Source organism: Ignavibacteriales bacterium, from assembly GCA_026390795.1.
In the GTDB taxonomy this organism is placed as follows: Bacteria; Bacteroidota; Ignavibacteria; order Ignavibacteriales; family Melioribacteraceae; genus Fen-1258.
Genome location: JAPLFG010000001.1, coordinates 461,370 through 506,861, shown reverse-complemented (window position 1 = coordinate 506,861; position 45,492 = coordinate 461,370). Strand labels below are relative to the sequence as shown.

Here is a 45,492-nt window from a genome sequence, read left to right as displayed (position 1 = left end):
AATATTTTTGGGTTTAGCTTTTCAGAGTAAGTTTGTTATTCAAGGTTGATTGATAAAACGAAGTTGATTTCAAAACAAAAAAGGTAGTTGCCGTAAGCGTCATAGTAGTTATGGGCGGCGCTTTAGTTGCAACGCTGTTAGACCGCACGAAGGAGTTTGTAATGAAGTTACCTCAAATATTGGCCAAACAATTTTTATCGAAACAGTTGGCTCGTCCTTCGGGTTTCCTTGGAAAATATATAATGGGTCGTCTTCTAAATCGCACAACATCTTCCCATAATGCACTAGTCTTTAACCAAATGGCAATCCAGCGATCAGATCGCGTACTTGAAATCGGTTTTGGTGGTGCAGCATTGCTAAAAAAAATAGTTCAGAGTGCGTCGGAGGGATTTGTTGCAGGTATTGAACTCTCTGAAGAGATGGTGGCAAATAGCAGAGAACGATTTCAAGATATGATCAAGTCTGGTCGTCTAGAGATTAAGAAAGGAACCGTTGAAGCATTGCCATTTCCGGATGCTAATTTTAATAAAGCTTGCACTGTGAATACTATTTACTTCTGGTCTGATCTTGATAGATGTTTTACAGAGTTGTTTCGAGTTATTAGGCCTGGTGGCGAGTTGGTAATTGGTTACACAGCAGATAAAGATGTCAGTGGAGCAGGTTTAGATAAATGCGGATTTATACCTTATTCGACTGAAGAACTAAAGGTTGCTCTCGTAGCGAGAGGATTTACACCTGGCTTACTTCAAATGGGTTCAGACAAGCGAGGTAATTATTTTGTGCTCACTGCTCAACGTGCGGGCTAACCAGCGTCTCAAGCGGAACGCTGTAGTCAGTCGTTGTATTTGCAGTTTATCATTTTAGTAAAAGTTGAAGAAAGGAAGTAAATAAAAAAACATAAACAATAAATCGTTGTGTTAGCTGCGGAAACCTTGTGGCGTCCGCTTAAACGCAACGCCGTTAGGCGGTGTTTGTTGCTATAACATAAATACTAAATTATAATTCAAGAATCATTCTTAACATAGTAGGAGAATAAAATGGCAAAAAAAGACAGCGATAAATCCATAGTGGATGCAAGTCGAAAAGTTTACGAAGCCTTAGAACTATTTGATGAACAAGAAAAGAAAAGAATAATATCTTCGGTTCTTTCTTTATTTGGTATGGAAAAGGATGTGTTGAACTCTCCAATAAATACCGCCCCAGTTACTACTTCTGGTAATATATCAATTCGATCGCAATCAGTTGGGTCAGACCGCCCGCTCTCACCTCTTGAATTGATTCAACAAAAAAAACCATCAACGAATATGCAAAGGTTGGCAGTTTTTGCGTATTATCGTGAAAAGCATGAAGGCATTTCAAGATTCTCACGAAATGACTTAAGACCATATTTTGCAAAAGCAAAATTAAATCAACCCAAAAACTTTGACCGGGATTTTAGTGATACTATTAAATTAGGTTATATATATGAAGATGGTTCTGAATCATATTTAACTTCAAAAGGGCTTGAGTCAGTTGAAACTGGATTTAATAGTTCACGCTCGTCACGCAGTAAAAATAAAAGGTGATTTGTGATTGATGACCAATTAGTTCTTCGTGTTGAAAGGCTGCGAGATGAGGTTGAATTATTAAAAGCTAAAATTAGAGATGTTTATAAATCTAAGGGGCGCCCAGTATCCTCAGCCGAATTAAAAAAACAAGCATCTTCTATTGCAGAAAGATGGTTGGTTGAGGTTGCTGGAGATTCCTCGGTTGTTAACTCCATTGGAAATGATGCGTTAGCGGAAAGAAGTGTTCATTTTCAAAGATTGTTGACTTATTCTGAACGAAATACACTTCGTAGTAAATATGATCAATCACTTAATGCGATTTTAAAAGAATTTCGTGCTCAGATAATTGTCCCATTAAAATCTAAAAGAATTACTGCGAATAATCGTAGAGAAGAAGAAAAACCAATTGTCAATTCTCCTTTGCGCAATGCTCAAATTGTTTTTATAGGCCAATCATTTATAACATCAGACAAAGCGGTAAATGAATTCATATTTAAGTTTTTCTCTGCGTTTGGTTTGAAAGTTACAACGGGTGAAAAACCGAAAGCAGATTCTGTATCAAAAAAAGTGAAAGAGCGAATTGAGGCATCAAATATATTTGTTGGAATATTTACTCGTAGAGATAAATTAGAAGGAAAGCCTGAATGGACTACAAGTTCTTGGGTTATTGATGAGAAAGCGTATGCTTTTGCGAAAAATAAAAAATTGTTCCTTCTCAAAGAGCAAGGAGTTAGTAGCATTGGAGGCGTTCAAGGTGATTATGAATATCTTGAATTTGATCGTAATAATATGGGTGATTTAATTATTCGTTTGTTAGAAATGTTTCTATCGGAAAAATAATATGCCCCGCCTAACACGCGTCTCAAGCGGAACGCTGAAGTCGGTCATGGTATTTGTAGTTATAGTTGAGTGAGTATGTTCGGTTTTTGTGTTAGAGAATTTTATAAACAATAAATCATATTATTTGTAGCGGACACTTCATGGCGTCCGCTTAAACGCAACGCCGTTAGGTAGCTTCTAAAATATGAGAAGAGTAAAAATCATAATGCTCATACTGTCCACTTTAGTTATTGGAAGTTGTACGAGTAAAAATGAAAAAAATAATAAAGAAAATGATTTCTCGAATAGAGGTGACTCTAATATTTATAATGTAAAAGTTGATCATATTGATCATAAATTCTCAACTAAGGAATATTCACTTCTATACATACCACAAGACAGTCTACGCTTTCTTGTAGCTGACATAGTCTATTTTGATCATACCAATTATGATAAACATCCCTATGAATCAGTGAGGAAAATAGTTAGTAAGATATTTGAGAAATACACCTTTGTTGCTAATCAAAAAAGTAACTATGAAGAAAGTTATCGTCAAAAAGAACTTAGAAAAATTCCAGTATTAGGGGCTGATACTACATATGGTGTATTTATCTATTCAAAATCAACATCTGTCCCACGTGACAGTATGCTTCTAGTTTCTCTTTATGGTGGTGGTTGGGAATCTATCCCTTATATCATTGCAGTATTCGAAAAGAATGGTGATAAGTTATTGTTCAAAGGTTTTTTAGATAAGCTATTCTTTGCTAGTATTGGAGTATGTGAATTTGAATTAATGGAAAAATTAGTTAATGGCACATATTTGCTGAAAGAATTAATATCACATGAGACTGGTGATACTGAAATATCTACAACTATATTCATTTATCAATGGATTCCACCTTTTTCACTAATCAAAATATATTCTAATACCCTAGCAAATAATGAAGAGGGTGATCAAGAGTTCAAATTCGAAACCAAGCTCGATACACTGAATAAGTGTCTATTTGTTGATAAGCTTGAAAGAAAAATAATCAGAAACAATACTGATAAGATCCAAAATAATTGGCATGTAACTCAGACGGATACTTTTAACTATAATAAAATTATTAAAAATAAATTATGATTAGCTACCTAACACGCAACTCAAAGCGACTGCTTTAAATGTTGCGACATTTGAGTATTTAAAACGTTTCGATAAAAGTGTTAATTGCTTTTTGAGTGTAGTGAACAAAACAGAATTGTAAATAATTATTGGTGTTGGCTTTTTAGTGTTGCATTGTTGTGTTGGGCAGCGCTTTAGTTGCAACGCCGTTAGGTAGCAAATGAACATGGATAAAATATTAATACTATCATCTGGCAATATCCCCAAAGGACAAAAGTTATTCTTCTTTTTTATGGGGTTTGTATTCCTTCTCCAAGGTATAATAAACTTATTCAATAATATCAATTATCCATTTCTTGCATGGCTTCAAATAGTTATTGGTCTAGTTTACATTTTTTCGATTGTATTTTATTACAATAAGCAGGATCGAACTGCGTATGTAAAACTTACCAGCTCAGAAATTATTTTTAAAAAATCTCCATTAAGCAAAGAGGTTGTTCTCAATATTTCTGATCTAATTAATCTTGAAATAACAAACTATGAAATACGAATAGATAGTAAGAGTAAGTCATACAATCTTAATTTTGGTAGTTTACCATATATACAGAGGAAAAATGAATTGCCGAAGTTTATATTAGATGTACAAGAGTTTAAGGAAAAATTGTTTTTAAACAAAAATGCTCCTAACCAGCAACTCAAAGCGACCGCGTCTTTGACGCAGTCGTTTGATAAAGTTATTGGGTTTGGCTTTTCAGAGTAGGTTTAGTTGTTCAAAGTTGATTTGCAGTACAAAACTGATATATAAATAAAAGTCGTTGGCAAATGTAGCATCGCTGTTATGGGCGGCGCTTTAGTTGCAATGCCGTTAGGTAACAACAAAGTGAAATCAGATGATAATTATAAGAGTAATAATATTATTTCTTCTATTAGTTTTATCGTATGCTTGTTCACAAAATAAAGCTGATAAAGCTGAACGAATCACACACGAAATAATCTCAGCATTATTTCTAGAAATAGTTGATACTACTTACTATTATTATTTTGATCCACCATCATCTTTCAATTATTCTTTACCTATTGAAAAATATTATGAATTATATACTTTTAGAGACAAACATAAACTTGCGATATTTATTGATACTATGAATAGTTCTAGAAAAGATTTAGATGCAATGCTTTCATCTGCTCATTCAAGTATTAGCAAAGAATTAGATCCGATTGAAATAGCACTCTTTGAAAAAAATACTCATAATAAAATGAGGTTAAATAACCTTCACGGAATAATAAATACTGGTAGATATGAATTATTTTATAAAAACAATCAGCTTGTTCTTGATCGTAATTATACAACTATTGGTGAAATTCATTTTACTAATATCGCTTTCGATGAGGGAATGAATATTGGTGGATTTACATACACTATCTATCGTGGGCCAAGAAATGCAAAAAGTGAATTCATTATTGTAAATAAAGTAAATAATAAATGGGTTCTCAAAAAGAAAATTCTATTATGGATATCATAAAAGTTACCTAACACGCAACTCAAAGCGACTGCTTTAAACGTTGCGGCATTTTAAAAGTTTTAGAGTTTCGTTATAATAATTAGTTGCTCTTTGAGTTTGGTGAACAAAGTAAATTTATAAATAATTATTGGCGTTGGTTCTTAGTTCTGCATTGTTGTTCTGGGCAGCGCTTTAGTTGCAAGGCCGTTAGGCAACTATAAAAACGAGATAACTTTACATGAAAAAAATACTAAAAGATGCTTTTGAAATTATTGCAAAGAATTGGAAAGCATACTTAGTAATTAATATTCTATTTTATGGATTAGTAATTGTGGGAATGATTGTTATTTCATCAAATCCAAAATTGCATAAAGAAATTATATTTAATACAAAAAACTATCTAATCAATGGGACTGGGTTACTTCCTTTTGTCACTAAATATTATTTAGAAAATAATATACCGATCGCAATTGCTGTAACATTTTCAGTAAATCTTATCTTAGCTACTTTTATTCAGATTACTTTACCTTCACTAATAATACCATTTCTTGGATTACTGCTTAATTGTTATAGAGCATTTCTTTGGGGTCATCTTTTCGGTTTTGATATGCCAGTAACAATATATGGCGTATTACTATTGGAGGGTCAAGGATATATTCTAGCTGCTTTTGCTATATATCTTTATGGTATGTATATGATAAGACCGCTGTACTATGGTTTTCAAAAAAGGAGAGAGGCATTTATATATGGAACTAAAGTGATTGGTAAGCTTTATCTTTTAGTCACTTTAGTATTGTTAATTGCAGCTGTCTATGAAGTATCCTTAGTTACGAGTTTTACAAGATTTCCAATTCATAATTATCCCAAAGAAAAAATAAATCTATCTGGTGCAGAAGTAAAATTATGGTCAAGTGGTTGTAGTGTCTATTATGATTCAGTTTCAGTGGCAATAAATGATGCAAAAGTAATAGGATCTTTACTTGAAGATATAGGCTACCTTAAGAAAGGAGATTATGATGTTGTAAAAATCAGTAAAACTGATTCTGTTATTTTTGTAAAGTTGTATTTAGAGGAAAAATATTGGAATGATAAAGATATTTTAAAAAAATTTGATGGTGTGAAACAAAATTATAGTAAAATGTTTACGGAAAGACAAATTAGAATAATAGCCTTTTATAAAAATGAGAGTGGATTTAAGAAAGAAAAAGTATTATAAAAATCATAACAATAAATATGTTGCCTAACCAGCGTCTCAGCCCGACCGCTTCTTCGAATTGGTTGTGGAGAGTTTTTAGGGTTTGGTTTTTCAAAGTAAGTTGTTCTTAAAAGTGTGATAGCAATACAAAACTGATTTTATAAATAAAGTTGCGTTGATAATTGCTTCATTGTTGTTATGGGCGGCGGGCTAAACGCAACGCCGTTAGCCTTTTCACAAAATATTAAGAAGAGATAGCTCGAGCAATTTCTTTGTTTGATGTGCCAAGAGCTAATAAGGATCTAATAATGAGATCAAGTGAAACAGAAGGATCACCTATTTCAAGTTTGGCCACTCGCGATTGGCTTGATTTAAGAATTTTTGCCAAATCAACTTGTGTTAGCTTTTGCTCTGTTCGCAACTTTTTTAAATTGGTGCTTAGTTTTAATTTTAATTCTATGTATGAAGATTCTTCTTCCGATAAACCGAGAAACTCTGCTGGTGAACCAATTTTCCACCCTTTTTTTTCTAAGCTTTTTTGTTTTTGTTTATTCATTATCATACTCCTTTATTCTCTTTTTACAGATATCTATAATATTCTTAGGCGTCTGTTGAGTTTTCTTTTTAAATACCTCAAGAATTATTATTGCATCATCATCAACTCTATAGATAATGCGCCAAGTATTTCTTTCATCATTTATTCGCAGTTCATGGCAATCAGAACCTATACTAGGCATTGGTCTCGAATGTGGCATTCTCAATTTCTCTCCCATCTGAAGAAGTCTGAAAAGAAATCCAGTTTCTACCCTTGCAGCAGAGGAAAATGGAGGAGTTTTAATCTCTCCATGCAACCAGATGAGAGGTTTATCTTGAATTATCATGGCGTAAAGATATGTCAGATATGACATATTGTCAAGAAATAAATTTGAAAGGCTAACAAGCAACTCAAAGCGACCGCATTTATGATGCAGTCGTTAGATGTGGTAATTGGGTTTAGTTTTTCAGAGTTAGTTTAGTTGTTCAAACTTGATTTGTAAAACGAAGTTGATTTTAAAATAAAAAAGATAGTAGCCGTAAGCGTCATTGTAGTTATGGGCGGCGCTTTAGTTGCAACGCCGTTAGCTTGCACAAAATATTGAGGTGATAATGAATAAATGTTTTTGTATTCAACCATTTGACGGTAGTGTTTTCGACAAGAGATTTGATGACGTTTTCAAACTTGCAATTGAATCGGCTGGTTTAGAACCATATCGTGTTGATAGAGATCCAACGGTAAGTATTCCTATTGAGGATATTGAGAAAGGTATTAAAAATTCTGAAATCTGTTTTGCAGAAATAACTACGGATAATCCAAACGTATGGTTTGAACTTGGATTTGCGTTTGCAATTTCTAAAAATGTTGTAATGGTATGCTCGGATGAAAGAGAATCAAAATTCCCGTTTGATATTCAGCATCGCACAGTTATTAATTACAAAACTGAATCATCTAGCGATTATGATGATTTGAAAACTAAAATAAAAGAAAGAATACTAGCTCTTCTCAAAAAGGATGCTGAAATAATTAAAACAAAAAAAATATCTCCAGTTGCAGATACAGAAGGTTTATCTCAGCACGAAATGGTTGCTCTTGTTACAATAATGCAAAATAATCTTGCTGAAGATGATGCAGTTTCAACATACACCATAAAATCAGATATGAATAATGCTGGATTTACTGATATAGCTGTAAGCTTGTCCTTAAAACTTCTTGTTCAAAAAGGTTTCATAAAATCTATCAGAACGCAAGATTATAATGGGAATGAATATTTCGGTTATGTAGCCGCAGAGAGTGGAGTTGAATGGTTAATGAAGAATCAAGAAAAATTAATTTTACAAAAGGAATATGAAAAACCAGTTCAAAACGAAAACGTAGATGATTTACCATTTTAGAAAAGGCAAGCTAACCCGCGCCTCAACAACGACCGCTTCTTCGATGCGGTCATATTGAGTCGCTTCGGGTTTAGCTTTTCAGAAATAGTTTCTTGTGTAAAGTTGATTTGTAAAACAAAACTGATTTATAAAATAAAATTGCGTTGACAAAACTTAGCCGTTTGTTCTGGGCGGCGTGTTAGGCGCAACGCCGTTATGTGCTAAACATAGAAGGAGGTAAAATGTTTGATTCAACATTCCTAGATAAAAAGGTCATGAAATCAATCGCAGAAATGATTGATAAATCTGTTCCGAAAAATGAAATATATCAACACATTATAAAAGAATATCCTAATCATGATCATGATTATATTGCAAAAGGAATTGCCTCATTCATAAATGATAATATCAAAAGTAAAAATAAGATCCACTCATATATACTCTCGATATTTGTAATTCTAAGCTTAAACTTTTGTCTCATTTTGTTCCCGAATTACGCTCCAACAATTTCTAAGGTAGTTTACTGGGGAACAGCGATTATTTATTTCATTCTGACTTTATTCCTAGTAAATGGAATACTTCGTTTTAAACTAGCTTATTATACAACAGCAGTTTCTTATTATTTATTTTGGATTCTGTCCATAATATTTGTTTGGTTATTTATTCCTTTTACCATCATGCATATTCTATTAACAATCGGAATAATGATAACATATTTGTACATCTATCTTTTACGAAAACATATATTCCCAAATATTGATTTTTGGGGAAATGTTAAGAAAGAAAAAGGTAATTATATATTTTAGCACATAACCCGCAACTCAAAGCGACCGCGTCTTTGACGCATTCGTTTGATGTAGTTATAAGGTTTAGCTTTTCAGATTAATATTATTGTTAAAAGTTGATTTGCAGTACAGAACTGATTTTAAAATAATATGGTAGTTGCAAAAGTGTCATTGTAGTTATGGGCGGCGCTTTAGTTGCAACGCCGTTATATGCTAATAGTAAAGTGAATATTAAACAATGCACAAAAAACAATTATTATATCTTGGAATAATTATTCCAATTGTATTTTGGATGACAACAATTATTTGTGGTTATATTTTAGGTGACTACAATCATTTGACAAGAATGGTAAGTGAATTAGGTGAAATAGGAACTAACACTCAGTATTTATTTTCATTGGGTTTAATTGTATGTGCCATACTAAGTGTATTGTTCATACTAGGACTTTATCAAACATGTAAAATTTATGACATGAGTATAATCCCAATTCTAGTTTTACTTTCTTATTCGTTCTCCATAGGTGGCGCTGCAATATTTCCATTCCCCTTGAGAATGCATCTAATTATGGGAATGCCATCAATACTTTTATTCCTTTCTCCATTATTAGGCTTTTTCTTATGGAAAAGAGAAAACAACTTAATCATGCTAAAACAAATGTCTGTGATCAGTTTTATTATAATGTCGCTTGGTTTTATAACATATTTCCCAAATTTATTGGGCGAGTATCTGGGAGTAAAGCAGAGGTTTTTCCATATTGGTTGGTCTGTATGGTTCTCATATTTAAGTTATAGCTTTATTAAGCTTCGTGAAAAAGAGAAATTAACGAATAAATAATGTCGCATATAACCCGCAACTCAAAGCGACCGCGTCTTTAAAATATTTTTGGGTTTAGCTTTTCAGAGTAAGTTTGTTATTCAAGGTTGATTGATAAAACGAAGTTGATTTCAAAACAAAAAAGGTAGTTGCCGTAAGCGTCATAGTAGTTATGGGCGGCGCTTTAGTTGCAACGCTGTTAGGCATTTAGAGGATAATTTATGAGGTTAATAATTCTTGTATTTATTCTAATTTTTTTAAATTGTTCTGAGCAAAATAATACTGAACTCAAAAAAAACAAATCAACAAATGGCATTTCTAACAATTTTATTGTGCCTACAAAGGAGAAATTATTGGAGATAATAAAACCAAACATTCAATTCCGAGATTCTATTTTTATCAAGATTAAAACTGCAAAAAATTTATCAGAAGCAGATTCAATTTTTAATAATTTTTACAAGAAGTATAGATATACGTTCCCTTCTTTTCATATGACACAGAATTCCCCAAATGCAATGGATTCGATTAATGCGTTCTTTCTTAAAAATGGATTTAGAATTGCAGATAATGAAGGTGATGCTTTTAATCTTGTAATTAATACTGATTACTTATTAAAGAATATTGGGAAGTACATCTCTCCAACTTTAGTAGAATATTATAATATAATTGACGAGGAAGATAAAAATGAGGACTTCTATGAAGATGGCGGTATGAGAATTACTTTTGACGAATTAGGTGATAGAATTTTAAGATGGGAAAAATTTTTATTAATGCATAATGATTTTTCGCAAAAAGTACAAATTGAAAGAACAATTAATCGGTATGAGCATTTCTACTTAATACCAATGGATTACCATCCTTTGTTTAATAGCGGAACAAAACAAAATAAATTAGATCCAAATATTCTTATGATTTACAAAAGATATGTCCTTCGTAATCCAAACACTGATTTTGGTAAATATATGAGTGAATATTTGATCGTTTTAGAAAACAATAACTATGAATATAATAATAATGTAAAGCAGTACTTAAAAAGCATCGACCCAGATGTACGGTAACATTATAATTAATGCCTAACCCGCGTCTCAGCCCGACCGCTTCTTCAAATCGGTCGTAGTGGTTTTTCGGGTTTAGTATTTCAAAGTAAGTTGTTCTTAAAAGTGTGATTACAAAACAAAACTGATTTATAAAAAATAGTTGCGTTGATAATGTCGTCATTGTTGTTATTGGCGGCGGGCTAAACGCAACGTCGTTATATGGCATAAATATGAGAAGAATATTTTTATACTCATTATTAGTTCTACTACTTTATTGTTGTACCACAAAGAAGGACCAGAAAAGTGAAAATTCCATGGTGACTGATATTGTATCAAAACAAACAAAAAGTATTTATCTATCGGTTATTAATGTCGATTCCTTAATCGCACATGATTCGGTAAGAGTTAAATATTATGCATTAGATACCAATAAAGTAGTTTTCGAATACAAGCCAAAGGATGAGTTACCAGAATATCTTGAAGAAACTTATCAGATATATTATGACCTTAATAGGAATCCCATTTGCATTTATGTAATGCCTTTTAGTGAATCTGGTGATTGGTTCCTTACTAATGAATACTATTTTGGTAAAGATGGGAAAACTATATTCTATAGGTATTGTCTTAATTATTTTAATAGTGAATGCACTGAGATCATGAGAGAATTCAAGGATTACTACTTCGATTCTAACTTTAAAATGATTAATAATTATCAATACTATCAAGACAAGAATAGGAAACCAATCGATTTTAAGGATTGCTATAATCCGTATTCTTTTGAACCGATTTATCAATCATTTTCTAATTATGAAAGCATTGTCTCAAAGTATAAGATAGTAAGTAAATGATGCCATATAACCAGCAACTCAGCCGGACGCCGTTTTCAGAGTGGCATTTTAAAAGTTATTGGGGTAAGTGCAAAAAGTCAAAATGTTTATTGGCAGTTTACTTATAAACTAAAATGTTGCAGCCGGCGCGTATGGTTTAAGTTACGCACCGTCTGCTTAATTATTGGCATTGTTTTATTAATCGGCAGTCTTGTTATGTGGCGCCGGCTAGTTGCAACGCCGTTATATGCTAGTATATTTGAAATTATTCTTAAAAATATCCATGTCAAAACTAATCTTGTTATTTATAGTCGTCAATCTATTTAATATGAATGCTCAAGTAAAAGACTCTCTTGATACTGATAGTACGTGGGTAACTGTACCTTTACCAGAAATCAATGTAGATAATGGTGTTCATGCAATTAATCGCTTGCCTAAATACATACCTATCTATGAACATAAAATATATCTCTATGCTGATTTCAAAAGAGCTAAAATTGTATTCGATCCACTATATCGAATCAATGAATTAAAATTCGTTATTTATTTGATAAATAATTCTGCTGATACCTTTCGAATAGAAATCAATCATCTCGGGTGGATACGAAAAGAATATCGCAATAAAAAAAATGAGTGGTCTCCGACAAAGCCCTGCAATTGGTGTTATTTGTCTTCTTTAGGTTATGTTTATACTATTGCGCCTGGAGAATATTTTAGTATGTGGGATAGATTTAATACTAAAGGTAAATGGAAAAAAATAAGATATTCTCTGGTTGGTTATCAAGTTGAATCATCAAATGAAGGGTATGATAGAGTTGAGTTAAAGGAAGCTGAAAAAGCAGTATATGACGAACTCACTTTCACGACATGCACGATAGAGTATTTAAAAGGAATCATAAATGGGGATATTCCTTTGAAAGTATTACCCAATGAAGCCACAAATATTAGATCGTGGGCAATGAGAGTAATGATTAGTAGATTTAAAGAAAAAGCCATTCCATTTCTTGAAATAATTGCTAACACTCAAGACCACATTCTGCAAAATGTTGCTAAGGATACAATAAAAGATTATTTAGACGGAAGACTAAAATGAAGTCGCATATAACCCGCGTCTCAAGCGGAACGCTGTAGCCGGTCGTGGCATTTGCAGTTCAACATTGTAGTAAAAGAGGAAAGAAAAAGTAACTAAATAACATAATCAGTGAGTCGTTGTATGTGACGCGGACACCTTGTGGCGTCCGCTTAAACGCAACGCCGTTATAACGCAGAGTTGAAAATGAAGTTTAAGCAAAAATATTATGGTCCTCTTATTAATCAGATTCCGCAGTTAAGAAAGTATCTTAATTATTCTGAGCAAGCTTATGTTTTGTCAAATCGACTCGGTGGACAATCTGAGGAAAACTGGGGTTCAATTGAATCAAAATTATTATCAATGATGATGTATCATGCACTAAACACAAGTTTATCAATTCGGTTATTAACAACGCATGCTCAACCTTTGGAAGCTTATGCCTTATTACGCGTTCGTTTAGAACAATTAATAGTTTTCTCTTACCTTATTCACGCTGATAAAGAAGAAGGATTTAATGCTTTTCTTCAAGATATAAAGAGAAATGAATTCCGTTATGCGAAAGCTATTAAAAATATTGACCCAGAATTGTTTTCGGTTGTAGAAAGAGCTTTCGCAGATAAAATGGAATATGCAACATTCCAAGCTTATTTTAATGAAAAAAGTATCGATCCAGATTTTGATTGGGAGAATGATAAGTTAAAACGCAAATGGTCGCCATTAAACGCATTTGCAATGTGTCAAAAAAGAGACAAATTAGTTCCACAAGATGATTTAATTCTCAGTATTAAACTAAGTAGAATCTATCTAAGCATTTATAAATCTGCCAGCATATTTGTTCATTCAGAATCGGGTATTGTCACCGAAAACTTTATTTCCAATCTGAAAGGGCGACCAATGCCACAGAATATTTATTTGTTTTCAAATCTTGTTAACCTAGCACAGATTGATTTAATACAGACTTATGAAGTAATTAATTATTTGTTACCAGAAAAAAAGGAAAGAGTAGTAAAGGAGTATGAGAGTTTTAATAAAAATGTTTTAGAGGATTATGATTTTGTGATTGATAAATTAAAAAATGCGTTATAACCCGCCGCTCAACACGGACAGCGTTTTTCAGTGCGGCATTTGAATAATTATTTTGGTGCATTTACAAAACTCAGTTGCTTTATAAAGTAGTTTGTTCTAAGAAACAATTTTATAAATAAAAAGTCGTTGCAACTATTCGGCATTCTTGTTCTGGGCTGCCGGTTAGCGGCGGTAAATTAGAAAAGAAGGTCTCACTCACTTAGTAGGTGCATATTCCAAAGGATCGGAATAAATTATGGCATCTCAAACAAAGCAAGGAGACCTAAAATGTTTACAAATAAAATAAGTGGATATAAAAAGAAGAGCAACAGTTCTTTGACAACAACTGAAAATTACGACCACTACATAGCACTTGATTGGTCGGAAAGAAATATGGCAATAGCCAGAATTGGTAAAACAGATATTGAGCCCAAGACAATAGATGTCCCATCAGATCTGAAAGAACTGAAGATATACCTGACAAACCTGAAGGGGAACAAGATACTGACAATAGAAGAGACAACAACGAGCCAATGGTTGTATGTAGAGCTCTATGATTATGTTGAGAAAATATTTATTTGTGATCCATACAGAAACAGGTTGTTAAGTGATGGACCAAAGACAGATAGAATAGATGCTGGTAAATTATGCAAGCTGCTCAAGAATGGAATGATGAAGGAAGTTTATCATAGCACTAATGAGTTGTATGAGTTGAGGAAGTTAGTAAGTTATTATGATGATGAAGTAAAAGCTGGAGTAAGATTATTAAATCAGAAGTCTGCCTTATATCGTGCAGAGAATAAGTCGTGGAAGAAAAAAGAGGAACTTGAAGGGAGTCGAGTAAATAAGTTTATTGTAGAGCAGCTGGATGAGAAAATAGAATCATACCAAGAAAAGAAAAAGAGGTATGAGGAAGAGTTTTCCAAGATAAGTAAAAAGAACAAGGTGATAAGAAGTTTACAAAGTATCCCAGGGCTTGGCCCGATAAGCAGCGTAACGATATTATCGATAGTAATAGATGGAAAAAGATTTAGGAGTAGTAATCATTATCTAGTTTACTGTGGCTTAGTAAAACATGATAAGCTGAGTGGAGGAAGAAGTTACGGTAAAAGAATCCCAAGGTATTCCAGAAGATTAAAAGGAGTATATAAATCGGCAGCAGTAAGAGTAACATCAACGGAAAATCCGTTGAGAGAGTATTATGAGTATTTACTGAAGGAGAAAAAATTTGCCGAACATAATGCGAAGCATGCAGTAGCCAGATACATAGCCAAGATAAGTTTGGGAATAATAAAGAGCGGTGAAAAATACAAACCATACAAATGGAGAGATAACAAAAAGGAAAGAGAAGCTGCATAAATAGAGAAAGACAAAAATTGATTATTAAAACAAAAGCAGAACTTCATTTTCTTTAGAGATGATCTGAAAGTGTGGGAGAGAGAGTTCAAAACGGCGTTTGAAGTCCCATGATGTTTAGGGAATATTCCAAATGCGGCGGTTAACCACTCCCAGTTTATACTAAAATTTGCCGTAGCCCAAACAGAGAGCTCAGATAGACGACTGGTAAAACAAACACATAAAAGAAGTAGCGAGCAAAGAAAGATAAAACTGAAGAAATATTAAATAGAAGTTATTCAACAAAAATAATAATCAACATGAGTGTTGTCTGTGAGACCGAAGTCAGAAATGTGGGATTATAAATCCCAAGGATGAACTGTTTTTTCTTGACTTTCTTTTCTATAGACAACGCCGTTATGCAACTGGTTGGAGAAAATAATATGGAACATAAATCAAATTATTGGATACTCTATTTGCCATTGTTAATGGCATTCTTTTCATTTTATGCGTTAATGAAAAGTGTTGATTCTGGAACGGTATGGAAAATTGTTTTCTCCATTATTGCCCTAATTGTTTTTCTGACGCTTTCAGTATTATCGTTAAAAAATATTTCTGCCAAGAAAAAAAATGGTGGTCAAAGTATATGAAAAAATATTATCCATTAATATTTATACTTCCATTTCTTGTTAATCAGATTTACCAACCAAATTCATCTCGACTAGAGTTCTTAAATATTCTGGTATTTGTTGTTCTAATATTCGTATTGTTTGAATATCTTGATAGGAGCAGAGATAAAAGAATTGAGAAACTTATTCCAACCAATAAGAATAAAGTAGTTCATATAATCAAATATGGGGCACTTATCGGATTACTTATATCATTTATAATAAATGTTATTATAATAAATCATTCTACTTTTATCCATTCAGTTATATTCATAATAATCCCACTTACATTATTGTTCAGTTGGATTGGCTTAATTGATTGGAAAGAATGTTATAAAAAGCAACTAGAGCAAAAATATTTTGTAAAATTATGAAGTTGCATAACCCGCAACTCAAAGCGACTGATTTAAAAGTTGTGGCATTTTTCAAATCATTGGTGTTCGTTGTAAAAGTGAATTGCTCTTTAAGTTTAGTTAGCAAAACATATTTATAAATAAATATTGGCATTGGCTTTTCAGTGTTGCATTGTTGTTCTGGGCAGCGCTTTATTTGCAATGCCGTTATATGCTTATGTCGGAATCTAAATCGTTTCAAGTAATAGTCATTGGAGCTGGGATTGCTGGTCTTACAGCAGCCTATTTTCTTGCCCAAAAAGGAATAAGTGTAAAATTGTTTGAAGCTTCCGATCGAGTCGGTGGTAGAATGACAACAGATATAGTCAATGACTTTATTTTGGATCGAGGTGCTCAATTTTTATCGAGCGAATACAATCTCTTATTGTCCATTGCTGCTGAACTTGGATTGAAAAGCAACATCCACGAGACTTCTCCTTGGAGTGCAATTGTACGAAATGGAAAAATATGCCGAATGCGTCTTGATAATCCTATTCACACATTGACAAGCGGTTTATTAAACCTTTCAGCCTGGTTAAAACTTGGTTGGCGAAGTTGGCAATTGCGTCAATCATTGAATTCACTTTCGCTCAATGACTACAGCAAATGGGCATCTTTTGATAATGAATCCGTGTCTTCTTGGACTAATAGAATGATTGACCCAATTGTAACAGAATATTTATTCGAGCCGATGTTACAAGGATTCTACTTCCAAGAACCTGAAGCGACATCTCTTTCGTTATCAATGGCCCTGTTAGCGTTTGGTTTTAGGCGTAGCCGCACTTTATCTATCTCTGGTGGAATTGGGACTTTGGCCGAATCGATAGCATCACGATTGGATGTTGATCTTGATTCGCTGGTAAGCTGCATTGAAAGCAGTTCCGATTCAGTCAGTGTCAATGTAAACAATTCTCAAACAAAAGCTGAGTATGTGATTCTGGCAATACCTGCTGTTAATGCTGGACAAATTTTTACTAGTAGTTGCGAAATTACAAATAGGCTAATGTCAACACGTTACAGCACTAACATAAATATTGCAATCATGACAAATGAAAAATTTTTATTGCCTGATCATTTAAAGGATGTATATGGGTTGCTAATCCCACGCGCAGAACGAAAGAATATTGCTTCGATTGGTATTGAATCGAACAAAAATCATAAATATACTCATCATGGGCAGTTATTAAATATTATGCTATCAAACAAAGCATCTGAGTCTATGATGTTTGATAAGGATGATTCAATTGTTGAAACAGTAGTGTCGGAGGCTTTAAAATATTTACCTGGGCTATCTAATAAAATTTCTTCTACACGTATTTACCGTTGGAAGCATGCTGAACCTTATTCGCATATAGGAAGAGCAAAAGATTTAGTGCAGTATAGGGACTACAAGTATTTAGAAGAACGTGTGCTATTAGCTGGTGACTATATGAGTATGCCATTTACTGAAGGAGCGTCAGAATCGGGAAGGTGGGCAGCTGAACAAATTTTAAAAAACCGCATATAACAAGCGTCTCAAGCGGAACGCTGTAGCGGGTCGCAGTATTTGCAGTTTATCATTGTAGCGAATGTTGAAGAAAGGAAGTAAATAGATAACGTAAAAAATAAGTCGTTGTATTTGTAGCGGAAACCTTTTGGCGTCCGCTTAAACGCAACGCCGTTATAAGCTAAAGGTAAATCCAAATAATTATAATGTATTAGTTATTGTTATAATATTAAGACTAGCATGGGAATAATAAATGATTTTATTCATAGAGCAACCAATGGTCAAAAAGAAGATATTGATTATCTAATGAGTCATCTAACAAAAGATTCGACAATCGCAATGACGCGTTTTATAGATTACGCTTTAGGTTTCGTTAAGAACCAACAAGGTATTAACCAAATGGAATTTTATCTATTTAACGGAACACTTATGCAACGTAATTATTGTTGTCTCTATTTTAATAGAAAAGGCGATTGGCAAATAGTAAAACGTGCTTTTAAAAGTGGACTAATCGATGAGATTCAAGCATACTCAAGATAAATAATTGTGTTTTATTAAATTTTAAGACGCTTATAACCAGCAACTCAAAGCGACCGCATCTACGATGCGGTCATTTGATAAAGTTATTGGGTTTAGTTTTTCAGTGTAAGTATGTTGTTAAAAGTTGATTTAGGGTGTGAGATAGAAATAAACTAAATATCTTATTGCAAAAAGATTATTGAAGAACAAGGATTGTGAGTTAATCGGTTTTTTATCTCACACCCTGAATAAAACGAAGTTGATTTTAAAACTAAAAAGGATGTTGCCAAGAGCGTCATAGTTGTTCTGGGCTTCGGCTTAGGCACAACGCCGTTAGGCGCATTAAAGAAAGATATATGAAACTAAGCATGGCAGTTCGACGGATCATTTTGATAAGCACAATACTTCTTCTCTTTGTTTTGGCTTGGGTGTCATTGTCGGGTGGGATCAATCAAATTCCTCGATCCAAGACAATTGGCCAAAAAGTGGAAACCGTTGTTCAGATTGTGTTTGGACTTTTTAGCTTGTTGATTACTGTTACTTGTTTTTACTGGCATAAGTTGCGTCGTTCAGTTCGGCTCGCTTGGTTAATCTCATTTGTATTAACTGCCGGGATATCTTCAGTCGTGTGGGGACCTCCGATGCTGACTATTGGATTGGTTTGTACTGTATTAGCGTTTCTAGTCGCACGAGGAATCATTTTTTTATTGGATGTTGGCAACGCCTAACCCGCGTCTCAAGCGGAACGCTGTAGTCGGTCGTGGTATTTGTAGTTTGTCTTTGTTGTGAAAGTTGAGGCAGAACAAAAATAAAATAACATAAACAATAAGTCGTTGTATTTGTAGCGGGAACTTTATGGCGTCCGCTTAAACTCAACGTCGTTATACCAAAAATTGTGAGATCAATATGGATCGTTCAAAACTATATGTTTATTCAGATGGCAGTAGATTTCTAAACAGATCTACAAAAGAAATATTTACAGAGATTGAAAAGAAAAATGTTTGGCACGAAGAAGAATCGGTTTCTGGATTTGGGTCGGCATTAGCGCAAGTAAAAACCGTTATTAAAGAATTGCCGAAGGTTATAAAAGAACTGGATATTAAAACTATTTTTGACATTCCTTGTGGAGACTTTAATTGGTTTAAAGAAATTAATCTCTCCAATAATATTTATTTGGGAGGTGATATAGTAGAAGACATTGTCCATAGAAATAATCAGAAATACAAAAGTGATAATATAAATTTTGTGCAATTCAATATGCTTGAAGATATTCAAGAATCAATGGACCTGGTTTTTTGCCGAGATTGCTTAGTCCACTTATCAATAATGGATATTTGGAAAGCCTTATCAAATATCCAAAAAAGTAATTCAAGATATTTAATGATAACTACGTTTACTCAAGAAGAAATAAACAATAATATAGTAACTGGTGGTTGGCGTCCATTGAATTTTATGAAAACTCCTTTCAATTTTCCAGAACCTATCCTGATTATTAATGAGAATTGTACTGAAAGGGATGGCATTTTCAGTGATAAGTCATTAGGAGTGTGGGAAATAAAGGATTTAGTCATAAAATAAATTTTGGTAAAACCAGCACCTCAACGCCGACCGCCATTTTAGTTGGGCGAATTTGTGATTTTTGAAATTGTGTTTTAGTTATAGATTTTGTTCTAAGTGTTCGTTCTAATTAATTAACTTGCCTTCGGTGCTTTGCTGACGCAAGATAAGCACCTACGGCTAAATATTTATCAGTTGTGTTTTACTTGGCTTCCTTGTTATGGGCGGCGGGTTAGGCGCAACGCCGTTATATTGCTTGAAAATTGTTAAAGGAGAAGTGGTTTATAGTTTCTTGCACCGTGAAGCATTCTATGAATCAAAATTGTTCTTTTTTCTATTGTGTAAAAAATTAGGGGGTTCTCAATAATCAAATATCGGTATCCAAGCAGTTTAAGATCAGAATCGCTGGGAGATTTACCTAACAAAGGATTATCAGCAAGTAATTCTAAGTTCTTTTCAATTTTGTCGGCGAGATTTGCAGCGGCTTTTATATTATCAGCATTAATGAAAGAAATTATTTCAGTGAAATCTTCTTCTGCGATACTTAAAAGTCGAACGCTAAAATTATTTTTGCTCATTTATCATTGTCCGGATTTTAGTCATAACTTGTTTAAGACTGTTTCCAGTATCACCGGTTGATTTTTGTTTCTGGGCAAGTGATAATTTTGAAAGCAAATCAAGTTTGAGTTGCATCTTGGAATAATGATTCATTGACATGACAACTAGATCACCTTCACCATTCTTAGTGATATAGATTGGTTCATTAGAATCGTTTGCAAGTTTTGAAATCTCATTTGATTTGTTTCTTAAATCAGATATGGGTTTTATTATTGGCATAGTTTATACTCTTTATTTTTCTATGTCAATATTATGACATAATTATGATAAAATCAAAGACGCAATATAACCCGCCAATCAAGCGGACGCCGTTTTTCAGTGCGGCATTGTTCTAAATTTTGTGTGTGGTTATAAAAACAAATTGCTTGTTAAAGTTGGTTGTTCTAATAATTTTTTTTATAAATAAAAAGTTGTTGCAATTATTCGGCATTCCTGTTCTGGGGCGGCGCTTTAGTTGCAAGGCCGTTATATTGCAATAAATTTTCTCTCATTCGAAAAAGGAGTTTAATGAAAAAATCAGATGAGATACTGAAGGTAGATTCAATACTAAAACAATTTGGAAAAATTACCGCAGTAAATAATCTTTCCTTCAGTATAAATAGAGGAGAAATATTTGCGTTGCTTGGTCCTAATGGTGCTGGAAAAACCACTATAGTGCGTATGTTGATGGACATAATTAAACCCGATGAAGGAATAATTGAATTTTACTTAAATGAAAATAAAAGTTCCCAGATTCCTCTTGCTTCTGAACTTGGTTATTTACCCGAAGAACGTGGATTATATCAAGAAATCCCAATTATAAAGACTTTAGTTTTTATGGGTGTCATCAGAGGTATGATCAAAAAGCAAGCTGAGAAGTCTGCCGAAGAATGGCTTGAAAAACTTGAATTATACGAGAGAAAAAACGAAAAACTAAGCACACTTTCAAAAGGAAATCAACAGAAAGTTCAGTTTATTTCTTCTGTTCTTCACAATCCATCATTTGCGGTACTTGACGAACCTTTTGCTGGTTTCGATCCTATCAATCAAGAAGCATTTTTAATGATAATCAAAGAACTTCGCGATAAAGGGACCACTATACTATTAAGTGCACACCAAATGCACTTGGTTGAACGTATTGCCGACCGTGTTTTACTCTTAAACAATGGGAAAAAAATTGCTTATGGAACCGTTGATGAAATAAAGAAAGACTTTTCTACCGGAGAAAAAATAATAATAAATGTTGAGGGCATACCTGATTTATCGTTGCTCCAAAATGATGATGCTGTGGAAAAAGTTGAATCTATTAATGATACTGAAGTAAAAATATTCTTAAAGCAAAACAAATCATTATCGGGGTTGCTTAACAAAGCCGCTTCAAACTATAGAATAACTTCCATAAAGACTGAACATATATCTTTACACGACATATTTATAGAGAAAATTAGTAAGGACAAAGGTGCAAGTAATGAATAATGGGAAAAGCTCAAAGATCAAATTGACTCTTGAGGTTGCTAAATGGGAATTCAACAGATGGTTCAAATTAAAAGATCAGATCATCACTCTGTTGATTAGTGCATTGATTAGTCTCTTAATTTTTGGCGGAAAAGCTCTCATAGAAAAATTCAGTGATGATAATGTTCAATTAGTCATTATCAACAGCCATGTTCTTCCTATCAAATTAAGTAATGAAAGTAAAATCAAACTAACAAAAAAAGAATTTACTGAGACAGATGAGCAGAAAAAGTTATTGGCTAAAAAAGAAATAGGTGGAATACTAATATTAAACGATATTGATAATATTGAGCTAATAGTAAATAAAAAACCCGCCTGGTTAGGAGAATTGCAGAAAGCGCTTACTGCGGCACGGCAACAAATCATACTTAAGCAATCAAATATTTCCCAAGAGCAACTTAAAAATATTTTTCAGCAAGCTCAAATAAAAATGAACTACACCGAAACCAAAAGAGAAGAAAGTAGTACCGGCGAGAAGGTTTCAGCCGGAATATTTATTGGATTAATGTTGCTTGGAGTATTCTTTGGATTGTCTTATCAATTTGTAGCCATAACTGGGGAGAAACAACTTAGAATAACTGAAGTAATAGCATCTGCTATTAGTCCCAAAACTTGGATAGACGGTAAGATTTTAGGTATATCATTGTTATCAATTGTTTTGCTTGTAACAAGTGCTTTAAGCACGGTTGTGTTTATTATGGTTTCTTCAATGTTCGGTAGCGGTTGGTCTATGCCACTTTCGATAACCAATCCATTATTAATAGTTGTATTATTTATTTTATCCATTAGCGGTTTTCTCTTATGGAACACTTTTTTTTCGGCAATAGCTGCCACAATTAACGACCCGAATACTTCAGCGAGAAGTTCTTTAATGATGGTGCCGGTCATACCGGTTGCGATTGCATTTTACGCTCTTGGAAATCCGGATTCGTTAGTGATGAAAATATTATCTTTGTTTCCACTCACTTCTTCGCCGGTTCTATCAGCAAGACTGGTTTTAACAGATGTGCCATTTATAGAGATATTACTTTCTTTGATCCTACTAATACTATCCATCTGGTATTTACGGAAAGCAGCCGGAAGAATTTTCTCACTTTCAATTTTAATGTATGGCAAAGAGCCATCCTGGAAAGAAATATCCAAATGGCTTAGAGAATCAAGGAAATAGAGCAGTGTTATACAGATATAGTTAATATGCAATATAACAAGTGCCTCAAGCCGAAAGCGTTTTCGAATTTGGCATTTGTGTAGTTTAAAAGATTGTTCTACCGTTTCGGTTTATTTGTTGGGTTTAGTTTGTAAATGAAAGTTTAGTTCTAATTAAAAAGTTGTTTAATAAATTTGGCATAGTTGTTCTGGGCTTCGGCTTAGACACAACGCCGTTAGGCGTCTATGGTTTAACAAAGCTAAATCGAATATTTAGATAATTAAAAAAAGAAGAAGATGGAAAATCATTTTGATAAAATATTTGAGCTAAGGTATTCTGAAATGGATAAGTCTGGCGACACTTCACCCACTACTATTTTAACTTTACTCGAAGAAACAGCCGCAGATCATTGTTATTCTATAGATAACAGTTTGTATGATCTTAAAGAACAAGATATCGGCTGGGTATTGCTTTCTGGAATTATACAAATGGACCGTTATCCTACTTATAAAGAAAAGATCATTATCAGAACATGGATGTCAAGTTACTCATTTATAAAAGGAATAAGGGAAAACATTATTTATGATGAACAAGAAAATATTATAGGAAGAGCTAAAGGTCTATGGGTTTTCTTTGATATAAAAAGGAGAAGACCTGTCCAAATATTTGACGAGATCAAAAAGAAATGGTCTTACTATAATGAAGAATCAATAAAACATAACATTGCTATTAATATAGAAGTAAATGAATCTGAAAGTTATAATAAGAAATATGATGTTAATCGGTTTGACATAGATATGTATAAGCATTTAAATAATATCAGATATTTGCAATGGGTAATCGATTCCATGGATGAAGATATTGTTGACAATTGTTATTTGAGTTCTATCGAAGGGCGTTTTGTTTCAGAAGTTCGAAATGGGGATACAATCATGTCTTTAACTCAGAAGAATATTAATGACAATTCTTTTGTTCATGCTATAAAAAATCAAGATAGTAAAAAGGTTTGTGCCACAGCAAAAACAGTTTGGAAAGAAAAAAATAAATAGTATCAACGCATAACCAGTTCTTCAAGGCCGACCGCTTCAAACGGTGCGGCAATTGTGTTGTAATTATTAGTTGCTCTTAGAATGTAGTAAACAAAATGAATTAATAAATAATTATCGGCAAAGTTTTTCAAAGCTGCATTGCTGTTCTGAGCGGCAGCTTAAAAACAACGCCGTTATAAGCTTAGTTCAAGGTCAATGAGAAGTCAGACGTATTTATATTAAACATTTAGAAAGGACCATATTATGGTTTCAAGTATTCAAAAAGGAAAAGCCGAACTGTTCTTGAAATATCATCAAGACAAAGAAATTCTGGTTCTGTTAAACTCATGGGACATCGGAAGTTCTAAATTAATAGAAGCATGTGGCTATAAAGCAATTGCAACAACAAGTATGGGAATAGCTGCCTCTTTAGGTTATCCTGACTGCCAAGTAATACAATTATCAGAAATGATTGAAACTATTACGGGAATCGCAAATGGAGTACAAGCTCCGGTAACTGTGGATATAGAAGCCGGATATGGAAATAATTTAAACGAAATAATTGATTCTGTTAAAAAGATAATTGCAACAGGCATTGTTGGAATAAACATTGAAGACAGTATTGATTTAAATCCAACATTAATTGACGAGATGGAATTTTGTGAAAGAATATCAGCTATTCGTGAATTATCAGATTCATTGAGTTTTCATTTAGTAATTAATGCAAGAACGGATTCATTTTATATTTCGTCAGGTTCGCCACGAGAAAAATTATCTGAATCAATTAAGCGTGGCAATAAATACAGGGAAGCTGGTGCCGACTGTATATTCGTACAACCTGTATGGGAAAAAGAAACGATTTCAACATTGGTTAAGGAAATTAATGCCCCCATTAATATTCTTGCAAATCCAGGGATTGGGGCAGGAATACCGCCATCCGTAAGTGAACTTCAGGATTTAGGTGTTGCCCGTTTAAGTCTGGGTTCAGGTTTGATGAAAGCGACATTAGCTTTGATAAAAAAAGTTGCTGACGAACTATCTGAAAAAGGGAGTTACAATATTTTATTAAATACCTTAACACCACTTCCCGACGCTGCGATGGCTTATAAAATGGCAATAGGGTTGAATAAATGAAATACTCTTAGCTAAGACGTTGGAAGATCTTAAAAATAAAACAAAATTAAAAGCGCTTATAACAAGCTCTTCCACCCGACTGCTTTAAACATAGCGGCATTTATTTGGTTATAAAATTGCATTATAAAAGCAAGTAGCTCTTTGAGTGTAGTTAACAAAATGAATTAATAAATAATTATTGGCAAAGTTTTTCAAAGCTGCCTTGCTGTTATGGGCGGAGGCTTAAAAACAACTTCGTTATACTGGTAAGTATGAGTAGTAGAAAATGAAAGTGGAAACAGATTTAGATACTATTAAGTTGGTTGGTAAACAGAAAGAAGATGAGAATTGGAAGTTTCGTTCTTATTTAAAGAGATTAGATATAGAAGCTGAGGAACTAGATAAAATTGTTTTCGAGATAAATAATGAGGTTACATCACAAATAGATTGCACAAAATGCGCAAACTGCTGCAAAGTTGTTTATCCAATATTAGATGAAGAAGATGTGGTTAAGTTTTCATCAAGTCTAAATAGGAGTATTGAAGAATTTAAGTCTAATTATTTAGTTATTTCAGATGAGGGAAAAGATAAATACAATTTCAATTCTGTTCCTTGTCCGTTTTTAAAAGAGAATAAATGTTCTAATTATATTAATCGACCTAAAGATTGTGAATCGTTTCCACATTTACATAAAGAACACTTTTGGACAAGGTTAATGGGAGTAGTTCAGTATTATTCAATATGTCCAATTGTATTTAACGTTTATGAGCAATTAAAAAAAGAATTATGGCGACGAGATTGGAAAACTAGAATATTATAATTGAGTTACCTGTATAACCCGCAACTCAAAGCGACCGTGTCTATAACGCAGTCTTTAGATATAGTTATTGGGTTTAGTATTTGGACGTGAGATAGAAAAACAAACATTATTTATTCTAAAAATTATTTGTGTAATAAATTGATTGTGAGAAAATAATAGATATTATCTCACGTCCTGGATAGAGTAAGTTTGTAGTTCAAAGTTGCTTTGTAAAACAGAACTGATCTTAAAACAAATAATTATGAAGGGCGCTTTAGCAAGATCGCCGTTAGGTGCTTATAATTGACGTTATATAAGCAAATTAAAGTAACATACTATAACAAGGAGTAGAATGAATCCTAAGGTTGATGTATATTTAAGTAAAACCAAAAAGCAGCAGGGGGAACTTAGTAACACTTACTCAACAGAGGTAATATAAAATTATGAAAAACATAAATCGCAATAAAAAGAAATTGACACCCGGACAACATGAAAAACTACTTAGAACATTGAAGACCCGTTTTGAGAAAAATATGAATCGTCACAAAGATCTTGAATGGGCTAAAGTAGAGTCAAAACTGGAAGCTAGTCCAGAAAAACTGTGGTCTATCAACGAAATGGAAAGAACCGGCGGGGAACCGGATGTTATTGGTTATGATAAAAAGAAGGCTGAATACATTTTTTATGATTGTTCGACGGAAAGCCCTATCGGACGCAGAAGCGTTTGTTACGACCGCGAAGCTCTCGAGTCAAGGAAAGAATTTAAACCGAATAATAACGCAATAGATATGGCTGCAGCGATAGGTATTGAAATTCTAACAGAAGAACAATATCGGGAGCTGCAGAAACTTGGAAATTTCGATTTAAAAACTTCATGCTGGGTGAAAACACCTTCAGAAATTAGAAAACTTGGCGGTGCCCTCTTCTGTGATCGTCGTTATGACACTGTCTTTGTCTATCACAACGGTGCAGAATCTTACTATGCCGCAAGGGGATTCCGTGGTTCGCAAAGAGTTTAAATTTTATAGAGACGGCGAAGTGGATTGTTCTTTGTTAAAAGATTAAAAAAGGAAACTTAATTCTGATAAGTGGCTTATGAAAACGCCGAACAATTTCCTTGATATAATTATGAATATATTTTATGATTTGTCTTAAATTTTATGAATCAGTGGTTTATAATTACAAAAAAAATGAATTATAATTGCTCAACAAGAGGTTCAAGCTAACTGATTCGTTCGCACTCGACTTTTGTGAAATTTATAAATTTGCGGTTCTGTTTATAGTATTTTGTTCAGAATGATTCTAAAAATATTTTTATTAATTATCGACTTAGGTTTTTAAATGCTTCATTGCACAGCAACTTAAACTTAACGCTGCCAGGTACTCAAAAAAATATGAATTGTATTGAAAGACTTGGATTCGATAAATGGTTCCAAGATAAAATTGAAACGACAAAATTAGTTGATTCCCAAATTGCAAGAGTAATCAGTGTGAATAAAAATAGTTTTGTTGTTTCAAACGGCAAAAATGATATTTATTCTGAATTAACCGGAAAATTTTTATTCAATACTGATTCATCCTTAGATATCCCCACTGTAGGAGATTGGGTCTATGCTCAATTTTTTGACGATGATTCATTAGCTATCATTAACGAAATATTTCCCCGTAAATCATTATTAAAAAGGAAAACCTCAGGTAAAAAAGTCGATTATCAACTGATCGCAGCTAACATAGATACAGCAATAATAATGCAATCTCTTGATTCCAATTTTAATTTAAGGAGATTGGAACGCTACCTAGTGATGATAAACGAGAGTAATATTAATCCAGTTATATTCCTAAGTAAAAGTGATTTAAAAAACAAAGATGAGATTGAAAAGAAGAAAAACGATATTTACAAAATCATTCCGGGTATTAAAATAGAAGTATTCAGTAACAACAATTTGTCCGAAATAGAAAATATTAAAACACTCCTTACTCCTTCCGAAACTTTTTGTCTGCTTGGTTCATCCGGTGTTGGTAAAACTACATTATTAAATAACCTCATACACAGGGACCTGTATAAAACTCAACCAATCAGAGAGAAGGACGGACGAGGTAAACATACTACTTCACGACGCGAACTTATAGTTTTAGAAAATGGGTCGATTGTGATAGATAATCCCGGAATGCGTGAACTCGGAATAATGTCTATTGATTCGGGTCTCGACGATACATTTAATGAAATTGCAGAATTATCAAAAGAGTGCCGCTATAAGGATTGCACTCATATTATTGAAAAAGGTTGTGCAATTTTAAAAGCAGTTGAAGAAGAAAAACTAACTGTTGAGCGGTATAACAATTATATAAAAATCTATAAAGAATCATTGTATAACGAAATGTCATATTTAGAAAAGAGACAGAAGGATAAAAAGTTCGGAAAATTTATGCATACATATCTGAAAAATAAAAATGATAAAGGATAGCACCGAATACGCGACGCAACAACAATACCTACTTCAGCGCGGCCATATTGAGTGTTTCAAATTAGTTTTACAACGTTGGTTGATTATTAAGGTGTTTGATCAATGCAAAACTGATTATATAAATAAATTTGCATTGAAAATGTAGCCCTTGTAGTTATGCGACGGCTTAAAAGCAATACTGTTATAACGCAATCTGAGGTTTAGTTCAAATAATGAGTTTGGATAAAAAATTATTAGTTAAGCTTTTTATATTATTCATTCCAGTTGCATATGCCTCTTATCTCTTTCATGAATTTGGACATTGGATTATTGGAGAAGTTTTAGGCAATAATATGATGTACACCCTAAATTATGTTTGGGTTAAAGATGGATACTATATTGATGCAAGTCATGATTTATATGTTAGTATAGGCGGACCCGCATTTACTATTCTTTTTTCCATATTATTTTTACTAGTCATCGAGAAATATAATACCATCTATCTATATCCTTTCGTATTCTTTCAATCGTTTATGCGGTTTTTTTCACTTGTCTTTGGCGGATTCAGTAATCAAGATGAAGCGAGAATATCTGCAATTCTTGGCATTGGAACATATACGATTGCATTAATTGTACTATTGATATTACTCATGCTGGTATTGAGAGCAAGTTATAAGCTAAAAATAAATTTGAAGCAGAATAGTTATTTCTTTACGATGAGCACCGTGTGTCAACTTTTGGTAATCGCGACATATAAATTCTTCTCTCTTTAGGAGCATTCTAAATTTTGTTTTAAAATTTGAAGTGGAGCATTAATTTTCCAAGACCAACTTATTTATTAAATGAAAGCTACGCTTAAATGTATGGTGTATTTAAAGACAAAGTGGCATAGGCTTCGGAATATTGAAGATATAAAATTAGTGCCTGGTTACTAACATGATATTAAATTTAAAACTGTCATCCCTAAAAACTGTTCCCAAAAATTTATCTAATTATATAAGTAATATCTTTGTGAAAGTTTGCGGAACCAGTCAAGATCTTTTCTTAGAAACTTTTTAATATCTTCAACCCGGAAATCGTTGGAAAATTTCTTTCTTACTTTATCAGTCCCCATAACAAGATCGAACATTTTCATTCGGTTCGTAGTAGCAAGTGTAAATGGATTTATGTCTGGATATAGTTTGTGATGAACTTGTAGAAAATAAAATTGAAGCTCCAGTAAGTTAACTTTGTCAGAATCAGTTATATGAATCTGCACCCCATTTAAAATTTTATCTTTCCAATCGCCGTATAAAATTTTGTAAGAGATCGGTCTGAATAATACACCCGGCAAATTAAGATCATTCATTTTTTTTGCAAGAGTATCTGCATTAATCCATTCTGCAGCATATGTTTGAAAGGGAAGTGTGTAAGTGATACCGATTCCAAAAACTACAAGTTCACCCAAGACTCCGGTTGCAACCAAGTACGATGGTGTTTCCTGATATGGAACATTTGGAGAAGTCGGGACCCAGATCAAGCCGGTATCATCGTATCGCATTTTACGTTTCCAACCTTCCATCTTTACTACCTTTAACCGGCATTTTACATTATTTCCAATCGCGCTTTTGGAATTAATAAGATTTGCAAGTTCTCCGCAGGTTAACCCGTATACATACGGAATTTTGTATTTGCCGACGAACGAAACAAAATCATCTTCAACAACATTACCTTCAATTCGCAAACCGCCGAGCGGATTAGGCCGGTCTAAAACAATAAACTGAATATTATTTTCAGCCGCCGCTTCCATGGCTAATCCTAATGTGCTGATGTATGTATACGAGCGTACACCAATATCTTGGATATCATAAACAAGAACATCAATTCCGGCTAACATTTCTTTTGTCGGTTTTTGTGTCTTCCCGTAAAGTGAAAAATATTTTATACCTGTTGCTGAATCTGTGTAGTTCTCATATAATTGTCCAGAACCAATCATTCCTTTTATTCCGTGCTCGGGAGAAAAGATTGCCTCCAATTTAAAATTCTTCGCTTGCTTAAATAAGTCAACAGTCGATTGAAGTTTACTATTTACACCGGTATGATTTGTAATTAGTCCAACATGCTTTCCTGCAAGAATAGAAAAATTATTCTTTTGAAGGACGTCAATTCCGAGAGACACTTTCTGCGATTTGACAGATGATGCTGAAAAAAATATTAGAAAAAATAGTGATTGAGTGCAAAAGAAATTGAGCGTGTATGATCTGATTTCCTTGTGCACTACGTCATTAAAGAATCTAATTAAGTTTTTAATCATTGCTGAATAGCTTTGTGACTTGTTCTAAAAGATATTCACTTGACCTGGAAATCTCTTCCATTTGAATATCAGCACGTTTCTTTATCTCTGCGGCAATTGTTTGATTACCTAGAGACGAACAATTAATTAAAACATTTAAATATGCCGATTTACCAGCCGTATTAATCAGTGAGGCAGCTACGCCTGCATCCGATAAAGAATTTTTATTTCCTTTCTCAATAACAATCTTCAGCAAGGGTAGAATTTCGATGCATTTCCGCATAACATCGGCAGGAACTTCGGCAGCGCCAATTGTTGCTTCTTCAATTTTGTTTGTGCGGAACGCTTTCTCAGAATCGCTTTCCTTAGGAAGTTTAAATGCTTCCATTACTTTATCAAATGCTGAATTATCCATAGCACCAAGAATAATAAAATTCTTCTGATAACCTTCCAATTTTTCTTTTACCTGGATCATCTCCTGCTCGACCTCAATATATTTCTTTTTGCCGATTGTCAAATTACAAACCATCATGCCAAGACTTGCAGAAAGTGCACCGCATAATGCCGCAACATTACCGCCTCCAGGAGTAGGAGAGTTGGATGAGAGTTCATTTATATATTCTTCGAGTGTTTTTGATAAGTTCATGTCAATTCCTTTTCTTTAAAAATACTAATGACTAATAGCTTAAAGCTAATTTCTATTGAATCATATATTCAATTATTTTTTCTTCCGGTTTGAATGGATGGAGCGCACTTAATCCAAGATTTTCGATTGCTGCATTAACTAATTTATGTTCATCCGATTCTTTCCCATTTGTATAAAACCTCCCGGCCTGCAAAAGTGCTTCAAGCGGAACTAAGCCGACAATTTCACTTCCGTTGACTTCAACACCAAGTCGATGCGCTTCTTTCTTTACCTCTTCGAAGGCGACATGAATTGGTGTAGTATTATAGTTAGTCAAGTTCATAGAAACTTGTGTGATGTTGTATTTCTCCAACGCAACCCCCATCCCTTTTACTTCTTTCAATCGACCTGGTATTTTAACTACCTTTCCGTCAACTTTAATAATATGTCCGTTCTCGTCCCGTTTGGAATAACCGCTTTCCCGTAATATTTCTCCAATCTCTTTGGAAAATTTCACATCGTTCGATTTGATATTTACGTTATAGGCAACAAGGAAGAAACGTGATCCGGTTACTAAGGCGCCCAATTTCGGATTGAAGACAGGTTCACCAAAATCCGGAACCCAATTTAGGTCTTTTAGTTTTTCTTCGAGACCCTCATATTCACCTTGTCTAATGCTGGTTAAACTTTTTCTATCTGCCTTGCGCGCGGCACTCTCATAGAGATATACCGGCACTTTAAGTTCCGCAGAAATAATTTTTGCAAATTCTTCGGAAATTTTCACACACTCTTCTGTTGTTACGTTTGCAACCGGAACAAAAGGAACAACATCAATCGCACCAAGACGCGGATGCTCGCCTTTGTGTCTTCTCATATCAATATTTTCAGCTGCGGTACGGCAAGCATTTAATGTTCCTTCTAAAATTCCGTTCTCATCACCGGCAAGTGTAACAACAACGCGATTGTAATCGGCATCCGGTTCTAGACTCAATAGTTTTACATTTTTAACTTTTCCGACCGCTTCTTTAATAGCTTCAAATGTTTCCAGATTTTTCCCTTCGCTAAAGTTTGGGACGCATTCAATAATTTTTTTCCCATCAGTATGAGGCATTAGTTCTCCGTATTTTGATAAATTATTTCACCTTTTTTTATTGTATATCTATTCAAATTAATTCCGATGTTATAAATAATTTCTGAATATTCTTTTGCTTTAAAAATTGCAAAGTCAGCCTGCTTCCCAATTTCAATACTGCCCGCTGTTTCATTTTTATCGACTGCTTTTGCCGCATTGATTGTAACAGCCGAAATTATTTCCTCTACACTCATTTTCATTTTTAAAGCAGCAACCTGCATTATTAGATGAAGATTTGGAATATGTGATGAACCGGGATTGAAATCTGTTGAAAGAGCAACGATAGCATTGTTATCTATCAATTTTTTCGCGGGTGCATAATCATAATCTAAGAATAAAGAAACACCCGGCAGAAGAACGGCAACAGTTTCACTTTTAGATAATTTTGGAATTTCATCATCTGGAATAACTTCAAGATGATCTACTGATAAAGCTTTATGTTTTAATGCTACTTCCATTCCGCCGATGCTATTGAATTGATCCGTGTGCAGACGTAATTTATAACCAAGTTTTTTCGCTTTTGTAAAAATTTTATCTACTTCTTCGGTAGAGAAAGCAGTCTTCTCACAAAATGCATCCACATGATCGGCTAATTTGTTTTTTATTATATATGGAAGCAACTCATTAGTGATAAGATCAAGATATTGTTTATGATCGTTTTTGTATTCCGGCGGAAATGTATGAGCACCAAGAAATGTTGGAATTATTTCGATCGCAGAATTGGTTTTAAAATGATTAATAACTTGCAGAAGTTTTATTTCGTCGTAATAACTTAATCCGTATCCGCTCTTTATCTCCAAAGTTGTAACACCTTGAGAAATGAAATGATCAACTCTTGGTTTTAATAGTTTTACTAGTTCTTCAAATGAAGAATTGCGGACAGCCTGCATCGTAGAAATAATTCCCCCGCCGGCTTTTGAAATTTCTTCGTAAGTAGCTCCTTTCAATCGCAACAAAAACTCGTTGGCGCGGGAACCCGCAAATGCAGCATGAGTGTGACATTCAATTAACCCCGGTAAAACTATCAAATCTTTCAGATCAACAGTTGTATCTGCTGAAATCTTTGAGAGGGAAGAATTTGGAATTAGGTCTTTGATCAGACCATTTTCAACCATAATGGAATGATTCGAGTGCACGCCGATTTCAGAAAGTTCTTTACCGCGCTTGAAATGCTTGTTTTTGGTATCAACCGATACAATTTGAGCTGGGTTCTTAAATAATGTTTTCATAAGTCCATAATTAAAGAATATTTCAAAAATAGAGAAATCAAATCTTTATTTGCCAATATTTTTGTCTATCCCGCTCTATTTTCGTAATTTTGCACATTAAAATTCGAAGGACAATCATAAATGTCTTCAGGAAGAAAGCTTAAAATCCTATTTGCGACGTCAGAAGTGGTTCCATTCATTAAAACAGGCGGTTTGGCAGACGTATCATCGGCTTTGCCGCAAAAGCTTCAAGAGATGGGGCACTTTGTAAGAATAATTGTGCCCAAGTACGGAGCTATTGATGAGAGGAAATTTAAGATTCACGAGGTTGTTCGCCTCAAAGATCTTAAAATAAATATTGGCGAGAGTGAAGTCGTGTTTTCTTTACGATCTTCATTTTTAATTGGACCAAAAACCCGCGTTCAAATTTATTTTTTAGATAATGCGCAATTTTACGGCAGCAGACACAGCTTATATACCGATCCATTGACGGGTGAAGATTATCCCGATAACGATGAACGCTTTATTCTTTTAGCGCGCGCGGTTTTTGAATTGATCACAAAATTAGGATGGACTCCTGACATTATTCATTGCAATGATTGGCAGACGGGATTAATACCTGCATATTTAAAATCAACTTATAAAAACGATCCTATATTCAAGCCGATTAAAACATTGTTCACTATTCATAATCTCTCTTTCCAAGGTATTTTTCCGAAAGCAAATTTTTATAAGACCGCATTACCAAAAGAACTGGATACAGAAAAAGGTATTCTTCACAAAGGGAAGTTAAATTTTCTAAAAAGCGGATTGCTCTACTCTGATATGATTACCACCGTAAGTGAAACTTATGCAAAAGAAATTTACAAGGATAAAAAAATTGGATTTGGTCTTGACGAGGTATTGAGTAAACGGAAGAAAGATCTTTATGGAATTATTAATGGAATAGATGACACTATATGGAATCCCGAAGTAGATACAAAAATTCCTAAACGGTTTTCTTCAAAGAATATTGAACTGAAAAAAGAGAGTAAACAAGCCTTAGCGAATAATTTTAATTTCACACCAAGTGATGATACACCGGTAATTAGTATGATCTCTCGGTTATTCGATCACAAAGGAATGGACCTGATAGAAAAATCCTTTGACGAAATAATGAAGTTGAATCTTCATTTTGTCATTCTTGGAACGGGCGATAAAAAATATCACAAATTTTTCTCCAGCATGGGTTCAAAGTATCATAACAAGTTTTCTTGTTATATTGGTTTTGATGATGAGCTTGCTCATTTAATCGAAGCCGGTTCCGATATGTTTTTAATGCCGTCGGAATTTGAACCGTGCGGATTGAACCAAATGTACAGTTTGATGTATGGAACAGTTCCTATTGTCCGTAAAACCGGCGGTCTGGCTGATACAGTTCAGAAGTTTAATCCTAAAACCAAAACCGGTAACGGTTTTATGTTTGAAAAATATTCTGCTAAAGAGATGGTTGCGGAGATCAAAGCAGCATTGAAGATTTTTACAAGCGATAAAGAAACATGGCAGACAATAATGCGAAATGGAATGAAGTCCGATTTCAGCTGGTTAAATTCTTCTAAGAAGTATGTAGATCTTTATAAAAAACTTACCGATTAATTGATGCAGCGAGCAATATTTTTAGATCGTGACGGAACAATCAATCACGATCCCGGTTACATCAAAGATCCATCAGAGATTATAATTCTTACCGGGGTAGCCGAAGGAATTAAAAAACTGAAGAAAGATTTCGGCTTTAAGATTATTGTCATATCGAACCAGGCCGGAATAGCAAAAGGATTAATGACAATTGAGGATGTTGAAGCAGTCAACAGTAGAATTAACGATTTATTGATGATTGACGGAGCTTCCATTGATGCATTTTATTTTTGTCCGCATCATCCTGATATTGATCCGCCGGAAAAATCAATTTGTAGGAAACCTTCTCCATTTATGGTTGTTCAAGCTGCAGACGATTTCAAGATTGATCTATCCGAATCATACATGTTCGGTGATAAATCGAGCGATGTTGAGTGTGGAATCAATGCCGGATTAAAAACTGTTTTGCTAAATAGTGAGTCTTTTGAAAAAGAAATTTCTACCTTGCATAATCTTGGGAAAAAGCCCAATTTTACAGCCGCTAATTTTATTGAAGCGTGCGATTTTGTAATCAAAGATTTATCCGGAGGAAATTAATTGATCAGATTTTTGCGTTTATCTTCTTTTGCAGTAGCTCTTATAGTAATTTTCATCTCGTGTAATCAAGATCCTACTTCGGTTGGTTCCAACTTAGTTTCTGAACAAGACCAATTTAATTTTAACCAACTTGATAGTTACCAATCTGATATCTCTCAAAAATCTGGATGGTCTTCAACTACTACAAAACTCGGTACTTCAAAATATGTTCTGCTTGGCAAAACTTCGTATGCCGAATCTTCAATGCTTCTATTGTATGATATTTATCTACCCGATTCTTTACTCACAAGATTAAAAGCTGGTGAATTAGTTGTAAGATCTGCTTCAATGCAGCTTAGACCACAATATACACTGGGCGATAGTTTAGCTTCCTTCGATTTCTCAATCTATCAAATTAGAAGTCCTTGGACAGAGATTGGTTTTGATAGAGATAGTCTTTCACAATTAAATTATGATGCTAGCGATATCAAATCAAACCTCACAACGACAGATACTACTCTAAACTTTAATCTAAACTCTAATGCTGTTAAAGAATGGCTGATGCGTAAGGCTGATAGTACGGCAGCACCAAAAAATTATGGTATTATATTTAAACCAAAATCTTCAACACAGAAAATTCTAGGCTTTCTTGGAATTCAAGGTTTATCAACAGCAACTGAATCGATTCTAAATGTCATCTTAGAAAGACCTTCTACCGGTTTTAAAGATACGCTCAATGTTACACCTTATGAAGATCTACATGTAGTAACCGGCACTTTACCAACTGCCGGGAATGATTTCTACCTAGAAGGGAGTTATTCACTTAGAGGCAATCTTTTTTTTGATATCTCATCATTAGCAAAAAATTCTATAATTAATAAAGCAACTTTAGAATTAACTGTAGATGAACTGAATTCGCTTGACGGCTCTTTAAAATCGGATTCAGCAATTGTTCAAATTTTAGCAGACAGCACTACCAAAAAACTTTCAAGCGACAGCAGCTACTCCGTTTTACTGGTTCGCAATGGAAATGTATTCTCCGGGGATATCTCTTGGATAATTCAAAAATGGTTGAGCGGTGTTGCTAACCAAGGAATGATAATTAGCCTTATAGACGAAACCTACTCGGCAGCTCGAATTGCATTTTACGGCAGCAAGGATCCCAATAAAGCATTGCGTCCTAAACTAAAAATAACTTACATGCAGAAAAAATAATTCATGAGACAATTAAAAATTTTCGTATTGTTATTATTATCGGCATCTCCGCTTCTAGCGGACGGAGGTTCAATTTATTCTCGCTTTGGTCTTGGGGATCTGCATTCTCCTTTTTCTTCAAGAAGATTTGCGTTGGGCGAATTGGGTATTGCTCTAAGTGATAAAGACTATTTGAGTTTTATCAATCCGGCAAGTTTAAATGAGTTGCAGTATACTCGCTTTGAGACCGGATTACTTTATACCGGTAACAATTCTCAAAATTCGGCATCGTCGGTATTTCATACCAACTTGCACTTTAATGGTTTGATGAGCGGGTTCCCGATTAATCGTGATTATGGAATTTCATTCGCGATTGGTTTAGTACCATATTCGGATGTAGCTTATGATGTTTTACAAACTCAGAGTAATGCACTTACCGATGACTACACGGTTAAATATTCTGGAGAAGGCGGAATCTCAAAATTTGTTTTGGGAACATCTTATCGGCTCCCTTTAGATTTCGCCATTGGTGTTACATATGATTATTACTTCGGCAGAATCGGTAATAATTCTTCCGTCACGTTTGTGTCGGGTTCTAAATTGCAAAACGCATCATATTCAAGAGAAACAAGTTATCATGGAATTGGTATCTCTGCTGGTTTGATCTCCGGTAATCTTTCTAAAGTTTTAGGCATAACTGATCTGAAAGATTTTAAAATTGGATTTACATTCAGCCCGGATGTTACATTGTCTGCGGATAGTGTAGATAATTCGACCTCAACAATCGGTACTTTTGCACTTTCTACAGGCTCTTCTAAAACCAAAGTACCGTATAAATGGGGTGTGGGTGCTTCTTTCAATTTTATTGATAAATACACATTTGTTCTGGATTATCTATATCAGCCGTTCAGTCAGTACACAAACAACGGATTCAAATCAAGCAATCTGCAAGATTATTATAAAATGAGTTTAGGTTTTGAATTCAGAGATATTGAAAACCGTTCTGATTCTTATTGGGATCATGTTACATTGAGAACAGGAATTAGTTATGAACAATCTCAGTATAAAATAAACGGATACGGAATAAATCAGTTCTCAATTTATGGCGGTGTTGGTTTACCAATTAGTTATGGTACAACTTATGATAGCACGCTCGATCTAAGTATTCAATACGGAAGACGCGGGACAACTGATAACAATTTGATTTCCGAAAACATTTTTAAATTCAATGTCTCTTTTAGCTTGGGAGAATTTTGGTTCCTTCGCACCGATAGGTGAGAAATCTGACTATAAAATATTTTATGGTTTCTGCTTACATTCAATATGCTGCCTCTCTTTATTTTGAAACATTACGTTGTTTCCAAAACAATCCTATTAAAAACTTTATTTTGAATTCATCCTGTAGAACACCATATTTAAGAAGAAAAATTTATGCTACAATATCTAATTCATGAAATAAAAATTAAACCGATATTACCATGACTAACTACTTACAAAAAGATCAAGAAGCATTTAAAATATCGCAGCTTGAGCTCAACAGAGAAGAAACCCACCTGGAATTAATTGCATCGGAAAATTTTGTCTCTCTTGCGGTTTTAAATGCTGCGGGTTCGGTTCTTACTAACAAATACGCGGAAGGTTATCCAGGTAAACGATACTACGGCGGATGTGAATTTGTTGATATGGCGGAAGATCTTGCACGCGAACGATTGAAAAAAATATTTGGTGCAGAATATGTGAACGTACAACCGCACAGCGGCTCTCAAGCAAATATGGCTGTCTATATGACCCTTCTCAAACCGGGTGATACAATGCTTGGTTTGAGTCTTGACCATGGCGGACATTTAACCCATGGCTCGCCGGTTAACTTTTCAGGACAAATATATCATTCAGTAGGTTACTCTCTTAACAAGGAAACAAAACTACTCGATTATAATTTAATTGAAGATCTAGCAAAAAAAGAAAAACCAAAATTGATTGTTATGGGTGCAAGTGCCTATTCACGCGATTGGGATTATGAAAAATTTAGAATGATTGCAGATAAAGTTGGTGCACTTTTAATGATGGATATGGCTCATCCTGCCGGTTTGATTGCAAAAGGGTTATTAAATAATCCTCTTCCATATTGTGATGTTGTTACTTCAACCACGCACAAAACTTTACGAGGTCCTAGAGGCGGAATTATTTTAATGGGGAAGGACCGTGAAAATCCTTTCGGGGTTAAAACTCTTAAAGGCGATCGGTTAAAATTAATGTCGGAAATGCTTGATAGTATGGTAATGCCGGGAATTCAAGGCGGTCCATTGATGCATATAATTATGGCAAAAGCGGTTGCCTTCGGGGAAGTTCTACAAGATTCATTTACTGATTATGCAAAACAAATTATTCGAAATGCAAAAACACTTTCCGGCGAAATAACTTCACTTGGATACGATATTGTCTCCGGCGGGACAGATAACCATCTGATGCTAATTGATTTGACAACTAAAAATTTAAGCGGCAAAAAAATTGAGTACACTCTTGGCGCAGCTGGAATGACTGTTAACAAAAACATGATTCCGTTTGATACGAAAAGCCCATTTGTAACAAGCGGAATAAGAATTGGCACACCAGCAGTTACAACTCGCGGTATGAAAGAGAATGAAATGAAAATGATTGCGTCTTTTATTGATAGAGCAATTAAACATGTTGATGACGACACGGCACTTTCACAAATTAAAAAGGAAGTTGCCGAACTGTGCGGAAAATTTCCGTTGTACCCAGAACTTTCTTAGAGATTATAATTGGCAGAATCAGAAGATAAATTAATACCAGAATCAAATCCTTCCGGGGAAGAAGGAAGTTCGAAGAATGAAGTTGAGATGACTTTTCTAGATCATCTTGAAGAGTTGAGATGGAGAATTATTTATTCTCTCATTGGACTTCTGATTGGAACTGCAATAGCTCTCTACTTCAGCGATTTCTTTGTTGATAAAGTTCTTTTGATACCAGCCAAGACGGCTAATTTCAAATTACAAAATCTCAGACCGTTCGGACAACTTTTTCTTTATTTTCAGACAGCAATGGTTATAGGGTTGATTATAAGTTTTCCAAATGTGATTTATCAGCTATGGAAATTCATTGCGCCCGCTCTCAGACAGAAAGAAAAAAAATACATTAAATGGATTGTTCTCTTCACAACTTTTTGTTTTATATGCGGCATAGTGTTTGGATATTTTTTAATGTTGCCGCTTACATTAAAATTTGCCGCCGGATTTGGTACACAAGCAATCGCAAACAATTTTGCACTTGATGAATATATCTCAATTGTACTAAGTATTATTCTGGGTGCCGGATTAGTTTTTGAATTACCGATGCTTTCTTTCTTCCTCTCAAAAATTGGAATTCTCACTCCTAAACTGATGAGAAAATACCGCCGTCATTCAATTGTTATTATTATGATTCTCGCAGCATTTCTTTCTCCAGGTACCGATCCTGTGTCTCAAGTTATGCTTGCCATTCCATTGGTTTTCTTATACGAAATAAGTATTATTGTTTCGAAAATATTTCAAAAGAAACCTTGACGAACAAATCTCTCTCTGAAATAAATCATACGATTGAAAATGAGCTTAAGCAATTTAATAAGCTTTTCAGTCAGGCATTAAAATCAAAAGTTGCTCTTCTAGAACTAATCACTCGTTACCTCCTAAAACAAAAAGGAAAGAAGATTCGTCCACTTCTTGTGCTGCTTTCAAGTAACATCTGCGGCGGAATAAAAGAACGTAGCTATAGAGGTGCAACCTTAGTTGAACTCCTTCATACAGCAACTCTTGTACATGACGATGTAGTTGACAATGCAGAAACCCGGCGCAGTTTTCCTTCAATAAATGCAGTATGGAAAAATAAAATTGCAGTTTTGATGGGAGATTATCTTCTATCAAGAGGATTAATGTTAGCAGTTGATGGCAACGATTTCGATTTCTTGCGTGTTATAACCAGTACAGTTAAACGAATGTCGGAAGGTGAACTTCTGCAAATTAATAAAACAAGAAAACTTAACATTGATGAAGAAACATATTTTAGAATAATCTCCGATAAAACAGCATCGCTACTTTCAACTTGTTGCGAAATAGGTGCGCGGGCAACAACTGAAGATGCTGATAAAATTACTGCGATGAAAGAGTTTGGTGAAAATCTTGGAATTGCATTCCAGATCCGCGATGATATACTTGATTACATCGGCACAAAAAAAATATTTGGTAAACCCCTCGGTGGAGATATAAAAGAAAAGAAAATTACACTTCCTCTTATCTACGCATTAAAACAGGCCCCCAAAGAAGAAAATAGTAAGATCATTAAACTAATTAAGAACGGCGCAAAAAAATCTGATATTGATGGAGTAATTTCATTCGTTAAGAAATATGACGGAATAAATTATGCAGATAAAATCGCAGTTGAATATACCAATCGAGCACTTAACTGTTTAAAAATATTCGATGAATCTGAATCTCGCAACGCGCTCGAATCATTGGTAAGTTTTGTAGTTGAAAGAATAAATTAGTTTTCTAATCCTCTCATATTCAAAAATATAATTCCGCGTGCAGAAGTATTTAAAAGAAAAATCAGTTGATCAGTTTCTGTGTCTTGTAAAATAAATAGTATAACAAAAGAATTTTGATTTATTTGAGATAGGACAATCCGATGATGAATTTGGATTTTAAATTTCCTTTATTATCTTTGTTTACTAAATTTTTGATAAGTGTATGTCTTATCTTTTTATAATTATCCGACACTAGTGCTTGGATAATAATTTATTCATATTTAATTATAGAAATAATTAACAAGAACATTTTCTTACTTACGGGAAATAAATGAAGAGAACAGTACTTGATTATGCTCTAAAGATTCGCCTCCCTTTAACTTTATTCGTTGTTGTGGCTTCATTCATTTTAACTTTTTACATCTCAAGACCGGAAAGAGATAGCGTTGGATACGCACCGGAACAGCCAATTAAATTCTCTCATAAATTACATGCGGGACAAATGGCAATAGATTGTCAGTATTGTCATATTGGTGTTACTAAAGAACGCCACGCAATAATCCCATCGGTAAATATTTGCATGAATTGTCATACTGTTTCGCGCAAGGACAAACCGGAAATAATAAAGCTCACTCATTATTATGAAACAGGAGTACCAATTCCATGGAAACGCGTACACAAAATACCTGAGTATGCATATTTCAATCACAGCGTTCATGTGAATAAGCAAATTGAGTGTGCCAGCTGCCATGGTGATGTAAAAGAAATGGAAGTGATTAAAGAAGTTAAACCATTTACGATGACTGCATGTTTAGATTGTCATAGAAATCCGAAAGCAGAACTGCCGTATCTGCAAAAAGTTAATATCGGTCCGGAAAATTGCTCGGCCTGTCATCGTTAAAAGATTAGAGGTTAAGATGGAAAATATGAATAGAAATAAATTTTTTACAACGTTGGGTAAGAGCACATTACTTTTGGCAATTGTCTCGGCCATACCGTTAAATTTCTTTTCAAAGTTAGATAAAGTCTCTAGAGAAAAGAAAATCAAAATCGCAATTCATCCTTTTTCAGTTAAAAGAAATAATAAGGTTTAGAAATGAGTGATTCTTTGAATTCGTCAGATAAAAAAGAATTGTGGAAAAGTTTACAAGATTATAATAACGATCCTGAATCTCTGAAGTTAAAACACAACGAATTTTTAGACGAAGTAACGGAAAAATTCGATCCAGAAAAAATTTCCGGAATTTCACGTAGAAAATTTTTAGCTCTTCTTGCGGCTTCTACCGCGCTTACTGCAACCGCATGTACAGACTACAGAGATAAAGGCGAGATTATTCCTTACAACAAACTTCCGGAAGAAGTTTTTCCGGGAGTCGCAAACTACTATGCATCAACATGCAACGGATGCGGACAAGCTTGCGGAATCCTAATAAAGACACGCGAAGGAAGACCGATCAAAATTGACGGCAACCCGGATCACCCGATTAACCAAGGAAAGATTTGCGCTAAAGGACAGGCAAGCATTCTAAATTTATATGATCCGGAAAGATTGCACGATCCGTTGTATAATAAAAATGTTGTTAGTTGGAAAAAAGTTGATAACCAAATCATCTCATCATTAAGTGAAACAATTAGTAACGGGAATGAAATTGCGATTGTTACAGGATTAATTTCGTCTCCAACAACTAAAAAAGTATTAGATGATTTTGTTGTGAAATATCCAAAAACAAAAATTTATTCTCATACATTACTTAATGATGAACAAAGAAGAAATGCCTGGTATGAATGTTACGGGACCTTCGATTACCCATCAATTAAATTTGATGAAGCAAATATAATTCTCGCCCTTGATGCCGATTTTCTTGGAAATGAGGGGAGCTATATTGAGAACATGAGAAAGTACGCGGCAAAAAGAGAAGTAGTTGGAAAAACTGATTTCAACCGCCTCTATGTTGCAGAAGGAAGAATGAGTTTGACCGGAATGATGGCTGATTACCGTGTAAGTCTTTCACCCGTAAAGCAGTATCAGTTCGTAATGACTTTGATTAACGAATTGATTAAAAACAGTTCTGCATTCTCTTTGGACGTAGCCGCAAAATCTAAAATTGAAAAATTCCAGCTTTCATCCTTGAACTCTAATGAAAAAGAGAAAATTTCTTATTTGATTAATGATTTGAATAAGAACCGTGGTAAGTCCATAATTTACGCTGGCGATACTCTTCCGAAAGAAGTTCATATCGCGGTAAATCTATTAAATGAAGTACTCGGCAATATAGCTCTTTATGATTATTCATCAACTTCAAAGTCGGTAGTAAAGCAATCAACGCAACAAGAAATCTCACAACTTGTTGATTCAATGAGTAACGGTAAAGTTGGTGTGCTGATTCAATTTGATTGCAACCCGGTTTTTACATTGCCCGAAGATTATGGATATTCATCCGCTCTAAAAAAAGTACAAACTGTTATCACTCTAACTGAAACCGAAAATGAATCTTCGGCAGCCGGAAATTATACTTTGCCGATAAATCATCCATTTGAATCTTGGGGAGATGCTTACATACGAAGCGGAGTTTATAGTTTACAACAACCGGTAATATCTCCAATCTTCAATACACGGCAAAAAGAATCGATTCTACTAACTTGGATCGCGGATGATTCCAATTCTTTCAAAGAAGATTATTATCATCAGTATTTGATGAATAATTTCAATGCGACAATTTTTGCAAAGAAAAATGCTCTTTCGGATACAAAAACTTTTTGGTACTCTGCTCTTCATGATGGCGTAGTTATATTCAATGAGTTATCTCAAGATTCTAAGTTTAACTTAAATTCTTTTTCATCTTCAAAAGAAATTAATCCGACACAAGGTTATACAGTTCATTTGACCGAAAGTTATTTTCTGGGTGACGGAAAATTTTCTAATAACGGCTGGCTTCAGGAATTACCGCATCCCGTTTCGAAAGTAACTTGGGATAATTACGCATCAATCTCACCAAATCTTGCAAAACAGCTTTCAGTTGAGATGAATGATCTAGTTGAAGTTAAAGTGAACGGTAAGAATTTAACTTTACCTGTTCTTGTTCAACCCGGTGTTGATACTAACACAATCAACATTGAACTTGGTTACGGAAGAAAAATTGTTGGAAATGTTGGCAAAGATGTAGGATTTAATGCAGTCACACTTCAATCAAAAAACTATTCGTCTTCACCTTTTATATATGAGAACATTTCGATACAAAAAATTAGCGGATCACATAAACTTGTTTCAACTCAAGAACATCATTCGCTTGATGATACTTTCGTTAAGGATATTCACCGTAAGAGAAATATCATTCAAGAGGGTACTGTTGAAAAGTATAAGAAAGAACCAAACTTCCTTCATGCTGAGAAAGAAAAACTTTTCAGTATTACTACCGAACATAAATACACCGGACATAAATGGGCTATGGCTATTGATCTCAACAAATGTACAGCTTGCGGCGGATGTGTAACTGCATGCAATGTTGAGAACAACGTTCCTGTTGTTGGTAAGGATCAAGTGGAAGTCGGTCGTGAAATGCAATGGTTGAGAATTGATCGTTATTATTCCGGCACTCCGGATGAACCAATTATAAGTCATCAACCAATGCTCTGCCAGCATTGCGATAACGCTCCATGCGAAAATGTTTGCCCTGTTAACGCAACTAATCACAGTCCCGACGGATTAAACCAAATGGTTTATAACCGTTGTGTTGGAACCCGATATTGCTCAAATAACTGTCCATATAAAGTAAGACGATTCAACTTTTTCAATTACCGAGATCACTTTGCAGATTCATATTATGAAAACGATTTGACTTCGCTTGTTCACAATCCCGAAGTTACAGTCCGTTCCCGCGGTGTGATGGAGAAATGTACATTCTGCGTTCAAAGAATCATGGAAGCACGCTCAAATGCGATTCGCGATGGAAAAGAATTAAAAGGAACAGATGTTGTTACTGCCTGCCAGCAGGCATGTCCAACAACGGCAATTACATTCGGAGATGCAAACGATCCGGATTCATTAGTCGCAAAACTTAGAGATCACGATTTGTCTTATC

Annotated in this window: 46 protein-coding genes (1 of these 46 cut by a window edge); 37 read left to right on the top strand and 9 right to left on the bottom strand. The window is 34.2% G+C overall.

Annotated elements, in window-relative coordinates:
• The first annotated feature begins 242 nt into the window (after positions 1-242).
• The 7 genes from NTX65_02220 to NTX65_02190 all read left to right on the top strand — a co-directional run bounded on the left by NTX65_02220 (position 243) and on the right by NTX65_02190 (position 6,186).
• Entirely contained in the window at positions 243-806 is a 564-nt protein-coding gene (locus NTX65_02220; GenBank protein ID MCX6168127.1) for a class I SAM-dependent methyltransferase, read from the top strand.
• Between the two features lie 231 nt (positions 807-1,037).
• Complete coding sequence (locus tag NTX65_02215; protein MCX6168126.1) at positions 1,038-1,565, top strand: hypothetical protein; 528 nt, start codon at positions 1,038-1,040, stop codon at positions 1,563-1,565.
• 3 nt (positions 1,566-1,568) lie between these two features.
• Entirely contained in the window at positions 1,569-2,387 is an 819-nt protein-coding gene (locus NTX65_02210; protein ID MCX6168125.1) for a hypothetical protein, read from the top strand.
• 184 nt (positions 2,388-2,571) lie between these two features.
• Entirely contained in the window at positions 2,572-3,489 is a 918-nt protein-coding gene (locus tag NTX65_02205) for a hypothetical protein (GenBank protein MCX6168124.1), read from the top strand.
• Between the two features lie 205 nt (positions 3,490-3,694).
• Positions 3,695-4,228, top strand: coding sequence for a hypothetical protein (locus NTX65_02200; GenBank protein ID MCX6168123.1), 534 nt, complete (start codon positions 3,695-3,697; stop codon positions 4,226-4,228).
• A 130-nt stretch (positions 4,229-4,358) separates the two neighbouring features.
• Positions 4,359-4,991 (top strand): hypothetical protein, encoded by a 633-nt coding sequence (locus NTX65_02195; protein ID MCX6168122.1) that lies wholly within the window; start codon positions 4,359-4,361, stop codon positions 4,989-4,991.
• Between the two features lie 217 nt (positions 4,992-5,208).
• Complete coding sequence (locus NTX65_02190; protein MCX6168121.1) at positions 5,209-6,186, top strand: hypothetical protein; 978 nt, start codon at positions 5,209-5,211, stop codon at positions 6,184-6,186.
• A 223-nt stretch (positions 6,187-6,409) separates the two neighbouring features.
• Here the strand turns inward: NTX65_02190 and NTX65_02185 are convergent, their stop codons facing one another.
• Both NTX65_02185 and NTX65_02180 read right to left on the bottom strand, forming a co-directional pair.
• Positions 6,410-6,721 (bottom strand): helix-turn-helix domain-containing protein, encoded by a 312-nt coding sequence (locus NTX65_02185; GenBank protein ID MCX6168120.1) that lies wholly within the window; start codon positions 6,719-6,721, stop codon positions 6,410-6,412.
• The gene (locus NTX65_02180; GenBank protein ID MCX6168119.1) at positions 6,714-7,073 is read right to left on the bottom strand and encodes a type II toxin-antitoxin system RelE/ParE family toxin; all 360 of its coding nucleotides are present in this window, start codon (positions 7,071-7,073) and stop codon (positions 6,714-6,716) included. Before NTX65_02180 ends, NTX65_02185 begins: the two co-directional genes overlap by 8 nt.
• Positions 7,074-7,311: 238 nt before the next feature.
• Between NTX65_02180 and NTX65_02175 the strand changes: the two genes are divergently transcribed.
• The 13 genes from NTX65_02175 to NTX65_02115 all read left to right on the top strand — a co-directional run bounded on the left by NTX65_02175 (position 7,312) and on the right by NTX65_02115 (position 19,651).
• Positions 7,312-8,094, top strand: coding sequence for a hypothetical protein (locus tag NTX65_02175; protein ID MCX6168118.1), 783 nt, complete (start codon positions 7,312-7,314; stop codon positions 8,092-8,094).
• A 221-nt stretch (positions 8,095-8,315) separates the two neighbouring features.
• A complete protein-coding gene (locus NTX65_02170; protein MCX6168117.1) occupies positions 8,316-8,879 on the top strand; it encodes a hypothetical protein in 564 nt (187 codons plus the stop codon).
• 217 nt (positions 8,880-9,096) lie between these two features.
• A complete protein-coding gene (locus NTX65_02165) occupies positions 9,097-9,693 on the top strand; it encodes a DUF998 domain-containing protein (GenBank protein ID MCX6168116.1) in 597 nt (198 codons plus the stop codon).
• 332 nt (positions 9,694-10,025) lie between these two features.
• The gene (locus NTX65_02160) at positions 10,026-10,730 is read left to right on the top strand and encodes a hypothetical protein (GenBank protein MCX6168115.1); all 705 of its coding nucleotides are present in this window, start codon (positions 10,026-10,028) and stop codon (positions 10,728-10,730) included.
• Positions 10,731-11,023: 293 nt separating this feature from the next.
• Complete coding sequence (locus NTX65_02155) at positions 11,024-11,557, top strand: hypothetical protein (protein MCX6168114.1); 534 nt, start codon at positions 11,024-11,026, stop codon at positions 11,555-11,557.
• A 262-nt stretch (positions 11,558-11,819) separates the two neighbouring features.
• Positions 11,820-12,629: a hypothetical protein gene (locus NTX65_02150; GenBank protein MCX6168113.1), complete on the top strand. Its 810-nt coding sequence runs from the start codon at positions 11,820-11,822 to the stop codon at positions 12,627-12,629.
• A gap of 183 nt (positions 12,630-12,812) precedes the next feature.
• Positions 12,813-13,694: a DUF5677 domain-containing protein gene (locus NTX65_02145; GenBank protein ID MCX6168112.1), complete on the top strand. Its 882-nt coding sequence runs from the start codon at positions 12,813-12,815 to the stop codon at positions 13,692-13,694.
• A gap of 267 nt (positions 13,695-13,961) precedes the next feature.
• Positions 13,962-15,032, top strand: a complete 1,071-nt coding sequence (locus tag NTX65_02140) for a transposase (GenBank protein ID MCX6168111.1) — start codon at positions 13,962-13,964, stop codon at positions 15,030-15,032.
• A 419-nt stretch (positions 15,033-15,451) separates the two neighbouring features.
• Positions 15,452-15,658, top strand: coding sequence for a hypothetical protein (locus NTX65_02135; protein ID MCX6168110.1), 207 nt, complete (start codon positions 15,452-15,454; stop codon positions 15,656-15,658).
• Positions 15,659-16,246: 588 nt separating this feature from the next.
• Positions 16,247-17,575 carry an NAD(P)/FAD-dependent oxidoreductase gene (locus NTX65_02130; protein ID MCX6168109.1) on the top strand — a complete coding sequence of 443 codons (1,329 nt, stop codon included), beginning with the start codon at positions 16,247-16,249 and terminating at the stop codon, positions 17,573-17,575.
• 219 nt (positions 17,576-17,794) lie between these two features.
• The gene (locus NTX65_02125) at positions 17,795-18,094 is read left to right on the top strand and encodes a hypothetical protein (protein ID MCX6168108.1); all 300 of its coding nucleotides are present in this window, start codon (positions 17,795-17,797) and stop codon (positions 18,092-18,094) included.
• A 347-nt stretch (positions 18,095-18,441) separates the two neighbouring features.
• Positions 18,442-18,801 carry a hypothetical protein gene (locus NTX65_02120; GenBank protein MCX6168107.1) on the top strand — a complete coding sequence of 120 codons (360 nt, stop codon included), beginning with the start codon at positions 18,442-18,444 and terminating at the stop codon, positions 18,799-18,801.
• Positions 18,802-18,979: 178 nt separating this feature from the next.
• Positions 18,980-19,651, top strand: a complete 672-nt coding sequence (locus tag NTX65_02115; protein ID MCX6168106.1) for a class I SAM-dependent methyltransferase — start codon at positions 18,980-18,982, stop codon at positions 19,649-19,651.
• A gap of 245 nt (positions 19,652-19,896) precedes the next feature.
• Here the strand turns inward: NTX65_02115 and NTX65_02110 are convergent, their stop codons facing one another.
• Positions 19,897-20,208 carry a type II toxin-antitoxin system RelE/ParE family toxin gene (locus NTX65_02110; GenBank protein MCX6168105.1) on the bottom strand — a complete coding sequence of 104 codons (312 nt, stop codon included), beginning with the start codon at positions 20,206-20,208 and terminating at the stop codon, positions 19,897-19,899.
• Positions 20,195-20,467, bottom strand: a complete 273-nt coding sequence (locus NTX65_02105; protein MCX6168104.1) for a type II toxin-antitoxin system prevent-host-death family antitoxin — start codon at positions 20,465-20,467, stop codon at positions 20,195-20,197. Before NTX65_02105 ends, NTX65_02110 begins: the two co-directional genes overlap by 14 nt.
• 288 nt (positions 20,468-20,755) lie before the next feature.
• Between NTX65_02105 and NTX65_02100 the strand changes: the two genes are divergently transcribed.
• From NTX65_02100 to NTX65_02090, 3 genes are all read left to right on the top strand, one after another.
• Complete coding sequence (locus NTX65_02100; protein MCX6168103.1) at positions 20,756-21,703, top strand: ATP-binding cassette domain-containing protein; 948 nt, start codon at positions 20,756-20,758, stop codon at positions 21,701-21,703.
• Complete coding sequence (locus NTX65_02095; GenBank protein ID MCX6168102.1) at positions 21,696-22,910, top strand: ABC transporter permease; 1,215 nt, start codon at positions 21,696-21,698, stop codon at positions 22,908-22,910. Before NTX65_02100 ends, NTX65_02095 begins: the two co-directional genes overlap by 8 nt.
• Positions 22,911-23,185: 275 nt before the next feature.
• Complete coding sequence (locus NTX65_02090) at positions 23,186-23,938, top strand: thioesterase (protein MCX6168101.1); 753 nt, start codon at positions 23,186-23,188, stop codon at positions 23,936-23,938.
• A 2-nt stretch (positions 23,939-23,940) separates the two neighbouring features.
• On the opposite strand, the gene NTX65_02085 is transcribed toward NTX65_02090, so the two are convergent.
• Positions 23,941-24,069, bottom strand: a complete 129-nt coding sequence (locus NTX65_02085; GenBank protein ID MCX6168100.1) for a hypothetical protein — start codon at positions 24,067-24,069, stop codon at positions 23,941-23,943.
• A 112-nt stretch (positions 24,070-24,181) separates the two neighbouring features.
• Here NTX65_02085 and NTX65_02080 point away from each other — a divergent pair, with 112 nt between their 5' ends.
• The 5 genes from NTX65_02080 (at position 24,182) to NTX65_02060 (ending at position 29,046) form a co-directional block, all read left to right on the top strand.
• The gene (locus NTX65_02080; protein MCX6168099.1) at positions 24,182-25,051 is read left to right on the top strand and encodes an isocitrate lyase/phosphoenolpyruvate mutase family protein; all 870 of its coding nucleotides are present in this window, start codon (positions 24,182-24,184) and stop codon (positions 25,049-25,051) included.
• Between the two features lie 265 nt (positions 25,052-25,316).
• Positions 25,317-25,850: a YkgJ family cysteine cluster protein gene (locus NTX65_02075; GenBank protein ID MCX6168098.1), complete on the top strand. Its 534-nt coding sequence runs from the start codon at positions 25,317-25,319 to the stop codon at positions 25,848-25,850.
• 422 nt (positions 25,851-26,272) lie between these two features.
• Positions 26,273-26,848 (top strand): DUF4256 domain-containing protein, encoded by a 576-nt coding sequence (locus NTX65_02070; GenBank protein MCX6168097.1) that lies wholly within the window; start codon positions 26,273-26,275, stop codon positions 26,846-26,848.
• Positions 26,849-27,223: 375 nt separating this feature from the next.
• Positions 27,224-28,294 (top strand): ribosome small subunit-dependent GTPase A, encoded by a 1,071-nt coding sequence (gene rsgA / locus NTX65_02065; protein ID MCX6168096.1) that lies wholly within the window; start codon positions 27,224-27,226, stop codon positions 28,292-28,294.
• A gap of 212 nt (positions 28,295-28,506) precedes the next feature.
• On the top strand, positions 28,507-29,046 hold the full coding sequence (locus tag NTX65_02060) for a hypothetical protein (GenBank protein ID MCX6168095.1): 540 nt from the start codon (positions 28,507-28,509) through the stop codon (positions 29,044-29,046).
• A 215-nt stretch (positions 29,047-29,261) separates the two neighbouring features.
• On the opposite strand, the gene NTX65_02055 is transcribed toward NTX65_02060, so the two are convergent.
• The 4 genes from NTX65_02055 to hutI all read right to left on the bottom strand — a co-directional run bounded on the left by NTX65_02055 (position 29,262) and on the right by hutI (position 33,531).
• The gene (locus tag NTX65_02055; GenBank protein MCX6168094.1) at positions 29,262-30,431 is read right to left on the bottom strand and encodes a DUF1343 domain-containing protein; all 1,170 of its coding nucleotides are present in this window, start codon (positions 30,429-30,431) and stop codon (positions 29,262-29,264) included.
• A gap of 127 nt (positions 30,432-30,558) precedes the next feature.
• Entirely contained in the window at positions 30,559-31,191 is a 633-nt protein-coding gene (locus NTX65_02050) for a cyclodeaminase/cyclohydrolase family protein (protein ID MCX6168093.1), read from the bottom strand.
• A 52-nt stretch (positions 31,192-31,243) separates the two neighbouring features.
• The gene (gene ftcD / locus NTX65_02045) at positions 31,244-32,281 is read right to left on the bottom strand and encodes a glutamate formimidoyltransferase (GenBank protein ID MCX6168092.1); all 1,038 of its coding nucleotides are present in this window, start codon (positions 32,279-32,281) and stop codon (positions 31,244-31,246) included.
• Positions 32,281-33,531 carry an imidazolonepropionase gene (gene hutI, locus NTX65_02040; GenBank protein ID MCX6168091.1) on the bottom strand — a complete coding sequence of 417 codons (1,251 nt, stop codon included), beginning with the start codon at positions 33,529-33,531 and terminating at the stop codon, positions 32,281-32,283. Before hutI ends, ftcD begins: the two co-directional genes overlap by 1 nt.
• A 120-nt stretch (positions 33,532-33,651) precedes the next feature.
• On the opposite strand from hutI, the gene glgA reads away from it, so the two are divergent.
• The 9 genes from glgA to NTX65_01995 all read left to right on the top strand — a co-directional run.
• Complete coding sequence (gene glgA, locus NTX65_02035; protein MCX6168090.1) at positions 33,652-35,145, top strand: glycogen synthase GlgA; 1,494 nt, start codon at positions 33,652-33,654, stop codon at positions 35,143-35,145.
• Between the two features lie 3 nt (positions 35,146-35,148).
• Positions 35,149-35,721, top strand: coding sequence for an HAD family hydrolase (locus NTX65_02030; GenBank protein ID MCX6168089.1), 573 nt, complete (start codon positions 35,149-35,151; stop codon positions 35,719-35,721).
• Complete coding sequence (locus tag NTX65_02025) at positions 35,722-36,915, top strand: hypothetical protein (GenBank protein ID MCX6168088.1); 1,194 nt, start codon at positions 35,722-35,724, stop codon at positions 36,913-36,915. It abuts the gene before it with no gap.
• 3 nt (positions 36,916-36,918) lie between these two features.
• Positions 36,919-38,172 carry a hypothetical protein gene (locus NTX65_02020; protein ID MCX6168087.1) on the top strand — a complete coding sequence of 418 codons (1,254 nt, stop codon included), beginning with the start codon at positions 36,919-36,921 and terminating at the stop codon, positions 38,170-38,172.
• A 200-nt stretch (positions 38,173-38,372) separates the two neighbouring features.
• Positions 38,373-39,668 (top strand): serine hydroxymethyltransferase, encoded by a 1,296-nt coding sequence (locus tag NTX65_02015; GenBank protein MCX6168086.1) that lies wholly within the window; start codon positions 38,373-38,375, stop codon positions 39,666-39,668.
• 9 nt (positions 39,669-39,677) lie between these two features.
• A complete protein-coding gene (tatC, locus tag NTX65_02010; protein ID MCX6168085.1) occupies positions 39,678-40,457 on the top strand; it encodes a twin-arginine translocase subunit TatC in 780 nt (259 codons plus the stop codon).
• The gene (locus NTX65_02005; GenBank protein ID MCX6168084.1) at positions 40,454-41,434 is read left to right on the top strand and encodes a polyprenyl synthetase family protein; all 981 of its coding nucleotides are present in this window, start codon (positions 40,454-40,456) and stop codon (positions 41,432-41,434) included. Before tatC ends, NTX65_02005 begins: the two co-directional genes overlap by 4 nt.
• Positions 41,435-41,744: 310 nt before the next feature.
• Positions 41,745-42,314, top strand: a complete 570-nt coding sequence (locus tag NTX65_02000) for a cytochrome c3 family protein (GenBank protein ID MCX6168083.1) — start codon at positions 41,745-41,747, stop codon at positions 42,312-42,314.
• Positions 42,315-42,509: 195 nt separating this feature from the next.
• A protein-coding gene (locus NTX65_01995) for a TAT-variant-translocated molybdopterin oxidoreductase (protein ID MCX6168082.1) crosses the window boundary here: on the top strand, positions 42,510-45,492 show its 5' portion. It continues 83 nt past the right edge of the window; the window shows 2,983 of its 3,066 coding nt (coding positions 1-2,983); it begins with the start codon at positions 42,510-42,512; its stop codon lies off the right edge, out of view.

Coding starts and splice junctions, on each gene's coding strand:
- NTX65_02000 (MCX6168083.1), top strand. CDS start 41,745: ATGAAGAGAACAGTACTTGATTATGCTCTAAAGATTCGCCTCCCTTTA.
- NTX65_02105 (MCX6168104.1), bottom strand. CDS start 20,467: ATGCCAATAATAAAACCCATATCTGATTTAAGAAACAAATCAAATGAG.
- NTX65_02195 (MCX6168122.1), top strand. CDS start 4,359: ATGATAATTATAAGAGTAATAATATTATTTCTTCTATTAGTTTTATCG.
- rsgA (MCX6168096.1), top strand. CDS start 27,224: ATGAATTGTATTGAAAGACTTGGATTCGATAAATGGTTCCAAGATAAA.
- NTX65_02060 (MCX6168095.1), top strand. CDS start 28,507: ATGAGTTTGGATAAAAAATTATTAGTTAAGCTTTTTATATTATTCATT.
- NTX65_02200 (MCX6168123.1), top strand. CDS start 3,695: ATGGATAAAATATTAATACTATCATCTGGCAATATCCCCAAAGGACAA.
- NTX65_02115 (MCX6168106.1), top strand. CDS start 18,980: ATGGATCGTTCAAAACTATATGTTTATTCAGATGGCAGTAGATTTCTA.
- NTX65_02125 (MCX6168108.1), top strand. CDS start 17,795: ATGGGAATAATAAATGATTTTATTCATAGAGCAACCAATGGTCAAAAA.
- NTX65_02145 (MCX6168112.1), top strand. CDS start 12,813: ATGAAGTTTAAGCAAAAATATTATGGTCCTCTTATTAATCAGATTCCG.
- NTX65_02140 (MCX6168111.1), top strand. CDS start 13,962: ATGTTTACAAATAAAATAAGTGGATATAAAAAGAAGAGCAACAGTTCT.
- NTX65_02110 (MCX6168105.1), bottom strand. CDS start 20,208: ATGAGCAAAAATAATTTTAGCGTTCGACTTTTAAGTATCGCAGAAGAA.
- NTX65_02015 (MCX6168086.1), top strand. CDS start 38,373: ATGACTAACTACTTACAAAAAGATCAAGAAGCATTTAAAATATCGCAG.
- NTX65_02190 (MCX6168121.1), top strand. CDS start 5,209: ATGAAAAAAATACTAAAAGATGCTTTTGAAATTATTGCAAAGAATTGG.
- NTX65_02215 (MCX6168126.1), top strand. CDS start 1,038: ATGGCAAAAAAAGACAGCGATAAATCCATAGTGGATGCAAGTCGAAAA.
- NTX65_02080 (MCX6168099.1), top strand. CDS start 24,182: ATGGTTTCAAGTATTCAAAAAGGAAAAGCCGAACTGTTCTTGAAATAT.
- NTX65_02165 (MCX6168116.1), top strand. CDS start 9,097: ATGCACAAAAAACAATTATTATATCTTGGAATAATTATTCCAATTGTA.
- NTX65_02050 (MCX6168093.1), bottom strand. CDS start 31,191: ATGAACTTATCAAAAACACTCGAAGAATATATAAATGAACTCTCATCC.
- NTX65_02075 (MCX6168098.1), top strand. CDS start 25,317: ATGAAAGTGGAAACAGATTTAGATACTATTAAGTTGGTTGGTAAACAG.
- NTX65_02030 (MCX6168089.1), top strand. CDS start 35,149: ATGCAGCGAGCAATATTTTTAGATCGTGACGGAACAATCAATCACGAT.
- NTX65_02205 (MCX6168124.1), top strand. CDS start 2,572: ATGAGAAGAGTAAAAATCATAATGCTCATACTGTCCACTTTAGTTATT.
- glgA (MCX6168090.1), top strand. CDS start 33,652: ATGTCTTCAGGAAGAAAGCTTAAAATCCTATTTGCGACGTCAGAAGTG.
- NTX65_02175 (MCX6168118.1), top strand. CDS start 7,312: ATGAATAAATGTTTTTGTATTCAACCATTTGACGGTAGTGTTTTCGAC.
- NTX65_02170 (MCX6168117.1), top strand. CDS start 8,316: ATGTTTGATTCAACATTCCTAGATAAAAAGGTCATGAAATCAATCGCA.
- ftcD (MCX6168092.1), bottom strand. CDS start 32,281: ATGCCTCATACTGATGGGAAAAAAATTATTGAATGCGTCCCAAACTTT.
- NTX65_02095 (MCX6168102.1), top strand. CDS start 21,696: ATGAATAATGGGAAAAGCTCAAAGATCAAATTGACTCTTGAGGTTGCT.
- NTX65_02220 (MCX6168127.1), top strand. CDS start 243: ATGGGTCGTCTTCTAAATCGCACAACATCTTCCCATAATGCACTAGTC.
- NTX65_02130 (MCX6168109.1), top strand. CDS start 16,247: ATGTCGGAATCTAAATCGTTTCAAGTAATAGTCATTGGAGCTGGGATT.
- NTX65_02180 (MCX6168119.1), bottom strand. CDS start 7,073: ATGTCATATCTGACATATCTTTACGCCATGATAATTCAAGATAAACCT.
- NTX65_02135 (MCX6168110.1), top strand. CDS start 15,452: ATGGAACATAAATCAAATTATTGGATACTCTATTTGCCATTGTTAATG.
- NTX65_02155 (MCX6168114.1), top strand. CDS start 11,024: ATGGTGACTGATATTGTATCAAAACAAACAAAAAGTATTTATCTATCG.
- NTX65_02120 (MCX6168107.1), top strand. CDS start 18,442: ATGGCAGTTCGACGGATCATTTTGATAAGCACAATACTTCTTCTCTTT.
- NTX65_02070 (MCX6168097.1), top strand. CDS start 26,273: ATGAAAAACATAAATCGCAATAAAAAGAAATTGACACCCGGACAACAT.
- NTX65_02185 (MCX6168120.1), bottom strand. CDS start 6,721: ATGAATAAACAAAAACAAAAAAGCTTAGAAAAAAAAGGGTGGAAAATT.
- NTX65_02090 (MCX6168101.1), top strand. CDS start 23,186: ATGGAAAATCATTTTGATAAAATATTTGAGCTAAGGTATTCTGAAATG.
- NTX65_02150 (MCX6168113.1), top strand. CDS start 11,820: ATGTCAAAACTAATCTTGTTATTTATAGTCGTCAATCTATTTAATATG.
- NTX65_02020 (MCX6168087.1), top strand. CDS start 36,919: ATGAGACAATTAAAAATTTTCGTATTGTTATTATTATCGGCATCTCCG.
- hutI (MCX6168091.1), bottom strand. CDS start 33,531: ATGAAAACATTATTTAAGAACCCAGCTCAAATTGTATCGGTTGATACC.
- NTX65_02100 (MCX6168103.1), top strand. CDS start 20,756: ATGAAAAAATCAGATGAGATACTGAAGGTAGATTCAATACTAAAACAA.